The organism is Amycolatopsis sp. lyj-109, assembly GCF_046548995.1.
Taxonomy (GTDB): domain Bacteria; phylum Actinomycetota; class Actinomycetes; order Mycobacteriales; family Pseudonocardiaceae; genus Amycolatopsis.
On the sequence record NZ_JAJPWR010000011.1, the window covers coordinates 280,071 to 337,741 of the forward strand.

General features: G+C 74.6%; 5 protein-coding genes and 1 pseudogene (2 of these 6 cut by a window edge). All 6 read right to left on the reverse strand.

From position 1 onward, the window contains the following. On the reverse strand, positions 1–4,002 hold the 5' portion of the coding sequence (locus tag ACLJQF_RS25635) for a type I polyketide synthase (protein WP_410612256.1). It extends 5,244 nt beyond the left edge of the window; only the first 4,002 of its 9,246 coding nucleotides appear in the window; it begins with the start codon at positions 4,000–4,002; its stop codon lies beyond the left edge, outside the window. Continuing rightward, positions 3,999–19,238 carry a type I polyketide synthase gene (locus ACLJQF_RS25640; RefSeq protein ID WP_410612237.1) on the reverse strand — a complete coding sequence of 5,080 codons (15,240 nt, stop codon included), beginning with the start codon at positions 19,236–19,238 and terminating at the stop codon, positions 3,999–4,001. Before ACLJQF_RS25640 ends, ACLJQF_RS25635 begins: the two co-directional genes overlap by 4 nt. Continuing rightward, positions 19,239–33,791 (reverse strand): SDR family NAD(P)-dependent oxidoreductase, encoded by a 14,553-nt coding sequence (locus tag ACLJQF_RS25645; RefSeq protein ID WP_410612239.1) that lies wholly within the window; start codon positions 33,789–33,791, stop codon positions 19,239–19,241. It abuts the gene before it with no gap. A 178-nt stretch (positions 33,792–33,969) separates the two neighbouring features. Next, a pseudogene (locus ACLJQF_RS25650) lies at positions 33,970–38,787 on the reverse strand (SDR family NAD(P)-dependent oxidoreductase); the annotation flags it as partial. Between the two features lie 162 nt (positions 38,788–38,949). Then, positions 38,950–43,074 carry a type I polyketide synthase gene (locus ACLJQF_RS25655; RefSeq protein WP_410612241.1) on the reverse strand — a complete coding sequence of 1,375 codons (4,125 nt, stop codon included), beginning with the start codon at positions 43,072–43,074 and terminating at the stop codon, positions 38,950–38,952. A gap of 17 nt (positions 43,075–43,091) precedes the next feature. Then, positions 43,092–57,671: the 3' portion of a type I polyketide synthase gene (locus ACLJQF_RS25660; protein ID WP_410612242.1), read on the reverse strand. 258 nt of this gene lie beyond the right edge of the window; the window shows 14,580 of its 14,838 coding nt (coding positions 259–14,838); its start codon lies beyond the right edge, outside the window — the gene reads right to left on this strand; its stop codon occupies positions 43,092–43,094.

Below are 57,671 nucleotides of genomic sequence, written 5' to 3' on the forward strand. Positions count from 1 at the left end.
GGCGAGCGACGTGGCCCGCAGGCCGCGGGCGCGCCGGCGCTGGGCGAGGGCGTCGAGGTGGGCGTTGGCGGCGGCGTAGGCGGCGTGGTCGCCGCTGCCCCAGACGCCGGCGATGGACGAGAACAGGACGAAGGCATCGAGGTCACGGTCGAAGACGGCGTCGAGGTTTTCGGCCCCGCGGACTTTGGCGCGGGCGACGGCGGCGAACTCGGCGACGTCGGTGGCGTCGATCGAGGCGAGTTCGATGAGGGCGGCGGCGTGGACGACGGCCCGGATGTCGTGGGCTCCGGCAAGGGCCTCGACCTGGGCGCGATCGGTGACGTCGCAAGCGGCGAAGGTGATGCCCGGGTCGGGGTCGGCTTGACCGCCGTGACGGCTGGCGAGGACGACGTGCTCGGCACCGGCGCTGAGGAGCCAGCGGGCGATCCGCGGGCCGAGGGCGCCGGTGCCGCCGGTGACCAGGGCGGTGCCGCGCAGGGACCACGAGCCGGGTGCGGTTCGCGGCGGGGTGGCGCGGACGAGGCGGCGGACGAGGACGCCGGAGGGGCGGATGGCGAACTGGTCCTCGTCGCCGGGGGTGGCCAGGATGGCGGTGAGCTGTTCCACGGCACGGGCATCGGGATCGGCGGGCAGGTCGATCAACCCGCCCCAGCGACCCGGGTGTTCCAGGCCGATCACGCGCCCGAGGCCCCAGATCTGGGCCTGCGCGGGCGACGGCGAGTCCGTGTCGACGGCGCCGGAGGTCAGCAGCCACAGGGGCGCATCGATCCCCGCGTCGCCGAGGGCCTGGGCGAGCAAGAGCGTTCCGGCGACGCCGGCGGGCAGCTCGGGGAACTCCGGGTGCGGCCGCTCGTCGAAGCCCAGCAACGACACCACGCCCGCCACCTCCGGGCCGGCCTCGCGCAGCCGGGCGGCCAGGGTTTCGCGGTCGCCGGTCACCGGCACGACCTCGGCGCCGAGCGCATCCACGACGACCGAGTCGTCCCGCCCGGGTGCGACCACGGCGAGCCAGCGCCCAACCGCCGCTTTCACGTGAAAGCGACGTGGAGGGCCCGCCTCCGGGTCGCTTTCACGTGAAAGCGACGGGGCCGGGCGCCAGCGGATGTCGTAGCGCCAGGAGTCGACAGTGGACTTGTCGCGGGCCGTCCGGCGCCAGTCGCTCAAGACGGGGAGCAGCTCGCTGAGCGGAGCCTCGGGATCCACGCCGAGGGTCTCGGCGAGAGATCCGCTGTCGACCGCCTCCCAGAAGTCCGGATCCGCGACGGCCTGAGCGGGAGTGCCGGGCTTGAGCCAGTAGTGCCGCTGCTGGAACGCGTACGTGGGCAGATCGACCCGCGCGGCACCGGCGAAGTACGGCGACCAGTCGACCTTGACGCCGTGTACGTACGCCTCGGCCACCGACAGCGCGAAGCGGTCCAGGCCGCCTTCGTCGCGGCGCAGAGAGCCGAGCGCGACGGCGCTCTCCACGGTCTGCCCGATCGGCATCACCAGCACCGGGTGCGGAGACGCTTCCACGAATGCCCGGTAACCCTGCGCCGCCAGGGCGCGCACGGACTCCTCGAGCCGGACCGTCTGCCGCAGGTTGGTGTACCAGTACTCGGCGTCGAGGGCAGTGCCGTCGATCCAGTCCCCGGTCACGGTCGAGAAGAACCCGGCGTGACCCGCGCGCGGGGCGATCGGGTCCAGCACCTCCAGGAGCTCGTCGCGCAGTTGCTCCACCTGGACGGAGTGCGACGCGTAGTCCACCGGGATCCGGCGCGTGCGCAGTTCGACGCTCGCCATGAACTCGTCGAGCGCACCGGGCTCGCCGGAGACGACGGTCGCCTCCGGGCCGTTGACGGCGGCGATGCCGATCCGATCTCCCCAAGGGGCGGCGAGTTCTTCGGTCCGATCCCGGGAGGCGGCGACGGAGACCATGCCACCCGCGCCCGCCAACGCGAGGATGGCCTTGCTGCGCAACGCGACAACGCGCGCACCGTCCTCAAGGGACAATGCGCCGGACACGACCGCGGCCGCGATCTCGCCCTGGGAGTGGCCGAGCACCGCGTCCGGGCGCACGCCGTGGGCGGCCCACAGCTCGGCCAGGGACACCATCATCGCGAACAGCGCGGGCTGCACGACGTCGACGCGGTCCAGCTCGGCCGATTCGAGCAGCGAGAAGCCGGTGTACGGTTCGAGCGCCCGCGAACATTCGGCGTATCGAGCGGCGAAGACCGACGAAGTGGCCAGGAGTTCGGTGGCCATCCCGGTCCACTGGGCACCCTGGCCGGGGAAGACCATCGCGACCTTGCCGCTCCCGGCGACCGCCGAAACGACGTGGGGCGCGGGCGTGCCGTCGGCGAGCGCGCGGACCCCGGCCAGGAGCCGCTCCCGGTCCGCGCCGATCACGACGGCCCGGTGCGCGAAGGCCGATCGGGTCGTCGCCAGCGAGAAGGCGACATCCGCCGGGTCGGCGTCCACAAGAGACAGCCGGGCGGCCTGCTCGCGCAGGGCCTCCGCGGACTTGGCCGAGAGCACCCACGGCACCGCCGGCCCCAAGCGCCCCAAGGCGGCCTTCGGTGCGTCTGACGCACCGAAGGCCGCCTTGGGTGCGTCAGACGCAACCAAGGCCACATTGGGGCGCTCGGGTTCCTCCAGGATGAGGTGCGCGTTCGTGCCGGAAAGGCCGAAAGAAGAGACGGCTGCGCGCCGCGGCCGGTCGGCGGTCCACTCCCGGCCTTCCTGGAGCAGCTCGACCGCGCCGGCGGTCCAGTCGATCTTCGTCGACGGCGTCCCGGCGTGCAGGGTCGGCGGCATCCGGCGGTTCCGCAGCGCCATGACGAGCTTGACGACGCCGCTGACGCCCGCCGCGGCCTGCGTGTGCCCGATGTTCGACTTCACCGACCCCAGCCACAGCGGCGACGAGCGGTCCTGACCGTACGTGGCCAGGAGGGCCTGCGCCTCGATCGGGTCGCCCAGCGCCGTGCCGGTGCCGTGCGCCTCGACCAGGTCGACGTCCACAGTGGACAACCGGGCGTCGGCCAGTGCGTCGCGGATCACGCGCTGCTGGGACGGGCCGTTCGGCGCCGAGAGGCCACTGCTCGCGCCGTCCTGATTCACCGCGGAGCCGCGGATCACCGCCAGCACCGGGTGGCCGAGGCGCTGGGCGTCGGCCAGCCGCTCGACCAGCAACATGCCGGCGCCTTCGCCCCAGCCGGTGCCGTCGGCGCCGTCGGCGAACGCCTTGCACCGGCCGTTGCCGGACAGCCCGCCCTGACGGCTCATCTCGGTGAACATGTCCGGGTTGACCATCACCGCCGCGCCGCCGGCCAGCGCGAGGTCGGATTCTCCACGCCGCAGGGACTGCACCGCCAGGTGCAACGCGACCAGCGACGACGAACAGGCCGTGTCGACGGTGACCGACGGCCCCTCCAGGCCGAGGGTGTAGGAGATCCGGCCGGACAGGACGCTGGTGGCGGTGCCGGTCATCAGGTGCCCGGCGACCGCCTCGGCCTCCTCCCCCGCGCCGGTGCCGTAGCCCTGGGAGGCCGCGCCGACGAACACCGCCGAGCGGCTGCCGCGCAGCGTCTCCGGCACGATCCCGGCGCGTTCGAGGGCTTCCCACGACGTTTCCAGGAGCAGCCGCTGCTGCGGGTCCATGGCCAGGGCTTCGCGCGGCGAGATGCCGAAGAAACCCGCGTCGAACTTGCCCGCTTCGTGCACGAAGCCGCCTTCGGCGACGAAGCCGGCGTCGTGGGCGTCCGGCCAGCCGCGGTCGGCGGGGAACCCGGACATGCCGTCGCCGCCGGCATCCACCAGCCGCCACAGGTCCTCGGGCGAGCGGACGCCGCCGGGGAACCGGCAGGCCATCCCGACGATCGCGATCGGGGCGGACCCGGCGTCCTCGACCTCCTGGACGCGCTTGCGGGCGCGCCGGAGGTCCGCGGTCACCTTCTTCAGGTACTCCCGGAGCTTCGCGTCGTTGTCCATCAGGCCCCATCCCGTCGCGTGCCGTCCATTCAGGACAGTCCGAGTTCGTTGTCGATCAGGTCGAAGATCTCGTCGTCGCTCGCGGAGTCGAGTTCGGAGTCCGCGTTCTCGGAACTGCTCCGGCGGCGCGCGAGCAGGGTCTCCAGCCGCGCGGTGACCCGGCGACTGTCCCCGGCGCGTTCCAGCAGCCGCTCGAGTTCCGCCAGCACCGCCGCGTCCGCGTCGACGGCGGTCGGCGCGAGCCCGGCCAGCAGGTGTGCGGCCAGGTCGGCGGGTGACGGGTGGTCGAAGATCAGCGTGGCCGGCAGCCGGAGCCCGCTCTCGGCGGTGAGCCGGTTGCGCAGCTCCACCGCGGTGAGCGAGTCGAAGCCCAGGTCGAGGAAACCGCGGCCGCCTTCGACGTCGGCGGCCGAGCCGTGGCCCAGCACCGTGGCGACGTGCGCGCGCACGACGTCGAGCAGGAATTCGCCGCGCCCCGCCTCGGGCACGCCGGCCAGCCGCTCGGCCAGCGAAGGGCCTTCGCCCGGCACAGCCGCCGAAGCGGTCCGGCGGGCCGGCGCTCGCACCAGCGACGCGAAGAGCGGCGGCAGCCCGGACTGCGCACCCAGCGCGGCCGGGTCGAGCTGCAGCGGCAGCAGCGCCGGTTCCGGCCGGGCCGCCGCGACGTCGAACAGGTCGAGCCCGCGTTCGGCGGTGAACGGCACGAACGCGGACCGCGCCAGTTTCGCGCGGCCGGCTTCGCGGAGCATGCCGTCGGTGGCCCACGGGCCCCAGCCCAGCGACCCGGCCGGGAGCCCCCGGGCCGCGCGGTGCTGCGCCAAGGCGTCGAGGAACGCGTTCGCCGCGGCGTAGTTGCCCTGGCCGGGGCTGCCCAGCGTGGCCGCAGCCGAGGAGAACAGCACGAACGCCGAGAGACCGAGGTCCCGGGTGAGCTCGTGCAGGTTCAGGGCCGCGTCGACCTTCGGCCGCAGCACCGCGTCGAGCCGCTCCGGCGTCAGCGACGCGACGACGCCGTCGTCGAGGACACCGGCCGCGTGCACCACGCCGGTGAGCGCCGGGATCGTCGCCAGCACGGCGGCCAGTTCACGGCGGTCGGCGGCGTCGGCGGCCACCACCCGGACGTCCGCGCCGAGCTCACGCAGCCCCGCGGCCAGCTCGGCCGCACCGGGGGCGTCCGGCCCGCGCCGGCTCAGCAGGACCAGCTCCCGGACGCCGTGCCCGGTGACCAGCCGCCGGGCGACCAGGCCGCCCAGCGCGCCGGTACCGCCGGTGATCAGCACCGTGCCGTCGCCGAAGGACGGCGGCATGGTGAGCACCACCTTGCCGACGTGCTTGGCCTGGCTGACGAACCGGAACGCCTCGGGCGCGCGCCGGACGTCCCAGGTCCGCACCGGCAGCGGCGTCAGGGCACCCGCCTCGAACAGCGCGAGCACCTCGGTGAACAACTCCCGGATACGGTCCGGGCCCGCTTCGACCAGGTCGAACGCCTGGTACCGGACGCCCGGGTGGGCAGCGGCGACGGAGCCGGCGTCCCGCACGTCCGCCTTACCCATCTCGAGGAACCGCCCGCCGCGCGGCATCAGCGCGAAGGACGCGTCGACGAATTCGTTGGTGAGGGCGTTGAGCACGACGTCGACACCCCGGCCGCCACTGGCCTCGCGGAAGAGCTCCGCGAACCCGGTCGTGCGAGAGGAGGCGAGGTGCGCGTCGTCGAGCCCGGAGGCGCGCAGGACGTCCCACTTCCCGGGGCTCGCCGTGGCGTAGACCTCGGCGCCGAGGTGGCTGGCCAGCTGGATGGCGGCCATCCCGACGCCGCCGGCCCCCGCGTGCACCAGCACGGACTCGCCCGCCCGCAGCCCGGCCAGATCCACCAGCCCGTAGTAGGCGGTGAGGAAGACGATCGGCACCGACGCGGCTTCGCTGAACGACCAGCCGTCGGGGATCTTCGCCAGCATCCGCCGGTCCGCGACCGAGCGCGGGCCGAAGGAGCCGGGGAAGAAGCCCATCACCTTGTCGCCCGGGGCGAGCCCGGTGACGCCTTCGCCGCATTCGAGCACGACACCGGCGCCTTCGATGCCCATGAGCGGCTCGCCGGGGTACATGCCGAGGCCGATGAGGACGTCGCGGAAGTTCATCCCGGCGGCGCGGATGGCCACCCGGACCGTGCCCGGTTCGAGCGTCTCCGGCAGCGGGTTCGGCACGAGCGCGAGGTTCTGCAGGGTGCCGCGGCCGGTGCTGTCGAGCCGCCAGTCGCCTTCCGCGGGCGGCTGGAGCAGGGTGCCGGAGCCGGCCCGCACGAGCCGCGCGGCCAGCGCGCGGCCGTCCCGCAGCGCGAGCTGCGGTTCCCCGGAGGCGACCGCGCCGAGCAGGGCCGCCGAGCGCGGGTCCTCGTCGTCGAGGTCGACCAGGACGAACCGGCCGGGGTTCTCGAACTGCGCCGACCGCAGCAGGCCCCACACCGGTGCGGCGGTGAGGTCGGGGACGCGGTCGCCGTCGACCGCGCCGACCGCGCCGCGGGTCACCAGCACGAGCCGGGCGGTGGCGAACCGCTCGTCGGCCAGCCACTCGCGGACCAGCTCGAGCGCGAACGCCGCCCGCTCGCGCGGCTGCGCCGAGTGGCGGATCGCGGAGAACACGAACTGCGGTTCTTCGCCGCCTTCCCCGGTGCGGCGGCCCAGTTCCGCGAGGTCCACACAGGACTCGACGGTGCCCGCCGAGCCGAGCCCGGCGACCAGGCCGAGCGGGTCCGGGCCGATGACCGCGTACCGGCCGCCCGGCGCCTCCGGTACCGGAATCGGCGTCCATTCGACCTGGAACAGCGCGTCGCCGCCGTCCGGGCCGCGCAGGTGCCCGGCCGAGACCGGGCGCAGCACGAGCGCCTCGACCGACGCGACCGGGGCGCCGGTCGCGTCGGCGACGTCGACGGCCACCGCGTCCCCGGCGCCCGGCCGCAGGCGGACCCGCAGCGCGGTGGCACCGGTGGCGTGCAGGGTGACGCCGGTCCAGGCGAACGGCAGCCGTGGGCCGGTTTCGCCGTCGCACAGGCCCAGCGCGTGCAGCGCGGCGTCCAGCAGGGCGGGGTGCAGGCCGAACGCGCCCGCCTGCTGCTGCTCCGGCAGCGCGACTTCGGCGTAGATCTCCTCGCCGAGGCGCCAGGCCGCGCGCAGACCGCGGAAGGCCGGGCCGTAGCCGAACCCGGACGCCGCCAGGGTGTCGTAAAAGCCGGTCACCTCAACGGGTTCCGCTCCGGCGGGCGGCCAGTCGGCCCACGCGGCCGGCTCGGCCGTGGACGTCGGCGCGAGGACGCCCGCGGCGTGCGCGGTCCAGTCGTCGCGGCCTTCCGGACGGGAGTGGATGGTCAGCTCGCGGCGACCGTCGGCGGCCGGGGCGCCGACCGACACCTGGATCGCGACGGCGTCCCGCTCGCGCAGCACGAGCGGGGCGGCAAGGGTCAGTTCCTCGACCACCGGGCACCCGGCCTGGTCCCCGGCCCGGACGGCCAGCTCGACGAAGGCGGTGCCGGGCAGCAGGACGGTCCCGAGCACGGCGTGGTCGGCGAGCCACGGCTGCGTGGCGAGCGACAGCCGCCCGGTGAGGACGACGCCGTCGCCGCCGGCCAGCGGCAGGGTCGCGGCCAGCAGCGGGTGCGCCGCGTCGGTGAGCCCGGCCGCGCCGACGTCCCCGGCCGCGGCGGAGACCTCGGGCCAGTAGCGGCGGTGCTGGAAGGCGTAGGTCGGCAGCGGCACGCGGCGGGCACCGGTGAACGCGGCCGACAGGTCGACCGGGACACCGCGGACCCACAGCGCGGCGAGCGCGGCGGCGAACGTGCGTTCCTCGGGCCGGTCGCGGCGCACCAGCGGCACGGCCACGACGTCTTCGCCGAGGCAGTCCGCGGCCATGGCGCTGAGCACGGCGTCCGGCCCGATCTCGAGGAACGTCCGCACGCCCTGGCCGGCCAGGGTGGCGACGGCGTCGGCGAACCGGACCGACGCGCGCGCCTGCCGCACCCAGTAGTCCGGTGTGGACAGTTCGGGACCGGCGAGCGCGCCGGTGACGGTGGAGACCACGGCCCGTTCGGCCGGGTGGTAGGTCAGTGTCTCGGCGACAGCGGCGAAGTCGGCCAGCATCGCGTCCATCCGCGGGGAGTGGAACGCGTGGCTCACCTTGAGCCGCTTGGTCCGCACGCCCGCCGCGGCGAACCCGGCGGCCAGTTCGAGCACGACGTCCTCGTCGCCAGAGACGACGACCGAATCGGGCCCGTTCACCGCCGCGATGCCGGCCCGGCCGCCGGTCTTGGCCACCTCGGCGGCCACGGCTTCCTCACCGGCGCGCAGCGAAACCATCGCCCCGCCCTCCGGCAGGGCTTCCATCAGCCGGCCGCGCGCGGCGACCAGCTCGGCGGCGTCGGGCAGCGACAGCACCCCGGCGACGTGCGCGGCGACCAGCTCGCCGATCGAGTGGCCCGCGAGGTGGTCGGCCCGCACGCCCCAGCTCTCGCCCAGCCGGAACACGGCCAGCTCCACGGCGAACAGCGCCGGCTGGGTGTAGGCGGTCCGGTCGAGCAACGCGGCCTCGTCGGTGCCCGGCTCGGCGAAGACGAGGTCCCGGATCGAGTGCTCCAGGTGCGGGTCGAGGTGGGCGCAGGCCTCGTCGAACGCGTCGGCGTAGACGGCGAACCGGTGGTGGAGTTCCCGGCCCATCCCGGCGCGCTGGGCACCCTGCCCGGTGAACAGCACGGCGAGCGGACCGGTGGCGGTTTCACCCGAGACGACATCGGGCGTGGGCGTGCCCGCGGCGAGCGCCGCCAGTCCCGTCCGGAAGTCCTCGGCGGTCGTCCCGAGCACGACGGCGCGGTGGTCCAGCGCCGCCCGGCCGGTGGCGAGGGAGAACCCGACGTCCACGGGACTTCCGTCCACTTCGGACAGCCGAGCCGCCTGTGCCCGCAGCGCGGCCACCGACCGGCCCGAGACCGGCCACGGCACCGGCCCCGCCAAGCGCCCCAAGGCGGCCTTCGGTGCGTCTGACGCACCCAAGGCGGCCTTCGGTGCGTCTGACGCACCCAAGGCGGCCTTCGGTGCGTCTGACGCACCCAAGGCGGCCTTCGGTGCGTCTGACGCACCCAAGGCCGCATTGGGGCGCTCTGGTTCTTCGATGATGGTGTGCGCGTTGGTCCCGGAGATGCCGAAGGAGGAGATCCCGGCCCGGCGCGGGCGGTCGGCCGGCCAGTCCCGGGCCTCGGTCAGCAACTCGACCGCGCCCGCCGACCAGTCCACATGGGACGTCGGCGCGTCGACGTGCAGCGACTTCGGCAGCACGCCGTGGCGCATCGCCATGACCATCTTGATGATCCCGGCGGCCCCGGCGGCGGCCTGGGTGTGGCCGATGTTCGACTTCACCGAGCCCAGGTACAGCGGCGTCGAACGGTCCTGGCCGTAGGTGGCCAGCACCGCCTGCGCCTCGATCGGGTCACCCAGGGTCGTCCCGGTGCCGTGCGCCTCGACGACGTCCACATCGGACGGTGCCAGGCCCGCGTTCGCCAGTGCCGCCCGGATCACGCGCTGCTGCGAGGGCCCGTTCGGCGCGGTCAGGCCGTTCGACGCGCCATCGGAGTTGACCGCCGAACCACGGACGAGCGCCAGGACTTCGTGGCCGTTGCGCCGCGCGTCCGACAGCCGCTCCAGCAGGAGCAGACCGGCCCCTTCGGCCCAGCCGGTGCCGTCGGCCGCCTCGGCGAACGGCTTGCACCGGCCGTCGGGGGCCAGCCCGCGCTGCCGGCTGAACTCGATGAACGCGCCGGGGGTCGACAGGACCGTCACCCCGCCGGCGACGGCCATCGTGGACTCCCCCTGGCGCAGCGACTGGCAGGCCAGGTGCAGCGCGACCAGCGACGACGAGCACGCCGTGTCGACCGCGACCGACGGCCCCTCCAGCCCGAAGGTGTAGGAGACGCGCCCGGCGATGACGCTGGTGGTGTTGCCGGTCAGCAGGTGCCCCTCGACGCCCGCAGACCGGGCACTTTCACGTGAAAGTGCCGCGCCGAGCAGGGTGACGTAGTCCTGGCCGTTGGTGCCGGCGAACACCCCGGTCTTCGTGCCGCGCAGCGAGTGCGGGTCGATGCCCGCCCGCTCGAACAGCTCCCATGACGTCTCCAGCAGCAGGCGCTGCTGCGGGTCCATCGCGAGGGCTTCGCGCGGTGAGATGCCGAAGAAGGCCGCGTCGAACTCCGCCACGCCGTCGAGGAAGCCGCCCTCGCGGGCGTAGCTGCGGCCGCTCTTGCCCGGGTCCGGGTCGTAGAGCGCGCCGACGTCCCAGCCGCGGTCGGCCGGGAACGGCGCGATGCCGTCGCCGCCGGCGCCGACCAGCCGCCAGAGGTCTTCCGGCGAGCGCACGCCGCCCGGGTAGCGGCAGCTCATCGCGACGATCGCGATCGGGTCGTCGTCGATGGCGGCCGCGGCGACGGGCAGGTCCGGGGTTTCGGCGCCGAAGATCTCGCCGAGCAGGCGATCGGTCAGGTCCGCCGGGGTCGGGTGGTCGAACACGAGCGTCGAGGGCAGGGCCAGGCCGGTTTCGGCGGCCAGCCCGTTGCGCAGCTCGACGGCGGTGAGCGAGTCGAAGCCCAGGTCCTTGAAGGGCCGGACCGGCTCGATGGCCCCGGCACCGTCGTGGCCGAGGACCGCCGCGGCACGGGCGCGCACGACGTCCAGGAGCACGCGACGGCGTTCGGGTCCGGGCAGCGCGGCCAGGCGGGTGGTCAGCTCGGCCGTGCCACGTTCGGTGCGTTCTTCGCCGACGGCGAATTCGGGCAGTTCGCTCATCAGCGGCCGGGTCCGGGCGGCCGCGTACGACGGCGCGAACCGCGCCCAGTCGACGTCGGCGACGACGACGGTGGTCTCGTTCAGCTCGACGGCCTGCAGGAGCGCGCGCATCCCCAGCTCCGGGTCGAGCGGGCGGAGGCCGCGTCGGCGAAGCAGCTCTTCACCTTCTTCGGAGGCGCCCATGCCGGCGCCCGCCCACGGGCCCCAGGCGATCGACGTCCCGGCGCGCCCGGCCGCGCGACGGCGTTCGGCGAGGGCGTCGAGGTGCGCGTTCGCCGCCGCGTAGGCGCCCTGGTGACCGCTGCCCCAGACCCCGGCGATCGAGGAGAAGAGCACGAAGGCCTGGAGATCGCCGAGCAGCTCGTCGAGGTGGACGGCACCGGCCACCTTGGCGCCGACCACCTCCGCGAAGTCCGATGTGGACGATCCGGCGATCGGGGTGAACCGGCCGTGTCCGGCGGCGTGGAAGACGGCACGGATGTCCCGTCCGGCAATGACTTCCGCCAGTGCGGTGCGGTCGGCGACGTCGCAGGCCACGATCTCGGGCTCGGCGCCGAGATCACGCAGCTGCGCCGCGAGCTCGCCGGCGCCCGGGGCGTCCGGGCCGCGGCGGCTGAGCAGCAGCAGGTGCCGGGCGCCGCGGCCGGCCAGGGTCCGGGCGAGCGCGCTGCCCAGTGCCCCGGTGCCGCCGGTGATCAAGACGGTTCCTTCGGGCTGCCAGCCGCCGGGCTCGGCACCCGCCGGGGCGCGGACGAGCCGGGGCACGAACGCGCCGGACGCCCGCAGCGCCACCTGGTCTTCGCCGGTGCCCGCGGCCAGGAGGGCGGCGAGCCGGTCGTGGCCGCGGTCGTCGAGGGTGGCCGGGAGATCCAGGAGGCCGATTTCGCGGCCGGTGAGTTCGAGGATGGCGACCCGGCCGAGGCCCCAGACCTGCGAGAGGGCCGGCTCGGGTGCGGTGTCGGACCGGCCGGTGCGCACGGCTTCGGTAGTGCCGAGCCAGAGCGGGCCGGGCAGGTCCGCCTGCAGCACGGTGAGGGCCTCGTCGAGGTTCGCCGGGAAGGCGAGCGCTCCGGCGATGTCCGGCACCGCACCGAGGCGCCCGACGGGCACGGTGTGGACCTCGGCACCCCGCTCGGCCAGGCTCTCGGCGATTCCCGCGGGTGCGGTGCCGACGAGCAGCCAGGTGCCGGACAGCCGGCCGGCCGCGATCGGGTGCGGCCGCCAGGCGACGCGGTAGCGCCACGATTCGAGGGTGCTCGCCTCGCGGTGGCGGGTGCGCCAGGCCTGGAGCGCGGGCTGGATGGCGTCGGCGAGGTCTTCGCCGACGGCCAGGTCCCGGGCCAGGTCGCCGTGCTCGACGGCGGCCCAGAACTCGGCGTCGGCGGTGTCGGTGGCCGCCTGCGGGCGGGCGGGTTCGAGCCAGTACCGCCGGTGCTCGAAGGGGTACGTCGGCAGGGCGACGGCCCGCCCGGCCGAACCGGCGTACAGGCTCGCCCAATCGAGGTCGACGCCGGCGACGTGCAGCCGGGCCAGCGCGGTGTACAGGGTGCGTTCCTCGTCGCGGTCGCGACGCAGCACCGGGATCGCGGTGCCCGGGACCATCGAGCTGAGCACCCCGTCCGGCCCCAGCTCCAGGAACACCCCGACCCCGGCCGCGTCCAAAGTGGACACACCGGCGGCGAACCGGACCGTCTCCCGCACGTGCCGCACCCAATACTCCGCCGTGAACGACGAAGCGAGAGCACCGCTCACATTCGAGAGCACCGGAATCTCCGCCGGGTGATACGTCAAAGACTCCGCCACCGCGCGGAACTCGGCCAGCATCGGATCCATCAACGGCGAATGGAACGCGTGACTCACAGCGAGCCGCTTGGTCTTCGGGAACCGAGCCGCGATCGCCAGCACCGCGGCCTCGTCACCCGAGATCACCACCGACTCCGGCCCGTTCACCGCCGCGAGGGAAACCCCTTCGGTCAGCTCGATCTCGGCCTCCGGCGCGGCGATCGAGACCATCGCCCCACCCGGCGGCAGAGCCTGCATCAGCGACGCCCGCGCCGACACCAGGCGACAGGCGTCCTCCAGGGACAGCACCCCTGCCACGTGGGCGGCCGAGATCTCGCCGATCGAATGCCCGGCCACGAAATCGGGGCGCACACCCCACGAAGAAACCAGGCGGAACAGCGCGACCTCGACCGCGAACAACGCGGGCTGGGTGAACTCGGTCCGCTCCAGGCGCTCGGCGTCGTCGAAGGCGGCCCGCAGCTCCGGGCCGAAGTGCGCGCACACCGCGTCGAAAGCTTCGGCGTACACCGGGAACCGGTCGTAGAGCCCCAGGCCCATGCCCACCCGCTGGGCACCCTGGCCGGTGAACAGGACCGCCAGCAGGGCGTCCCGGTCGGCCGTGCCGGTGACCACGGCGGTGTCGGTGCCGCCGTCGGCGAGCACACCCAGCGCCCGGTCGAGCTCGTCGCCACTCGCGACGAGGACCGCGCGGTGGTCGTGCGTGGCGCGGGTGAACGCCAGCGAGTAGGCGAGATTCTGCGGTGCCACGTCCGTCGCGCGGAGCAGGCCGGCCTGGGCACGCAACGCCGTGGCGCTCCGGGCCGACAGCGGGACGAGCGGCGGCGTCGCGTCCGGACCCACCGCCGGAACCGCGACGGGCTCGGCTTGTTCGAGGACCACGTGCGCGTTGGTGCCGCTCACGCCGAACGCCGAGACGGCGGCGCGGCGCGGGCCGTCGGACGTCCACTCCCGGTCTTCGGTGAGCAGCTCGACGGCGCCGGCCGACCAGTCCACTTGCGACGATGGCGTGTCGACGTGCAGCGTGCGCGGCAGGAGACCGTGCCGCATGGCGAGCACCATCTTGATCACCCCGGCCACACCGGAAGCCGACTGCGTGTGCCCGATGTTGGACTTCAGTGAGCCGAGCCACAGCGGCCGGTCGCGGTCCTGGCCGTACGTCGCCAGCAGCGCCTGCGCCTCGATCGGGTCGCCCAGCCGAGTGCCGGTGCCATGTGCCTCGACCGCGTCGACGTCCGAAGCAGACAGACCGGCGTTCGCCAGCGCGGCCCGGATCACCCGCTGCTGCGAGGGACCGTTCGGCGCGCTCAGGCCGTTCGACGCACCATCCTGGTTCACTGCCGAACCGCGGACCACGGCGAGGATCTCGTGGCCGTTGCGCCGGGCGTCCGACAGCTTCTCCAGCAGCACGAGACCGACGCCTTCGCCCCAGCCGGTGCCGTCGGCGGCGTCGGCGAAGGACTTGCAGCGGCCGTCTGCGGCGAGGCCGCGCTGGCGGCTGAACTCGACGAACGCCGCCGGGTGCGCCATCACGGTGACCCCGCCGGCGAGGGCCATCGAGCACTCGCCCTGCCGCAGCGACTGGCACGCCAGGTGCAGCGCGACCAGCGACGACGAGCACGCCGTGTCGACGGTGACGGCCGGGCCCTCCAGCCCGAACGTGTAGGACAGGCGGCCGGAGACGACGGCCGGGGCGCTGCCGGTCAGCAGGTAGCCTTCGGAGCCGCCGGACTCGTCGCGCGCGCCGACGCCGTACCCGGAGGACGTCGCGCCGACGAACACGCCGGTTCCGCTGCCGCGCAAGGACTCCGGGTCGATGCCCGCGCGCTCGAACACCTCCCACGACGTCTCCAGGAGGACCCGTTGCTGGGGGTCCATGGCCAGGGCTTCGCGCGGCGAGATGCCGAAGAAGCCGGCGTCGAACTGCGCAGCCGTGGTCATGAACCCGCCTTCGCGGGTGTAGCTGGTGCCGAGGTTCGCCGGGTCCGGGTCGTAGAGCGCGGCCAGGTCCCAGCCGCGGTCGGCGGGGAACGGGCCGACGCCGTCCGCGCCGCCGGCCAGGAGGCGCCACAGGTCCTCCGGCGAGGACACGTCCCCCGGGTAGCGGCAGCCCATGGCGACAATGGCGATCGGCTCGGCGGACGCGGTGGGCACAGCCGTCGTCGTGGCGGCTTCGGCCCCGGTCACCTCCCGCAGGAGGTGGCCGGCGAGGGCGCGCGGGTGCGGGTGGTCGAAGACCACGGTCGACGGGAGGCGGACGCCGGTCGCGACCGTCAGCCGGTTGCGGAGTTCGACGGCGGTCAGCGAGTCGAAGCCGAGTTCGCGGAAGGCCCGGTCGGCGGGGACGGCCGCACCGGACTCGTGCCCCAGCACGGCGGCGGCCTGCGCGCGCACGAGGTCGAGGACGTGGTGCGCGGCCTCCCGCGGCCCGAGCCCGCGCACGGCGTCGGCGAGGCCGGGACCGACCTCGGTGACGACCTCCTCGGCGTGGACTTCCGCCAGGTCCTCGATCAGCGGACGGCGCCGGGCCGCGGTGAACCCGGCGGCGAACCGCGGCCAGTCCATGTCGGCGACGGCCACGAAGGTCTCGTCGGCGTCGAGGGCGTGCTGCAGGGCGGCGAGGGCCCGGTCCGGGTCCATTTCCCGCAGGCCGCGGCGGCGCAGGTGGTCCTTCGCCTCGGCGCTGCCCGCCATGCCGTCCCCGGCCCAGGACCCCCAGGCGACGGACGTCGCTTTCCGCCCGGCCGCCCGCCGCCGGACGGCGAGCGCATCGAGGTGCGCGTTCGCGGCGGCGTAGGCGCCCTGGCCGGCGCTGCCCCAGACCCCGGCGTTGGAGGAGAAGAGGACGAAGGCGTCGAGGTCGTCACCGAGGAGTTCGTCGAGGTGGTCGGCGCCGCCGGCCTTCGCCGCGAGAACGTCGGCGAAGTCCTCGACGCTGGTGTCCGCGATGGTTTTCGCTTGGGGAAGCCCGGCGGTGTGGACGACGGCGCGCACGTCCTCCAGGTCGCGGACGAGCGCGGCCACGGCGTCGCGGTCGGCGAGGTCGCAGGCGGCGAAGGTGACCCGGCAGTCCAGCTCCGCGGCGAGTTCGGCGGCACCGGGCGCACCGGCGCCGCGGCGGCTGACGAGGACCAGGTGGTCGGCGCCGGACCGGGCCAGCCACCGGGCGACGTGCCCGCCGAGGGCGCCGGTGCCGCCGGTGACGAGGACGGTGCCTTCGGGTCGCCAGTGCTGGGCGGGTTCGCTCGCGGGTGCGTGGGCGAGCCGGCGCGCGAAGAGGCCGGAAGCTCGGACGGCGACCTGGTCTTCGTGGTCGAGCCCGGAGAGAACGGCGGCCAGGCGGCGAGCGGCCCGGCGGTCGAGGGTGGTGGGGAGGTCGACGAGGCCGCCCCAGCGTTCCGGGTGTTCGAGACCGACGACCCGGCCGAGGGCCCAGATCTGGGCGGAATCGGCGGCGGGGGCCTGGTCGCCGGGCAGGGCGGCGACGGCGTGGTGGGTCAGGAGCCAGAGGGGCGCGGTGGTGCCGGCGAGCGCCTGGGTGAGGAGGAGGGTGCCGGGGGCATCGGGGAGGACGGAGACGACACCGGCGGCATCGGCAAGGCCCGCAGCCCCGCCACCCGCGGCGACCGGCCCGGCGGCGAGCGCACCACCACCGCCCGGCCACTCGAGCACCACCGGCTCCGCACCGGCGGCCGCGAGACAACTCGTCACCTCCGTCGTGTCCGTGCCGGGCGGAGCGACCACCACCCAGCGGCCGGACAGCACCCCTTCCGCCGGATCGGCGAGCGGCTTCCACTCCACCCGATACCGCCAGGCATCCACAGTGGACTTCTCCTGGCGCAACCGCCGCCAGCGGGCCAGGGCGGGCAGCAGCTCGGCGAAAGTCGTCTCGGCGGGGACGTCGATCAACTCGGCCAGCGCGCCGAGGTCACCACCGTCGACCGCCGTCCAGAAGCGGGCGTCCGCGGGGTCACCCGCCGCGGTCTGCCGGGGTGCGTCGAGCCAGTACCGCTTGCGCTGGAACGCATACGTCGGCAGGTCGATCACGCGCCCATCGGGAAACGCCGGCGTCCAGTCGACCGGCACCCCGGCCACGTGCGCCGAAGCGAGCGCCGTGTGGAAGCGGCTCAGCCCGCCGTCGTCCCGACGCAACGAGCCGAGCGCGACCACGTCGTCGCCGATCGCCATGGTCAGGACCGGGTGCGGTGAGGCCTCGATGAACGTCCCGAAGCCCTCGCTCTTCAACCGCTCGACGGCGACGTCCAGCCGCACCGGGCTGCGCAGGTTCCGGTACCAGTACTCGGCGTCGAGAGCACCGTCGGCCCACTCGCCGGTCACCGTCGAGAAGAACGCCGTCTCCCCCGCGCGCGGCACGATCGGGCCGAGGACCTCGAGGAGTTCCTCCCGCAGTTCCTCGACCTGAACGGAATGCGACGCGTAATCGACCGGCACCCGCTTGGCCCGGATCCCGTCGGCCTCACAGGAAGCGATCAGCGCCTCCAGATCGCCCGGCGAGCCGGAAACCACCACCGCGGCCGGACCGTTCACCGCTGCGATCGCCAGACCGTCCCCGAGCCGCTCTTCGACCGTGGACAGCGGCGCCGCCACCGACACCATCCCGCCACGGCCGGCCAGGGCCAGGATCGCCTTGCTCCGCAACGCAACGACCCGAGCACCGTCCTCAAGGGACAGCGCACCCGAGACGACCGCGGCCGCGATCTCGCCCTGGGAATGCCCGACGACGGCATCGGGAACCACCCCGAACGACCGCCACAGCTCAGCCAGCGACACCATCACGGCGAACAGCGCGGGCTGGACCACGTCGACCCGGGCGAGCGCGGCCGCGTCCGCCAGGACCTCCCGCAGCGACCAGTCCACAAAGGACGACAAGGCCACCGCGCACTCGTCGAGACGCGCGGCGAACACCGGCGAGGACGCGGCCAGCTCCAGCGCCATCCCGGCCCACTGCGACCCCTGCCCCGGGAAGACCAGTGCCACCTTGCCGCGGGCCGCCGCCTCCCCGGTGACCACCGCCGGACTCGGCGAACCGGCCGCGAGAGCCGCGAGCCCGCCCGCACCGGTGACGACCGCACGATGGTTCAGCAGCGCCCGCGACTTCACCAGCGAGAACCCGACGTCGACCGGGTCGCCGTCGTGCGCGAGGAGCGCGGCCGCCTGCGCCCGCAAGGCTTCCGGAGAACCCGCCGACACCACCCACGGCACCGGTCCCGAGGCCGCCCGCGGCGGCAGGGGCTCCTCCGCGGGCGCCTGCTCCAGGATCACGTGCGCGTTCGTCCCGCTGACCCCGAACGACGACACGCCGATCCGCCGCGGCTGCCCGGTCTCCGGCCACGGCGTCGCCTCGGTGAGCAGCCGCACGTCACCGGCGCTCCAGTCCACTTGGGACGACGGCGTGTCGATGTGCAGCGACCGCGGCAGCAGTCCCCGCCGCATGGCCTGGACAGACTTGATGATCCCGGCCACCCCGGCGGCGGCCTGGGTGTGCCCGAGGTTGGACTTGACCGAACCGAGCAGCAGCGGCCGGTCCGCCGCACGGCCGCGACCGTAGGTGGCCAGCAGCGCCTGTGCCTCGATCGGGTCGCCCAGCGTCGTTCCGGTGCCGTGCGCCTCCACCGCGTCGACGTCCGAAGTGGACAGACCAGCGCGCTCCAGCGCGGCCCGGATGACCCGCTGCTGCGCCGGCCCGTTCGGCGCGGTCAGGCCGCTGCTCGCGCCGTCCTGGTTGACCGCCGAGCCGCGGACGACGGCGAGCACCGGGTGGCCGTGGCGACGCGCGTCGGACAGGCGCTCCACCAGCAGCATCCCGGCGCCCTCGCCCCAGCCGGTGCCGTCGGCCGCGTCGGCGAAGGGCTTGCACCGGCCGTCGGCGGCCAGGCCGCGCTGGCGGCTGAACGCGGTGAACGTGCCCGGGGTGGCCATCACCGTGACGCCGCCGGCCAGGGCCAGCGCGCAGTCGCCGAGCCGGACGGCCTGGCAGGCCAGGTGCAGCGCGACGAGCGACGACGAGCACGCCGTGTCGATCGTGACGGCGGGGCCTTCGAGGCCGAGGGTGTAGGCGATCCGGCCGGAGGCGACGCTGCCCGCGCTGCCGTTGCCGAGGAAGGCCTCGAACTCCGCGAACACCTCGGGCGCGAGCAGCAGCCGGGCCGCGTAGTCGGAGTACATCACCCCCGCGTAGACGCCGACCTTCTCGCCGCGCACCGACGCCGGGTCGATGCCCGCCCGCTCCAGCGCCTCCCAGGACACCTCCAGCAGCAGCCGCTGCTGCGGGTCCATGGCCAGGGCTTCGCGCGGGGAGATGCCGAAGAACCCGGCGTCGAAGTCGGCCGCGTCGTGCAGGAACGCACCTTCGCGGGTGTAGCTGGTGCCCGCGCTGCCGGGGTCGGCGTCGTAGAGCGCTTCGAGGTCCCAGCCGCGATCGGCGGGGAAGGCCCCGACCGCGTCCTCCCCCGCTTCGAGCAGCTCCCACAGCTGTTCGGGGCTGCGGACGCCGCCGGGGAACCGGCAGCTCATGCCGACGATCGCGACCGGTTCCTGCGCGCGGTCTTCGTTCTCCTGCAGCCGCCGTCGGGCTTCGCGCAGGTCGGCCGTGGCGCGCTTGAGGTAGTCCAGGAGCTTCTGTTCGTTCGACATTCAGGACATCCCCAGTTCGTCGTCGAGGAGCTCGAAGATCTCCTCGGCGGTGGCGTCGGCCAGTTCCGTGCCGGGTTCCGTCCGGCGGTCGTCGGTCGCGGTCCACCGGGCCAGCAGTCCGCGCAGGCGCTCGGTGATCAGGTCGCGTTCGCCGGCCCCGGGTTCGGTCGCGGCGAGCACCGCGGTCAGCCGGTCCAGTTCGGCGTGGACGGGCAGGACGACCTGCGCTCCGCCGGAGGGCAGGTCGGCGCACAGGTGCTTGGTGAGCGCGTCCGGGTTCGGGTAGTCGAAGATCAGCGTGGCCGGCAGCCGCAGCCCGGTCACGGCGCCCAGCCGGTTGCGCAGTTCCAGCGCGGTCAGCGAGTCGAACCCGAGGTCGAGGAAGCCGCGGCCGGCCTCGACGGCGTGGCCCGACGCATACCCGAGCACCGCCGCCACCTGGCCGCGCACCACCTCGTCGACGAGGCGGAGCTGGTCGGCTTCCGACAGCCCCGCCAGCCGTTCGGCCAGCCCGGGGCCGGCCGGGACACCGTCGCGCACGGTCCGCCGCACCGACGTCCTGATCAGCCCGCGCAGCAGCGGCGGCACCTCGGCCCGGGCCCGCCAGGCGGCGAGGTCCAGCGCGACCGGCATGAGCAGCGGCTCGCCGGTCCCCAGGGCGAGGTCGAACAGCCGCAGCGCGCGATCCGTCGGCAGGGCACGGACCCCGGACCGGCCGAGCCGGGACACGTCGTCGTCGCCGAGGTGCGCGGTCAGGCCGCTGCGCGCCTCCCAGAGTCCCCACGCGAGCGAGGTGGCGGGCAGTCCCCGGCCGTGGCGGTGCTGGGCGAGGGCGTCGAGGTAGGCGTTGGCCGCCGAGTAGCCGGCCTGGCCCGCGCCGCCCATCGTCGTCGCGAAGGAGGAGAACAGGACGAACGCGTCGAGGTCCAGGTGCTCGGTCAGCTCGTGCAGGTGCCGGGCGGCGACCGCCTTGGGCCGGAGCACGGTGTCGAGCCGCTCCGGGGTCAGTGCTTCGAGGACGCCGTCGTCGAGTGCGCCCGCGGCGTGCACCACCGCCGTCAGCGGGTGCTCGGCGGGGATCGTCGCCAGGGCGTCTTCGAGGGCGGCCCGGTCGGCGACGTCGCAGGCGAGCGCCGTCACCGACGCAGGCAGTTCGCCGAGGTCGGGTGCGCTGCGGCTGAGCAGCAGCAGGTGCCGGACCCCGTGGACGGTCACCAGGTGCCGGGCGAGCAGGCCGCCGAGCACGCCGCTCGCGCCGGTGACCAGGACGGTCCCGTCCGGGTTCCAGGTGTGCTCTCGCCGCGGCGCGGCCGTCCGTGCCAGCCGCGGCACGTGGAGTTCGCCGCCGCGCAGCGCCAGCTGGGGCTCGCCGGACGCGGCGGCCGAACCGGACCAGGCGGCGAGGTTCTCGGTCGTGTCGACGTCGAGGAGGACGAACCGGTCCGGGTGCTCCGACTGCGCCGAACGCACGAGCCCCCAGACGGCCGCCGCGGCGGGGTCGGCGGGCGCCTCCCCGACAGCCGATTCGGTGACCAGGACCAGCCGCCCGGCTCCGGCCAGGAAGTCCTGCAGGATCTCGAGTGTCCGAGCCGTCACGTCGCCGCGGCACTCCGTGTAGGCGACCGGCCCCGGCTCGCCCAGCGGCACCGCCGGAGCGCCCGGCTCGGCGTCCAGGCGCTGCCAGGTCAGGGTGAAGAGGGCATCGGCGCCGTGGTCCGCGGCGGCGGCCAGCTGCCCGGCCGAAATCGGCCGCATCACCAGGGATTCGGCTTCGGCGACCGGCGCGCCGGTTTCGTCGGTGACGGCGACCGAGACGCCGTCCGCACCGAGCGCCCCGAGCCGGACCCGCAGGGTGGTCGCGCCGGTCGCGTAGAGCCGGACGCCGGTCCAGGCGAACGGCAGCCGGGCGCCGGCCTGGGCGCTGGTCAGGCCGATCGGGTGCAGGGCCGCGTCGAGCAGGGCCGGGTGCAGGCCGTAGCGGGCCGCTTCGGCGCGCTGGTCGGCGGGCAGGACGACCTCGGCGTAGAGGTCGTCGCCGTGCCGCCAGGCCGCCCGCAGGCCCTGGAACGCCGGGCCGTAGCGGTAGCCGTGGCCGGCGAGGGTGTCGTAGTGGCCGTCGACCGGCAGGGGTTCCGCGCCCGGCGGCGGCCACGCGGTGAGCGCCGTGCCCGGCTCGGCACCGACGGCCAGGATCCCTTCGGCGTGCCGGGTCCAGTCGAGGTCGTCGCCGGGTCGCGAGTGGACGGTCACCGCGCGGCGGCCGTGCTCGTCGGCGGCTTCGACCCGGACCTGGAGGGCGACGCCGCCGCGGCGGGGCAGCACCAGCGGCGCCTGCAGGGTCAGCTCTTCGACGGTCGCGCAGCCGACCTGGTCACCGGCCTGCACGGCCAGCTCGACGAACGCGGTGCCCGGCAGCAGCACGGTGTCGCCGACCGCGTGGTCGGCGAGCCACGGGTGCGTGCTCAGGGAAATTCGGCCGGTGAGCAGGGTGGTGCCGGTGCCCGCGACGGCCACGGCCGCGCCGAGCAGCGGGTGCCCGGCATCGGTCAGGCCGAGCCCACCGGCGTCACCGGCGGTGGCGGCGGTCCACTGTGGCCAGTACCGCTCCCGCTGGAACGGGTAGGTCGGGACGTCGGTGAACCGGGCGCCGGGGAAGGCCGGGGTCCAGTCGACGTCGACGCCGTTGACGTGCGCCTCGGCCAACGCGGTGTAGAAGCGGGCGAGCCCGCCGTCGTCCCTCTTCAAGGAACCCAGTGCGAGGACGTCGTCCCCGAGTGCCATGGTCAGCACCGGATGCGGCGAGGCCTCGACGAACGTGCCGAACCCTTCGCGCTTCAGCTGCTCGACGGCGATGTCGAGGCGCACGGTCCCGCGCAGGTTCCGGTACCAGTACTCGGCGTCCACAGTGGATCCGTCGAGCCACTCGCCGGTCACCGTGGAGAAGAACGCCGTCTCCCCCGTTCGCGGGGTGATCGGGCCCAGTACTTCGAGGAGTTCCTCGCGCAGTTGCTCCACCTGCACCGAGTGCGACGCGTAATCGACCGGGACGCGCTTGGCGCGGATGCCGTCGGCTTCGCAGGCCGCGATCAGGTCGTCGAGGGCGCCCGGCTCGCCGGACACCACCACGGCGGCCGGTCCGTTCACGGCCGCGATCGAGATTCCCTCGGTCAGCCGTTCTTCGACGGTGGCAAGCGGGGCGGCCACCGACACCATCCCGCCGCGACCGGCCAGGGCCAGGATCGCCTTACTGCGCAGCGCCACCACCCGGGCGCCGTCCTCAAGGGACAGTGCGCCCGAGACCACGGCCGCCGCGATCTCGCCCTGGGAGTGCCCGACGACCGCGTCCGGCACGACGCCGAACGACCGCCACAACTCCGCCAGCGAAACCATCACCGCGAACAAAGCAGGCTGCACGACGTCGACCCGGCTCAGAGCTTCCGCGTCGGCCAGCACGTCACGCAGCTGCCAGTCCAGAAAGGATTCGAGCGCGGCGGCGCAGTCGTCCAGGCGGGCCGCGAACACCGGCGAGGATCCGGCCAGTTCGAGGGCCATCCCGGCCCACTGCGAACCCTGGCCCGGGAAGACCAGGGCCACCTTGCCGGGCGTCCCGGCGATGCCCGTGACCGCGTTCGCCGCCGGTGTTCCCCCGGCGACGGCGGTCAGCGCGTCGGCGCCGAGCACCACCGCGCGGTGCGGGAACCGCGACCGGGCCGTGGCCAGGGAGAATCCGACGTCCGCCGGGTCCGCGTCCACCTCGGCGAGGGCGGCCGCCTGGTCGCGCAACGCGGCTTCGGTCCGGCCCGACAGCACCCACGGTACCGGTCCGGAGACCGGCTCGCGTTCCTCGGCGACGACGTCGGGCGCCTGCTCGAGGATCGTGTGGGCGTTGGTGCCCGAGATGCCGAACGACGACACCCCGGCCCGCCGGGGACGATCGGAAGTCCAGTCCCGCGACTCGGTGAGCAGCTCGACCGCACCGGCCGACCAGTCCACATGGGACGAAGGCGCGTCCACGTGCACGGTCTGCGGCAGGACACCGTGCCGCATCGCCATGACCATCTTGATGATCCCGGCAACCCCGGCCGCGGCCTGGGTGTGCCCGAGGTTGGACTTCACCGAGCCGAGCCAGAGCGGCGTGGCCCGGTCCTGCCCGTAGGTCGCGAGCACGGCCTGCGCTTCGATCGGGTCACCCAGGGTCGTCCCGGTGCCGTGCGCTTCCACAGTGTCCACTTCGGACGGCTTCAGGCCCGCGTCCGCGAGCGCCGCCCGGATGACGCGTTGCTGCGACGGGCCGTTCGGCGCGGTCAACCCGTTGGACGCGCCGTCGGAGTTCACCGCCGACCCCCGCACCACGGCGAGCACCCGGCGGCCCTCGCGCAGCGCGTCCGAGAGCCGCTGCACCAGCAGCATTCCCGCGCCTTCGGAGAACCCGGCGCCGTCAGCGGCCTCGGCGAAGGCCTTGCACCGGCCGTCCGCGGCGAGGCCGCGCTGGAGGCTGAAGTCGACGAACATGCCGGGGGTCGCCATCACGGTCGCACCACCGGCGAGGGCCATCGAACACTCGCCGCGCCGCAGCGCCTGCACCGCCAGGTGCAACGCCACCAGCGACGACGAACACGCCGTGTCCACCGTCAGCGACGGGCCTTCGAGACCGAACACATAGGACAGCCGGCCGGAGACGACGCTGGCCGCGTTGCCGACGCCGGCGTGGCCGTCCAGGGACTCGGTCGAGCGTTCCAGCAGGGCCGGGTAGTCCTGGCCGTTGGTACCCGCGAAGACGCCGATCCGCGCGCCCCGCACCGAAACCGGGTCGAGCCCGGCGCGTTCGAAGGCTTCCCAGGACGTCTGCAGGAGCAGCCGCTGCTGCGGGTCCATGGCGAGGGCTTCGCGCGGCGAGATCCCGAAGAAGCCGGGGTCGAAGCGGGTGGTGTCGGCGAGGAAGCCGCCCTCGCGGGCGTAGCTCTTGCCGGTGGCGCCGGGCTCGGGATCGTAGATCTCGTCGAGGTCCCAGCCGCGGTCGTCCGGGAACGACGTGATGCCGTCGCCGCCCGCGGCGACCAGCCGCCAGAGGTCCTCGGGCGAGCGGACCCCGCCCGGGAACCGGCAGCCGATACCGACGATGGCGATCGGCTCGTCCGCGGCGATTCCGGTGGCCGCTCCGGCTTCGGCCGAGGACCCGGTGCCGAGCAGCTCGCCGAGGAACCCGGCGAGGACGGTGACCGTGGGGTGGTCGAACACCAAGGTCGCGGGCAGCCGCAGGCCGGTCGCGGTGGCCAGCCGGGTGCGCAGCTCGACCGCCGTCAGCGAGTCGAAGCCGAGTTCGGAGAAGGCGCGTCCGACGTCGACGGCGGCCGGGGACGCGTGCCCGAGCACGGCCGCGGCCTGCGCGCGGACCAGGTCGACGAGCACGCGCTGGGCGTCCGCCGCGTTCAGCCCCACGAGCCCGGCGGCGTATCCGGACGGCTCGGGAGCGGTCTCCTCGTCGGCTTCCGGCAGCTCGGCGAGCAGCGGCCGGCGGCGGGCGGCGGCGAAGGCCGGGGCGAACCGCGGCCAGTCGACGTCGGCGACGACGACGGTGGTGTCGTCGAGGTCGAGGGCCCGTCCGAGCGCGGTCAGCGCCAGCTCGGGGTCGAGCGGCGGGACGCCCTCGGCCACCAGTCGGGCGCGGTCGACGCCTTCCTCGGCGTCCCAGACGCCCCAGGCGATCGACGTCGCGGCCTGCCCGCGGGCCCGGCGGCGCTCGGCGAGCGCGTCGAGGTGGGCGTTGGCCGCCGCGTAGGCGCCGTGGGCACCGCTGCCGACGACCGCGGCGATGGAGGAGAACAGGACGAAGGCGTCGAGGTCGTCCGGGAGCAGGGCGTCGAGGTGGTCGGCGGCGTCCGCCTTCACCCGGCACGCGCGGTCCAGGAGGTCCGGGCCCGTTTCGGCGAGGGGTGCCAGGTCCGTGACGCCGGCGGCGTGGAACACCGATCGCACCGGCCCGTGAGCGGCGAGCACCGCGGCGAGCTGGTCGCGATCGGCGACGTCGCACCGTGCCTCGAGCACTTCGGCGCCGTGCAGGGTTTCCACGCCGGGCAGGGCCGCCGCGGCGAGCACGATCCGGGTGGCACCCCGGGTGATCAGCCAGCGGGCGAGCCGCACGGCCGCGTGGCCCTCGACGTCGGTGACGAGGACCGTGCCCTCCGGGCGCCACCGCCGGACGGGTTCGGTGGGTTCGGTGTGCACGAGCCGGCGGGCGAAGACGCCGGAAGCGCGCAGCGCCACCTGGTCTTCGCCGGTGGTCCCGGCCAGGACGGCGGCCAGCTTCGCCGCGGTGGCTTCGTCGAGGACCGGCGGCAGGTCGACCAGGCCGCCCCAGCGGGTGGGGTGCTCGAGCCCGGCGATCCGGCCGAGCCCCCACACCCGCGCCTGAACGGGGTCGGGCGCGCGGTCGCCGGGTCCGGTGGCCACCGCTCCTTCGGTGAGGAGCCAGAGCGGGGCGTCGAGACGGGTCAGTTCGAGGGCGGTCGCGGTGTCCGGCCGGACGGCCACCACGCCGGTCAGGTCCTCGGCGTCCTGGACGATCTCGGCGCCGTGCGCGGCCAGGACGTCCCGGACGTCACCGTCTCCGACCACGAGCCAGCGGCCGGAGAGGCGGGCGGGCGGGGTGGCGACGGGCCGCCAGGCGATCCGGTAGCGCCAGGAGTCCGTGGTGGCCTCGTCGTGGCGGCGGCTGCGCCACTTCGCCAGGGCGGGCAGGACGGCGTCCAGCGGGGCGTCCTCGGGGAGGTCGAGGGCGCCGGCGAACGCCGGGACGTCCTGGTCGCCGACGACGTCCCAGAAGCGCTGATCAGCTTGGACCGGCTCGGCTTCCGGGACGTCGAGCCAGTAGCGTTCGCGCTGGAAGGCGTAGGTCGGGAGGTCGGCGGCGGGCGCACCGGCGAAGGCCGGGGTCCAGTCGACGGCGACCCCGTTGACGTGCGCTTCGGCGAGCGCGGTGTGGAAGCGGGTGAGGCCGCCGTCGTTCTTGCGGAGGGAGCCCAGCGCGACGACGTCGTCCCCGAGCGCCATGGTCAGCACCGGGTGCGGCGAGGCTTCGATGAACGTGCCGAAGCCTTCGCTCTTCAGCCGCTCGATCGCGCTGTCGAGACGGACCGTGCTGCGGAGGTTCGTGTACCAGTACTCGGCATCCACCTGTTCGTCCCACTCGCCGGTCACCGTCGAGAGGAACGCCGTGTGCCCCTGCTGCGGGGCCACCGGCGCCAGGACGTCCAGCAGCTCGTCGCGCAGCTGCTCGACCTGGGGCGAGTGGGACGCGTAGTCCACCGGCACCCGCTTCACGCGGATGCCGTCCGCGCGGCAGGCCGCCATGAACTCGTCCAGGGCTTCCGGTGCGCCGGAGACCACGACCGCCGCCGGGCCGTTCACGGCGGCGACCGAGACTCCTTCGGTCAGCCGTTCCTCGACGGTTTCCGCGGAGGCCGCGACCGACACCATGCCGCCGCCACCGGCCAGGGCCAGGATCGCCTTGCTGCGCAACGCCGCCACGCGAGCGCCGTCCTCAAGGGACAGTGTGCCCGCGACGACGGCGGCGGCGATCTCGCCTTGGGAGTGGCCGACCACCGCGTCCGGCACCACTCCGAACGAACGCCACAGCTCGGCGAGGGAGACCATCACCGCGAACAACGCGGGCTGGACGACATCGACCCGGCTCAACGCCTCCGCGTCGGCCAAGACCTCGCGCAGCGACCAGTCCACAAGGGACCCGAGAGCCGCGGCGCACTCGTCGAGGCGAGCCGCGAACACCGCCGATGACTCCGCCAGTTCGAGCGCCATCCCGGCCCACTGCGCGCCCTGACCGGGAAACACCAGCGCCACCTTGCCCGGTTCGCCCGCCTCTCCGGTGACGACGTTGGCCGCGGGAGCGCCCTCGGCGAGCGCGGCGAGGCCGCCGGCGAGATCCTCGCCGACCACGACCGCGCGGTGCCGGAACAGCGACCGCGCGGAAACCAGCGCCACCCCGACCGACGCGGCCGGAAGCTCACCTCGTCCGAGCAGCGCGGCCGCCTGCGCCCGCAACGCACCCGCCGTCCGGCCGGAGACGACCCACGGCACAACCGGCCCCGAGCGCCCCAATGTGGCCTTCGGTGCGTCAGACGCAACCAAGGCGGCCTTCGGTGCGTCTGACGCAACCAAGGCCGCCTTGGGGCGCTCGGGCTCCTCCAGGACCGCGTGCGCGTTGGTGCCGCTGACGCCGAACGATGAGACGCCCGCCCGCCGTGGGCGGTCGCCTTCCGGCCACTCGCGGGCTTCCGTCAGCAGCTCGACCGCGCCCGCCGACCAGTCCACATGCGACGAAGGCGCGTCGACGTGCAGCGTCCGCGGCAGGACGCCGTGCCGCATCGCCATCACCATCTTGATCACGCCGCCGACCCCGGCCGCCGCCTGCGTGTGGCCGATGTTCGACTTCAGCGAGCCCAGCCACAGCGGCGTTTCGCGGTCCTGGCCGTAGGTTTCCAGCAGCGCCTGCGCCTCGATCGGGTCGCCGAGGGTGGTGCCGGTGCCGTGCGCCTCGACGGCGTCCACTTCGGACGCCGTCAGTCCCGCTTCGGCCAGTGCCTGGCGAATCACCCGCTGCTGGGCCGGGCCGTTCGGCGCGGTCAGGCCGTTCGACGCGCCGTCCTGGTTCACCGCCGTCCCGCGGACGACCGCGAGCACCGGGTGACCGTTGCGGCGGGCGTCGGACAGCCGTTCCACCAGCAGGAGGCCGGCGCCCTCGCCCCAGCCGGTGCCGTCGGCGGCGTCCGCGAACGACTTGCACCGGCCGTCGGCCGCGAGGCCGCGCTGCCGGCTGAACTCGACGAACAGCGCGGGCGTCGCCAGCACCGTGACCCCGCCGGCCAGCGCCAGGTCGCACTCGCCCTGCCGCAGCGACTGGCACGCCAGGTGCAGGGCCACCAGCGACGACGAACACGCCGTGTCCACGGTGATCGCCGGGCCTTCGAGCCCGAGCGCGTAGGAGATCCGGCCGGAGGCGACGCTGCCGGCACTGCCGTTGCCGAGGTAGCCCTCGTAGCCCTCCAGTCCACTTCGGACGTTCTGCAGCCGGGTGGCGTAGTCCTGGTACATCACGCCGGCGAAGACGCCGGTCCGGCTGCCGCGCACCGCGTCCGGCACGATCCCGGCGCGCTCGAACGCCTCCCACGCGACTTCCAGCAGCAGCCGCTGCTGCGGGTCCGTCGCGGTCGCTTCCCGCGGGGACATGCCGAAGAACTCGGCGTCGAAATCGGCGGCGTCGTAGAGGAATCCGCCTTCGCGGACGTAGGACGTCCCGCCGTGGGCGGGATCGTCGTCGAAGAGATCGGGCCAGCCCCGGTCGGCGGGGAACGCCGAAACGGCGTCGCCACCCTCGGCGACCAGCCGCCAGAGGTCGTCCGGGGAGGTGACCCCGCCCGGGTAGCGGCAGCTCATCGCGACGATCGCGATGGGCTCGTCGGCGCCGGCCTTCTTCGTGACGGCGGTGTCCGCCGTCCGCCCGGCTAGGTGGGCGGCGAGCACCGCCGGGGTCGGGTGGTCGAACACCAGCGTGGCGGGCAGCCGCAGGCCAGTGGCGGCGGCGAGGCGGTTGCGCAGGTCGACCGCGGTCAGCGAGTCGAACCCGAGGTCCTTGAAGGCGCGGGCGGGGTCGACCGCCTGCGCCGACGCGTACCCGAGCACGGCCGCCACCTGCGTCCGGACCAGGTCGAGCAGGCCCTCTTCGGACAGCTCGCCGACGTGCCCGCCGGCCGCGGCGGTGCGGCGCGCGGGCGGCGGGAAGAGGCCGCGGAACAGCGGCGAGACAGCGCCTTCGGCCGCCTGCCGGCGCAGTGCGGCGGCGTCGAGGGCGATCGGGACCAGCGCGGCCGGGCCCGCGGCGACGGCGCGGTCGAACAACGCCAGGCCCTGCGCGGTGTCCAGGGGCCGCACGCCGGAGCGGCCGAGCCGGTCGCGCGCGCGGTCGTCGAGGTGCCCGGTCATCCCGCTCGCCTCGGCCCACAGGCCCCAGGCGAGCGACACGGCCGGCTGTCCGGCCGCCCGGCGTCGCTGCGCGAGGGCGTCGAGGTAGGCGTTGGCGGCGGCGTAGTTGCCCTGTCCGCTGCCGCCGGTGGTGCCCGCGGCGGCGGAGAAGAGCACGAAGGCGGTGAGCTCGGTGGTCAGCTCGTCGAGGTTGCGGGCGGCGGCGGCCTTCGGGCGCAGGACCGCGTCCAGCCGCTCCGGGGTGAGGGTCTCGACGACGCCGTCGTCGAGCACACCGGCGGCGTGCACGACAGCGGTGATCCGGTGCTTATCTAGGACTTCGGCGAGCCGGTCGCGGTCGGCGGCGTCGCAGGCGACGAAGACGGCGTCCGGCAGGTCGGCGGCGAGTTCGGCGGCGCCGGGGGCGTCCGCACCACGGCGGCTGAGCAGGACCAGTTTCCGGACGCCGTGCTGCCGCGCGAGGTGCCGGGCGACGAGTCCGCCGAGCTTGCCCGAGGCCCCGGTGACGAGGACGGCGCCGTCACCCCAGTCCGGCGTCTCCCCGGTGGCGGTGACGCGGGCGAGGCGGGGCACGAACAGCCGTCCGTCGCGCACGGCCGTCTGCGGCTCGGGCGGGACGACGGGGTGGTCCGGGTCGTCGGTGTCCAGCAGCGCGAACCGGCCGGGGTGTTCCGACTGGGCGGAGCGCACGAGCCCCCACGCGGCGGCGAGGCCGGGATCGGGGGCTTCCCCGTCGTGCACCGCGACGGCGCCGCTGCTGACGAAGACGAGAACTTCGGGGCGGTCGGCGGCGAGCCACTCCTGGACGAGCCCGAGCACGCGGTGGACCGGCGCCCCGCCGATCGGTTCGAAGACCGCCTCAGGTGCGGCAGGGGTCGACACGCGTGATCCGGAAGCCGACACGCGTGCTTGAAGGGTCGACACGGCACCGGAGCCCTGCGCGGTCGTGTCGGCGCCGGAATCACGCGTGTCGGCGTTCTGAGCACGCGTGTCGGCGATTTCGGTCCAGGTGACCTGGTACAGATCGTCGGTGGTCCGGTCGAGGCCGCCGTCGGGGAGTGGGCGGAGGACGAGGGACGCCGCCCTCGCGACCGGAGCGCCCGACGGGTCCGCGACCTCGACCGTGACCTCGTCCTCGCCGCGGCGGGTGAGGCGGACGCGAAGGGCCGAAGCGCCGGTCGCGTGCAGGGTCACGCCCGTCCAGGCGAACGGCAGGCGGGCCAGTCCGTCCTCGGTGGACACGGCCAGGGCGAGCGGGTGCAGGGCCGCGTCCAGCAACGCCGGGTGCAGGCCGAAGCGGGCGGCGTCGCGGTCCTCCGGCAGTGCGACCTCGGCGAAGATCTCGTCGCCGCGGCGCCACGCCGAACGCAGGCCCTGGAAAGCAGGCCCGTAGCCGTAGCCCGCCGCCGCGCGGAGGCCGTCGTAGAACCCGTCGAGGTCGATCCTGGCCGCGCCCTCGGGCGGCCAGGAGTCCAGGGTGAACCCGGCTTCGGGGGTGCCAGGCGCGAGTACGCCGGTGGCGTGCCGGGTCCAGGGATCGTCCTCGTCGCGCCGCGAATGGACCTCGACGCCGCGCCGGCCGGTCTCGTCGGCCGCACCCACCTGGACCTGCAGCGCGCGGGCGCCGCCGTCCGGCAGGGTCAGCGGGGTTTCGAGGGTGAGCTCCTCGACCGTGCCGCAGCCGGCGCGGTCACCGGCCTGCACGGCGAGTTCGACGAACGCGGTGCCGGGCAGCAGGATCGTGCCGTGCACGGCGTGGTCGGCCAGCCACGGCTGGGCCTGCGGGGAGACCCGGCCGGTGAGCACCAGGCCGTCGCCCGCGGACAGGGCGACCGCCGCGCCGAGCAGGGGGTGCCCGGTGGCGCTCAGGCCGAGCGCGCCCGCGTCGCCCGGCTCCGCGGCCACGGCGGGCCAGAACCGTTCGCGCTGGAAGGCGTAGGTGGGCAGGTCGACCGTGCGGGCGCCGGGGAAGGCCGGGGTCCAGTCGACAGCCACGCCGCGGACGTGCGCCTCGGCGAGCGCGGCGTGGAACCGGGTCAGGCCGCCGTCGTTCTTGCGGAGGGAGCCCAGCGCGACGACGTCTTCGCCGAGCGCCATGGTCAAAACCGGGTGCGGGGACACCTCGATGAACGTGCCGAAACCGGCGCTCTTCAGCCGTTCCACGGCGGTGTCCAGGCGGACTGTGCTGCGGAGGTTGGTGTACCAGTACTCGGCATCCACACGTTCGTTCCACTCGCCGGTGACCGTGGAGATGAAGGCCGTCTCGGCTTGGCGGGGCGTGATCGGCGCCAGAACGTCGAGCAGCTCGTCCCTCAGCTGCTCCACCTGGGGCGAGTGGGAGGCGTAGTCGACCGGGACCCGTTTCGCGCGGATCCCGTCGGCTTCGCAGGAATTGATCAGCTCATCGAGGGCTTGGGGTTCGCCGGAGACCACGACCGCGGCCGGGCCGTTAACCGCCGCGATCGACAGTTCCCCGGTCAGCCGCGCCTCGACCGTCTCCAGGGGTGCGGCCACCGAGACCATTCCGCCGCCACCGGCCAGCGCCAGGATCGCCCTGCTGCGCAACGCGACCACCCGAGAACCGTCCTCAAGGGACAGCGCACCCGAGACCACAGCCGCGGCGATTTCGCCCTGGGAGTGGCCGACCACCGCGTCCGGGACCACGCCGAACGAACGCCACAACTCCGCCAGCGACACCATCACGGCGAACAACGCGGGCTGCACGACATCGACGCGGCCCAGTGCTTCCGAGTCGGCCAGCACCTCACGGAGCTGCCAGTCCACAAAGGACTCCAGGGCGGTGGCGCATTCGTCGAGACGGGCCGCGAACACCGGCGAGGACTCCGCCAGTTCGAGGGCCATGCCCGCCCACTGCGATCCCTGGCCCGGGAAGACCAGCGCGACCTTGCCCGGCGCACCCGCTACCCCGGTGATGACGTTCGCCGCCGGAATTCCCTCGGCGAGCGCCGTGAGACCGCCGGCGAGATCGCCGATCACAACCGCGCGGCGCGGGAACGCTGAACGGGTCGTGACCAGCGAAAACCCGACGTCCGCCGCCGGTGCTCCGTGCCCGGCCAGCGCGGCGGCCTGGGCTTGCAGCGCGTCGGCGGTCCGCGCGGACAGCACCCACGGCACCGGGCCGTCCACGTTCGAAGGCGCCGGTTCCTCGCCGACCGGCGCGGCTTCGAGGATGGCGTGGGCGTTGGTGCCGCTCATGCCGAACGCGGACACGCCCGCGCGCCGGGGCTCGCCGGTCTCCGGCCAGGGCCGGGCCTCGGTGAGCAGCCGGACCCCGCCGGCCGCCCAGTCGACGTGCGACGTCGGGGCGTCGACGTGCAGCGTCCGCGGCAGGACGCCGTGCTGCATGGCCAGGACCATCTTGATCACCCCGGCCACGCCCGCGGCGCCCTGGGTGTGCCCGACGTTCGACTTCAGCGAACCGAGGTACAGCGGGTCGTCGCCGGTGCGGGCCCGGCCGTAGGTGGCCAGCAGGGCCTGCGCTTCGATCGGGTCGCCGAGGGTGGTGCCGGTGCCGTGCGCTTCGACCGCGTCGACCTGCTTCGCCGAGAGCCGCGCGCTGGCCAGCGTGTCGGCGATCACGCGCTCCTGCGCGGGGCCGTTGGGTGCGGTGAGGCCGTTGGACGCGCCGTCGGAGTTGATCGCCGAGCCGCGGACGACCGCGAGCACCGGGCGGCCGTGGCGCTGGGCGTCGGACAGCCGTTCCAGGACCAGCATGCCGGCGCCCTCGCCCCAGCCGGTGCCGTCGGCGGCGTCGGCGAAGGACTTGCAGCGGCCGTCGGGGGCCAGGCCGCGCTGCCGGCTGAACGCGACGAACGCGGCGGGGGTGGACAGGACGGTCACGCCGCCGGCAAGCGCGAGCGAGCACTCGCGGCGGCGGAGCGCGTGACAGGCCCAGTGCAGCGCGACGAGTGAGGACGAGCAGGCCGTGTCGACCGTGACGGCGGAGCCGGCGAGGCCGAGAAAGTACGCCAGCCGGCCGGAGACGACGGCGGTCGCGGTGCCCGTGAGCAGGTGACCTTCGAGGTTGTCGCCGGCGCCGCGCAGGAGGTTCGCGTAGTCCTGGCCGGTGTTGCCGACGAAGACGCCGGTCTCCGAGCCGGCCAGCGACGCCGGGTCGATGCGGGCGCGTTCGATGGCCTCCCAGGTCGTTTCCAGGAGCAGCCGCTGCTGGGGGTCCATGGCGAGGGCCTCGCGCGGGGAGATGCCGAAGAACCCGGCGTCGAAGTCGGCGACGTCGTGCAGGAAGCCGCCGGACGCGGTGTGCGAGGTGCCGGGCCGGTCCGGGTCGGGGTCGCGGAGCCCGTCGAGGTCCCAGCCGCGGTTCGCGGGAAACCCGGTGACGGCGTCGGTGCCCGCGGCGACCAGGTCCCACAGCTGTTCGGGGCTGCGGACACCGCCGGGCAGCCGGCAACCCATGCCGACGATCGCGATCGGTTCCTGCTCGGCTTCTTCGACCGCCTGCAGCCGCCGGCGCGTCTGGTGCAGAGTGGTCGTGACCCACCTGAGGTGCTCGCGCAGCGTCTCCTCGTCGGCCATGTCAGTGCCACCAGCCTTTTCTCCAGCGAAGTGCGGACACCCGGCACATCCGCGCGCCGAAGTGGCATCAAAGCGAGGCTATGGGACCGGTTTTGGGCCTACAACCCCTAATAATCCCCCTTAACAGGGGCCCCTACGCAGGGAAATCTCGCTTCCGGCGACACTTTTTCAGCGCGGCCTACAATTTACCGAGATCATTGTTGATGAATTCGAGAAGTGCGTCGTCGTCGGCGAAATCGAGCTCGCCGGTTTCATTGTCCGGCTCGGTGTAGCGGGCGAGCAGGGTTTGCAGCCGCACGGCGAGCTCGGTCCGTGTCAGCCGGTCGGGTTCGCCCGCGGCCAGTGCGGCTTCCAGCCGGTCGAGCTCGGCCAGTGCGCTCGGGGCGCCGTCGCCCAGCTGCGTCCGCAGGTGCTCGGCGAGCGCGGTGGCGTTGGGGTGGTTGAAGACGAGCGTCGGAGGCAGGGTGAGCCCGGTCGCGGCGGCGAGCCGGGTCCGCAGCTCGACGGCGGTGAGCGAGTCGAAGCCGAGTTCGGTGAAGGCCCGGTTCGCCTCGACCGCGGCGGTCGTGGCGTGCCCCAGCACCTGCGCGGCTTCGGTCCGGATCAGGGTGCGGAGTTCGGCGAGCAGGTCGGCGGGTGCCAGGCCGGCGAACCGCGTGGCCCCGGGCACCTTCGCTTCGGACGGCGCCTCCTCGGGCAGTTGCGCCTCGGGCAGTTCGCCGAGCAGCCGGCTCGGCCGGGTGGCGGTGAAGGCGGGAGCGAACCGCGCCCAGTCGACATCGGCGACGACCACGGCGGTCTCCCCCGCCCCGACGGCGGTGGCCAGCGCGGTGAGCGCCCCGCCGGGCGGCAGCGGCGTCAGCCCACGGCGCCGGAGGTGCTCCTGCTCGGCCGCGCCGGCGGCCATCCCGCTGCCGGCCCACGGGCCCCAGGCGATGGACGTCGCGGCCCGCCCGGCCGCACGCCGACGGGCAGCGACGGCGTCGAGCCGCGCGTTGGCCGCGGCGTAGGCGGTCTGGCCGCCCGCACCCCAGATGCCGGAGATGGAGGAGAAGAGGACGAAGGCGTCGAGGTCGTCGCCGAGGAGCTGGTCGAGGTGTTCGGCACCGGCGGCTTTGGCTCGGAGGACAGTGCGGAACTCGTGGTCGGAGAGGTCGGCGAACGCGGTGGCTTGACCGGCCCCGGCGGCGTGCACGACCGCGGTGACCGGGGGAACCTGGTCGAGGGCTCGGGCGAGGTCGGCGCGGTCGGCGACGTCGCAGGCGAGGACGGTCACCTGCGCGCCGGCGGTTCGGAGGTCCTCGGCGAGTTCGGCGGCGCCGGGGGCATCGGGACCGCGGCGGCTGAGGAGGACGAGGTGGCCGGCGCCGGCGTGGGCGGCCCAGCGGGCCACGGTGGCGCCGAGGGCGCCGGTGCCGCCGGTGATGAGGAGGGTTCCGCCGGGGATCCATTGCGGGGTGGGCGAAAGCGGTGCGCGGACGAGGCGCCGCGCGTACACGCCGGAGGGCCGCAGGGCGAGTTGATCTTCCTCGGCGGCGCCGCCGAGGACCGGGGAAGCTTCGTGGTGCCCCGTACCGGCGGCGCGAGCGGCTTCGCGCTGCCCGGCACCGGCGATGATTCCCCAGATCTGCGCGGCCAGGCGGTCGTCCGGGGTTGCCGGGACATCGAGCAAGCCGCCCCAGCGGTCCGGTGTTTCCAGGGCCAGCGCCCGGCCGAAACCCCACAGCCCGGCCAATTCGGGATCCCCGGCCGTCCCGTCGCCGGGGACGGCAACCGCCCCCGAGGTCACGCACCACAGCGGCGCCGTCACCTCAGCCCTGGCCAGCGCCGCCGCGTCGGCCAATGCGTCATCACCCGGGGCCGAAATCAGGACCACTCCGTCGAACGGTCCCGTCTCAGCCAGCTCTCCCGGTCCGGCGACGAGAACTCCGGGCCGCTCCAGCGCATCCGCCCAGTCGCGCGCCGCCCCCGGGGCCGCCACGATCGCGTACCGGCCCGCCGGAGTCACCGGAACCGGCTCGGGCACCGGGACCCACGTCACCCGGTAGCGCCACGACGCCGTCTCCGCGGCTTCGGCCCGGTCCCGCCGCCAGGACGCCAGCGCGGGCAGCACCTTGGCGACGTCCGCAGTCGGCACGCCCGTCCCGGCCGAGAGCTCGCCGACATCGGCGCGGTCGACGGCCGACCAGAACTGCGCGTCGATCTCGCCGCCCACCGGACGCGGGGCCGGGACCGGCCAGAAGCGCTCCCGCTGGAAGGCGTGCGTGGGCAACGGAATGCGGTGGCCGGGCAGCCCCGTCCAGTCCACCGGCACCCCGGCGGTGGCCAACCCGGCCAACGCGGTGAAAAACGTCCGCTCCTCGTCACGGTCGCGCCGCATCGCCGGGATCGCCGTGCCCGGGACCATCGAGCTGAGCACCCCGTCCGGGCCCAGCTCCAGGAACACCCCAACCCCGGCCGCGTCCAAAGTGGACACACCGTCGGCGAACCGGACCGTCTCCCGCACGTGCCGCACCCAATACTCCGCCGTGAACGACGAAGCGAGAGCACCGCTCACATTCGAGAGCACCGGAATTTCGGCGGAGTGATACGTCAACGACTCCGCCACCGCACGGAACTCGTCGAGCATCGGGTCCATCAGCGGCGAATGGAACGCGTGACTCACAGCGAGGCGCTTGGCCTTCGGGAACTTCGAAGCGATCGCCAGCACCGCGGCCTCGTCCCCGGAGATCACCACCGACTCCGGCCCGTTCACCGCCGCGATCGAGACACCCTCGGTCAAGACGATCGCCGACTCCGGCGCGGCGATCGACACCATCGCCCCACCCGGCGGCAGAGCCTGCATCAACGACGCCCGCGCCGACACCAGCCGACACGCGTCCTCGAGCGACAGCACCCCCGCCACGTGCGCCGCCGAGATCTCCCCGATCGAATGCCCGGCCACGAAGTCCGGACGGACACCCCACGACGCGAAAAGCCGGTACAGCGCGACTTCGACGGCGAACAACGCAGGCTGCGTCGAGCCGGTTTCGTCCAAATCGGCACCGGCGAAGACGATCTCGTGCAGCGGACGCTCCAGCACCCGATCGAACTCGGCACACACCGCGTCGAACGCCTCGGCGTACACCGGGAACCGGTCGTAGAGCCCCCGGCCCATACCGGCCCGCTGCGCGCCCTGCCCGGTGAAGAGCACCGCGAGCGAGCCCGGCTGGCCGTCCCCGCGGATCACGCTTGGCTCCGGCGTCCCCTCCGCCAGCGCCGTCAATCCGCGGACGAGGTCGCCGTCATCCCCGGCGAGCACCACCGCGCGCCGCGCCAGGGCCGCGCGGCCGGTCGCCAGCGAAAAAGCGATGTCCGGCAGGGCCCCGCGCTCGGCCCCGAGCAGCCGGCGGGCCTGGTCGCGCAATCCGGACTCGGTCTGCGCGGAGACCGGCACCGGGAGCAGGCCCGCCGGCGCGGTGTCGTGCACGACGACGTCGTCCGGCGCCTGCTCGAGGATGGTGTGGGCGTTGGTGCCGGAGATCCCGAACGAGGACACGCCCGCACGCCGCGGCCGGTCGGACGGCCACTTCCGGGCCTCGGTGAGCACCTCCACCGCGCCCGATGACCAGTCCACATGCGACGATGGCGCGTCGACGTGCAGTGTCCGCGGCAGCACGCCGTTCCGCATCGCCATGACCATCTTGATGATCCCGGCAACCCCGGCCGCGGCCTGCGTGTGGCCCACATTGGACTTCACCGAACCGAGCCACAGCGGCTCTTCGCGCCCTTGACCGTAGGTGGCCAGCAAGGCCTGCGCTTCGATCGGGTCGCCGAGCTTCGTCCCGGTGCCGTGCGCCTCGACAGCGTCCACTTCGGACGGTTGCAGCCCCGCATCGGCGAGGGCGGCCCGGATCACGCGCTGCTGCGACGGGCCGTTCGGCGCGGTCAGGCCGTTCGACGCGCCATCGGAGTTGACCGCCGATCCCCGGACCACGGCCAGGATCTCGTGCCCGTTGCGGCGCGCGTCCGACAGCCGCTCCACCAGCAGCAGGCCGGCACCCTCACCCCAGCCGGTGCCGTCGGCGCTCTCGGCGAACGCCTTGCAGCGGCCGTCCGGGGCGAGGCCGCCCTGGCGGTCGAACTCGACGAAGGCTCCCGGGGTCGCCATCACCGTGACACCGCCGGCGACGGCGAGGTCGCACTCGCCCGCCCGCAGCGCCTGGCGCGCCCAGTGCAGCGCGACCAGCGACGACGAGCAGGCGGTGTCCACGGTGACCGCGGGGCCTTCCAGCCCGAAGGCGTAGGCGATCCGGCCGGAGACGACGGCCGCGGCGTTGCCCGTGCCGACGTAGCCGGCGACGTCGTCGCTCGCGTCGGTGAGCAACGCGGGGTAGTCCTGGCCGTTGGTGCCGGCGAAGACGCCGATGCGTTCGCCGCGGACCGAACGCGGGTCGAGACCGGCGCGTTCGAACAGCTCCCACGCCGTCTCCAGGAGGATCCGCTGCTGGGGGTCCATGGCCGTGGCTTCGCGCGGCGAGATGCCGAAGAGCCCGGCGTCGAAGTCCGCGGCGCCGGTGAGGAACCCACCCGGCTTGACGGCGGTGAGTCCGGACGGCCAGCCACGGTCGGCGGGCGGCCCGGACAGCGCGTCGGCCCCGCGGGCGACGAGGTCCCACAGGTCTTCCGGCGAGCGAACGTCGCCGGGGAACCGGCACGCCATCGCGACGATCGCGATCGGCTCGTCATCCGCGGCAGCAGTGTGCTCCATTTCTAGAGCAGTGCTCTCGCCTGAGAGCAGCGCACACAAATGGCGCGCGAGGGCGGCGGGGTCGGGGTGGTCGTAGGTCAGGGTGGCGGGCAGGTCGAGCCCGGTGGCGACGCGCAGGCGGTTGCGCAGCTCGACGGCCGAGAGCGAGGTGAACCCGAGATCAGTGAACGCCCGCCCCCGATCGACGGCGGCGGCCGAGGCATGCCCGAGCACCGCGGCGACGTGTTCGCGGACGAGGTCGAGCACGCCGACTGCGGTGAAGTCGAAGGTGGGGGTGGTCTCGGCGGGGCCACCGGGGTGACGGCCGGCAGCGGCGAGTGCGGGTTCCCCGAGGCTTCGGCGGGCCCCGGCAAGTGCGGCGCCCACGGGGTTGCGACCGGCACCGGCAAGCGCGGCGCCCACGGGGTTTCAGGCGGCACCGGCAAGTGCGGCACCCCCGGCGTTTCGACCGGCTCCCGGCAGTTCGGCGAGCAGCGGGCTCGGCCGGACCGCGGTGAACGCCGGGCCGAAGACACCCCAATCGACGTCGGCGATCGCCACCGTGGTGTCGCCCGCGGCCAAGGCGCCTCCGAGCGCCGCGAGGGCGAGATCGGGGTCGAGCGGCCGGAGCCCGGCGGCGGCGAGCCGCGCGGTGACCCCGTCGCCGGCCATTCCGCCGCCGGCCCACGGGCCCCAGGCGATGGCGAGCGCCGGGAGGCCCGCCGCTCGGCGGGTTTCGGCGAGGGCGTCGAGCCGGGCGTTGGCCGCCGCGTAGCCGGCCTGGCCGGCGGCGCCGAGGGTGCCCGCCAAGCCGGAGAAGAGGACGAATGCATCGAGGTCGCGGGTCAGTTCACCGAGGTGGACAGCGCCGGTGACCTTGGCCGCCTCGACCTGGGCGAGGCGGTCCGGGGTGAGGGTGTCGAGGACACCGTCGTCGAGGACGCCCGCCGCGTGGACGACGACGCGGAGGTCGTCGCCGATCCGCTCGAGGAGGGCGGCGAGCGCTGCGCGATCGGTGACGTCGCAGGCTTCGACGGCCGTTTCGGTGCCGGCGGCGGTGAGTTCAGCCGCCAGGTCGGCGGCACCGGGGGCAGCGGGACCGCGGCGGGAGGTGAGGACGAGCCGCTCGGCGCCGAGGGTGGCGGCCCACCGGGCGACGCGGGAGCCGAGCGCGCCGGTGCCGCCGGTGATCAGGACCGTGCCGCGGGGCCGCCAGTCCCGGGGGTTTCCGGGTGAAACGGGCTGCGCCGCGGCCGGTCGGGGACGTTCGGCCGGGGCAGGGACCAAGCGGCGGGCGAACGTCCCCGATGCCCGGATGGCCACCTGGTCCTCTCCGCCGCCCAGGACCGCCAGCAACCGGCCGGCCGCGCGGTCGTCCAGGGCCGGCGGGAGGTCCACCAGCCCGCCCCAGCGGTCGGGGTGTTCGAGGGCCGCCGTCCGGCCGAATCCCCACAAGGCCGCCTGCTGCGGCGCGGTCAGCTCGTCGGATCGGCCGATCGTGACCGCGCCGCGGGTCAGGCACCACAGCGGTGCCCCCATGCCCGCGTCGCCGAGGGCCTGTACCAGGGTCGCCAGCCCAGGGAGGTCGGCGCCGAGAGCGAGGATTCCCGTCCAGTTCCGGGCCGGCAGCTCACGGAGGCGGTCCGCCAGCTCGGGGCGGGACTCTCCGGCCGTCGTCACCGGCACGACGCCGGTGAGCAGGGCCGCCAGCGCCGCCGCCGTCTCGTCGGCCTCGGGGGCGATCAGCAACCAGTCCCCCGCCGCGCCGGCGGCCGGGGGCAGGGGTTTCCACTCGGCGCGGTATCGCCACGAAGACACCACGCTGTCCCGGCGGCTCCGGTGCCGCCAGGCCGACAACGCCGGCCGCACGGCTTCCGCCAGTTCGGCGTCGAGACCGAGCGTCGCGGCGAGGTCCGGGCTCTCGACCGCCGACCAGAACGAATCATCCTCTGTGGACACTTCGGCCGTGCCCGTGAGCCAGTAGTGCTGCCGCTGGAACGGGTACGTGGGCAGGTCGACCCGGGTCTCGGCGGGCAGGAACGGCATCCAGTCGACCGCCACGCCGTGGACGTGCAGCGTCGCCAGCGCCGTGAGCAGCGCCTGCTCGTCGTCCCGGTCACGGCGCAGCGCCGGGACGGCCACCCCGGGCACCATCGAGCTGAGGACGCCGTCGGGCCCCAGCTCCAGGAACACCCCGGCCCCGGCGGCTTCCAAAGTGGACACGCCGTCGGCGAACCGGACCGTCTCCCGCACGTGCCGGACCCAGTAGTCCGCCGTGAACGGCGAAGCGAGAGCACCGCTCACATTCGAGATCACCGGTATTTCCGCCGGGTGGTAGGTCAGGGACTCGGCCACCGCGCGGAACTCCGAAAGCATCGGGTCCATCAACGGCGAGTGGAACGCGTGACTCACCGGCAGCCGCTTCGTCTTCGGGAATCGGGCCGCGATCTCGAGAACCGCGGCCTCGTCGCCGGAGAGCACCACCGACTCCGGGCCGTTCACCGCCGCGAGGGAAACCCGGTCGTTCAGGACCAGCGAAGACTCGGGCGCGGCGATCGCCACCATCGCGCCGCCGGCGGGCAACGCCTGCATCAGCGACGCCCGCGCCGCCACCAGCCGGCACGCGTCCTCGAGGGACAGCACCCCGGCCACGTGCGCCGCCGAGATCTCGCCGATCGAATGCCCGGCCACGAAGTCCGGGCGTACGCCCCACGACGAAAGGAGCCGGAACAGCGCCACCTCGACCGCGAACAGCGCGGGTTGCGCCAAGCCGGTGTCGTCCAAACCGGACACTTCGCCGAACACCGCGTCCCGCACCGGAACGTCGAACCGCGCACAAACGGCGTCGAACGCGGCCGCGTAAACCGGGAAGCGCTCGTACAGCGAACGGCCCATCCCGGCCCGCTGCGCGCCCTGACCGGTGAACAACACCGCCAGCCCGCCCGGCGCGACCCGGCCGCGCACCAGGTTGGGCGCGTCGCCGCCGGCCGCCAGGGCCGAAAGCCCGTTCCGGAACTCGGAAGCCGATGCCCCGAACACCACCGCCCGGTCCTCGAACGCCGCCCGGCCGGAAAGCAATGCCGCGCCGACCTCCGGGAGAGGCCCGTCGGCCAGCGGCACGAGAGCCGAAGCCTGGGCGCACAGCGCCTCCGCGCCCCGCGCCGACACCAGCCAGGGAACCGGTCCCGCGACATCCGCCACCGGCGGCGCCGACGCCGGTTCCGCCTCTTCCAGGATCACGTGCGCGTTCGTCCCCGAGATCCCGAACGACGACACACCCGCCCGCCGCGGCCGGTCGGCGGGCCACGCACGCGCCGAGGTCAGCAGCCGCACCGCACCCGCCGACCAGTCCACTCGGGACGATGGCTCGGCCACGTGCAGCGTCCGCGGGAGGACGCCGTGCCGCATCGCGAGCACCATCTTGATCACGCCCGCCACGCCGGACGCCGACTGCGTGTGGCCGATGTTCGACTTCACCGAACCCAGCCACAGCGGCACCGAACGGTCCTGGCCGTACGTCTCCAGCAGCGCCTGCGCCTCGATCGGGTCGCCCAGCGCCGTGCCCGTGCCGTGCGCCTCCACGACGTCGACGTCCGAAGGGGACAGCCGGGCCGCGGCGAGGGCCGCCGTGATCACCCGGCGCTGGGACGGGCCGTTGGGCGCGGTGAGGCCGTTCGACGCGCCGTCGGAGTTCACCGCCGAACCGCGGAGGACCGCCAGGACCGGGTGCCCGAGCCGGCGCGCGTCCGACAGGCGCTCGACCAGCAGCAGGCCGGCGCCTTCGGCCCAGCCCGTGCCGTCGGCCGCGTCCGCGAACGCCTTGCAGCGGCCGTCCGCCGCCAGGCCGCCCTGCCGGTCGAACTCGGCGAAGGTCCCCGGGGTGGCCATGATCGTGACCCCGCCGGCGATCGCCAGGGTGCACTCGCCGCGCCGCAGGGCCTGGGCGGCGAGGTGCAGCGCGACCAGCGACGACGAACACGCCGAGTCGATCGTGACCGACGGGCCCTCCAGGCCGAGGTGGTAGGACAGCCGCCCGGACAGCACGCTGCCCGCCGTTCCGGTGAGCAGGTAGCCGGCGACCTCGTTGCCCACGTCACCCGCGTCGCCGGTGCCGTACCCGGACGCGGCCCCGCCGACGAAGACGCCCGTGCTGCTGCGCCGCAACGACTTCGGCGCGATCCGGGCGCGCTCCAGAAGCTCCCACGACGTCTCCAGCAGCAGCCGCTGTTGCGGGTCCATGGCAAGGGCCTCGCGGGGCGAGATGCCGAAGAAGTCCGCGTCGAACTCGGCCGCGTCGTGGAGGAAGCCGCCTTGGAACGACCCCATCGGCCAGCCGCGGTCGCCGGGGAAGCCGCCGATCGCGTCCGTGCCGCTCTCGACCAGCCGCCACAGGTCTTCCGGCGAGCCGACGCCGCCCGGGTAGCGGCAGCTCATGGCCACGATCGCGACGGGCTCCCGGTCCCGGGCCTCGACGTCGGCGAGCCGGTCGCGGGTGTCCTTCAGATCGGCCGTGACGAACTTGAGGTAGTCACGGAGTTTCTGCTCGTTGGCCATGGAAGCCCCACTGTCTGTCACGAAGTCCGGAAGGTGTTGTCGATGAATTCGAAGAGCTCGTCGTCATTGGCGCTGCCGAGGTCGGTGCCGCCGGACAACTCGGTCCACCGCGTGAGGAAGCCCCTCAGGCGCGCGGTGATCCCGTCGCTCGCCGGGACACGGGCCAGGTCCGCCTCGGTGACGGTTTCGAACGCGGCCTCCAGCCGGTCGAGCTCATCGAGGAGACGGACCTCGGCCGGCGAGCCGCCGAACCGGCGCTCGAGTTCTTCGGCCAGGTCGGCGGCGGTCGGGTGGTCGAAGGCGAGCGACGCGGGCAGGCTCAGCCCGGTCCCGGCGCCGAGCCGGTTGCGCAGCTCGACGGCCATCAGGGAGTCGAAGCCGAGCTCCTTGAAGGCGCGCTCAGGGCCGATCGCCGCGGCCGAACTGTGCCCGAGCACGCCCGCGACCTGGTCGAGCACCAGGGTGAGCAGCGCCTTCGGCCGCTCCGCCGCAGGCAGCGAGGCGAACCCCGTCGACGTCGGCTCCGGTTCGGCCAGTGCGGCCCGCACCGCCGGGAGGCCGGCCAGCAGCGGACGCGGCCGGGCCGCGGTGAAGACCGGCGCGAACCGGGCCCAGTCGACGTCCGCGACGACGACGGTCGTGTCCCCGGCGGCCAGCGCTCGCCGGAAGGCCGCGACGCCGTGGGCCGGGTCGATCGGCGGCAGGCCGCGCCCGCGCAGCATCCGGACGGCCTCGGCGTCGGCCGCCATCCCCGACCCGGCCCACGGGCCCCAGGCGATCGCGGTCGCGGCCCGCCCGCGGCCGCGGCGTTCCTCGGCCAGCGCGTCGAGGAAGGCGTTGGCCGCGCCGTACACCGCCTGTTCGCCGCTGCCCCACACCCCGGAAATGGAGGAGAACAGCACGAACGCGTCGAGGTCGTGCTCGCGGGTCAGCTCGTCGAGGTGCCGCGCGCCGGCCACCTTCCCGGCCAGGACCGCGGACACCTCCTCCCGCGTGATCGCGGTGAGCGGGCCGTGCTGGCCCGTGCCGGCGGCGTGCACCACCGCGGTCAGCGGCAGCTCCGCCGGGATGCCCGCGAGGACCCCCGCGAGTGCGTCCCGGTCCGCCGCGTCGCAGGCGGCGAGGGTGACGCGGACGCCCAGCGCGGACAGCTCCGAAGCCAGCTCGGACGCGCCGGGTGCCCGGTCGCCGCGCCGGCCGGTGAGGACGAGGTGTTCGGCGCCCGTCCTGGCGAGTTCCCGCGCGACGGCGGCGCCGAGCGCGCCGGTGCCGCCGGTGATCAGCACGGTGCCGCGGGGCCGCCAGTCCCGGGTTTCCCCGGCCGGGGCGGGGGCGAGCCGGCGGGCGAAGACGCCGTCCGGCCGGATGGCGACCTCGTCCTCGGTGCCGTCGGCGAGGACCGCGGCGAGCCGGGCCCCGGCCGCCGCGTCGAGGGTGTCCGGCAGGTCGGCGAGGCCGCCCCAGGCGGACGGCAGCTCCAGGGCCGCGATCCGGCCGAAGCCCCAGGTGGTCGCCTGGCCGGGGCGGGTGACGTCGCGCGCCGCGCCCTGGGTGAGGCACCACAGCCGGGCCGGGACGCCGGAGTCGGCGAGCGCCTGCGTGAGCGTGAGGTTGGCGACGAGCCCGGCTTCGGCGTCACGGTCCAAGGCCAGCAGGGACACGACTCCTGCGACGTCGGCGTGGTCGCGCAGCAGGGCGGTCAGCTCGGCACGGTCCCGGAGACCGGATTCGACCACCGGCTCGGCGCCGTGGGCGGCCAGCGCCTGCGCCACCTCTTCGCCCCGCCCGTCCGCGGCCAGGACCAGCCAGCGGCCGGTCAGCCGGCCCGCGGACCCGGCCACGGGCCGCCAGGTGACCCGGTACCGCCAGTTGTCCACAGTGGACGTCGAGCGCCAGCGGTCCAGCGCGGCCAGCGCGTGGGCGTCCAGTCCGACGTCGCCCGCGTCGACCGCGGCCCAGAAATCGCCGTCGACGGCCGGGGGCGCGGGTTCGAGCCAGAACCGCGACCGCTGGAAGGCGTAGGTCGGCAGCTCGGTCCGCCGGGCGCCGGCGAGCAGGGCCGAGGCGTCGAGCGGGAATCCGGCGGTCCGCAGGCGCGCGAACGCCGTGACCACGGATCGCGGCTCGTCCTCGCCGGCCCGCAGCGCCGGGATCGCCGGGACGTCGGTGCTGTCGGCCGCCATCGCCGACAGCACGCCGTCGGGGCCGAGTTCCAGGAACGTGCCCGCGCCGCGGTCGGCGAGGGTGCGCACCGCGTCGGCGAACCGGACGGTCTCCCGCACGTGCCGCACCCAGTAGTCCGGCGTGAACGGCTCGGCGAGCACGCCGGTCAGGGTCGACACGACCGGGATCTCCGGCTCGCGGTAGGTCACTTTCGCCGCCACCGCCCCGAATCCGGCCAGCATCGGGTCCATCAGCGGCGAGTGGAAGGCGTGGCTTACGCGCAGTCTCTTGGTCTTGACGCCGCGGGCCGCGAACTCTCCGGCAAGGGCCAGCACGGCGGTTTCGTCGCCGGAGATCACCGTGCTCGTGGGCCCGTTGACCGCCGCGATGCCGACGCCGTCGGTCAACGCGGCCCGGACGTCCGCTTCGGGCGCGCCGACGGCGACCATCGCGCCGCCCTCGGGCAGCGCCTGCATCAGGCTTGCCCGCGCGGCGACCAATGCACACGCGTCGGGCAGCGACAGCACGCCGGCGACGTGCGCGGCCGCGAGCTCGCCGATCGAGTGCCCGGCCACGAAGTCCGGCCGGACGCCCCAGGATTCGACGAGCCGAAACAGCGCGACTTCGAGGGCGAAGATCGCGGGCTGCGCGTGCCCGGTCTGCTCGAGCCGCTCCAGCTCGGTGTCCCCGAGCAGGGCCCGGACCTCGTCGAAGGCCCTGGCGAACACCGGGAACCGCGCGGCCAGCGCCCGGCCCATCCCGGGCCGCTGCGCACCCTGTCCGGTGAAGAGCACGGCCAGGCGTCCGGGCGTCCCGCTGCCGGTCAGCGCGCCGAGGTCGCCGGCGGCGATCGCGGCCAGCCCGGCCAGCAGCTCGGGGCCGGTCTCGCCGACGACGGCGGCCCGGTGGCCGAGGTCGGCCCGGGTGGTGGCCAGGCTCAGCGCGACGTCCGCGGGAGCCACCGCGCGGTCGCTGAGGAACTCGTGCAACCGGCCGGCCTGAGCGCGCAGCGCCGCCGGCCCCTTCCCCGTCAGCACCCACGGCACGGGCCCCGAGCGCCCCAAGGCGGCCTTCGGTGCGTCAGACGCACCGAAGGCCGCCTTGGGTGCGTCAGACGCAACCAAGGCCACATTGGGGCGCTCGGGTTCCTCCAAGATGAGGTGGGCGTTGGTGCCGGAGATCCCGAAGGAGGAAATTCCCGCGCGGCGCGGCCCGCCGGAAGTCCACTCGTGGGACTCCGTCAGCAGCTCGACCGCGCCCGACGTCCAGTCCACCCGGGACGTCGGTGCGTCGACGTGCAGCGTCCGCGGCAGGACGCCGTGCCGCATCGCCATGACCATCTTGATCACGCCCGCGACGCCGGCCGCGGCCTGGGTGTGGCCCAGGTTCGACTTCACCGAGCCGAGCCGGAGCGGGGTGACCCGGTCCTGCCCGTAGGTCGCCAGCAGCGCCTGGGCTTCGATCGGGTCACCCAGCTTCGTCCCGGTGCCGTGCGCCTCCACGGCGTCCACTTCGGACGGAGCCAGCCCCGCGTCGGCCAGTGCCGCGCGGATCACCCGCTGCTGGGAGGGCCCGTTCGGGGCGGTCAGGCCGTTCGACGCGCCATCGGAGTTCACCGCCGACCCGCGCACCACGGCCAGTACCTCGTGCCCGTGCCGGCGCGCGTCCGACAGCCGTTCCACCAGCAGCAGGCCGACGCCCTCGGCCATGCCGGTGCCGTCGGCGCCCTCGGCGAACGCCTTGCACCGGCCGTCCGCGGCCAGGCCGCGTTGCTGGCTGAAGGCGAGCAGGACACCCGGCGTCGGCATGACCGTCACCCCGCCCGCGAGCGCCAGGTCGCATTCACCGCGCCGCAGCGCCTGCACCGCCAGGTGCAACGCCACCAGCGACGACGAACACGCCGTGTCCACCGTCAGCGACGGGCCTTCCAGGCCGAACACGTACGACAGCCGGCCCGACGCCACCGACGACGTGCCACCGGTCATCAGGTGGCCTTCGAGGCCGTCGGTGGCCGCGCCGGTGCCGTAGCCGGAGGTGGCCGCGCCGACGAACACGCCGGTCCGGCTGCCCCGGACCGAGAGCGGGTCGATGCCGGCGCGCTCGAAGGCCTCCCACGTCGTTTCCAGCAGGAGCCGCTGCTGCGGGTCCATGGTCAGCGCCTCGCGCGGCGAGATGTCGAACAGTTCCGGGTCGAACCGGCCGGCGTCGGTCACGAACCCGCCGCGGCGGGTGGAGATGCGCCCCGGCGTCCCGGGTTCGGGCGCGTACAGGCCGTCGAGGTCCCAGCCGCGGTCGTCGGGGAACGGCGCGATCGCGTCGACGCCGCCCGCGACCAGGGACCACAGGTCCTCCGGCGAGGCGACCGCGCCGGGGTAGCGGCAGCTCATCGCGACGATGACGACCGGGTCGTCGTCACTGGTCGCGGCCGCCGGGAGGACCGGCGAAGGGGCGCCGCCGAACAGCCCGGTCCGCAGGAAGGCCACCAGCGCCGCCGGTGCCGGGTGGTCGAAGACGAGCGTCGCGGGCAGCCGCAGGCCGGTCGCGGCGCCGAGCCGGTTGCGCAGCTCGACGGCGGTGAGGGAGTCGAAGCCGAGTTCGGCGAACGAGCGGCCCGGCTCGATCTCGCCGGCCGTGTCGTGCCCGAGCACCGCGGCCACGTGGTCGCGGACCAGTTCCAGCAGCCGCCGGTCGCGCTCGGCGGCCGGCAGCGTCCGCAGCCGGGCGGCCAGGTCGTCCCCCGCCGGCACCGTGGTGGCCGCTCGGCGAGTACCGCGGACAAGCCCGCGCAGCAGCGGCGGCACCGGGCCGGTCGGCGCGGAAAGGTCGAGCCGGGCCGGGATCGCCAGTGTCTCGCCGCGGGCGATGGCCGCGTCGAACAGGGCCAGGCCTTCGGCGTCGGAGAGCCCGGTCATGCCACCCCGGGACATCCGGGCCAGGTCGGCGGCGCCGAGGTGGCCGGTCATGCCGCTGGCCTCCGCCCACAGGCCCCAGGCCAGGGACACGCCCGGCAGGCCGAGCGCGCGGCGGTGCGCGGCCAGGGCGTCGAGGGCGGTGTTCGCGGCCGCGTAGCTGCTCTGCCCGGCCGTCCCGAACACGCCCGCGGCGGCCGAGAACAGCACGAACCAGGCCAGGTCCGTGTCGCGGGTCAGCTCGTGCAGGTTGACGGCGGCGTCGATCTTCGGCCGCAGCACGGCCGTGAGCCGGTCCGGGTCGAGGCCGGTCAGCAGGCCGTCGTCGAGGACACCCGCGGTGTGCACGACCCCGGTCAGCCGCCGGCCGGCCAGCACTCCGGCGAGCGCGGCGCGATCGGCCGCGTCGCACGCGACGATGGTGACGTCGGCGCCCAGGGCGGTCAGCTCGCCGGCCAGGTCCGCGGCGCCGGGCGCGTCCGGGCCGCGCCGGCTGAGCAGGAGCAGCCGCCGGACGCCGTGCGCGGTCACCAGGTGCCGCGCGATCCGGGCGCCGAGCGTGCCGGTGCCGCCGGTGACGAGCACGGTGCCGTCCGGGTCGGGCTTCCGCGGCAGGGTCACGACGTTCTTGCCGACGTGCCGCGCCTGGCTGATGAACCGGAACGCCTCGGGCACCTGCCGGACGTCCCAGGTTCGCCGCGGCAGCGGGGTGAGCACGCCGGCCGCGAAGAGCCCGGCGAGTTCGCGCAGGATCTCCTGCAGGCGCTCGGGGCCCGCCTCGATGAGGTCGAAGGCGCGGTACCGGACGCCTTCGTGGGCACGGGCGACTTCGCCGGCGTCCCGGACGTCGGCCTTGCCCATCTCGACGAACCGGCCGCCGCGTGGCAGCAGCCGCAGGGACGCGTCGACGAACTCGCCGGCTAGGGCATCGAGCACGACGTCGACCCCGCGGCCGCCGGTGGCCGCGCGGAAATGGTCCTCGAAGGACAGGGCCCTGGAGTCTCCGATGTGGACGGTGTCGAGGCCGAGTTCCCGGAGCACGTCGTGCTTGCCGGTGCTCGCAGTGGCGAACACGTCCGCGTTCTTCCAGCGGGCGAGCTGGACGGCGGCCATGCCGACGCCGCCCGCGGCCGCGTGCACGAGCACGGACTGGCCCGCTTCGAGGCCGCCGAGGTCGAACAGGCCGTAGTAGGCGGTGGCGAAGGCGACGGGCACCGACGCGGCGTCGGCGAAGCTCCAGCCCGCCGGCATCGGCGTCACCAGACGGTGGTCGGTGACCGCGACCGGGCCGAGCGCGCCGGTGAACAGCCCGGTGACGCGGTCGCCGACGGCCAGCCCGCGCACCCGTTCCCCGGTTTCCAGCACCACACCGGCGGCCTCGCCACCCAGCAGCGCCTGACCCGGGTACATCCCGAGCGTGATGAGGACGTCGCGGAAGTTCAGCCCGGCCGCGCGGACCTCGACGCGGATGTCGTCGGGCCCGAGGGCCGGCTCCGGGACCGGGAACGTCGCCAGTCCGTCGAGGGTGCCGGTGCCGGTGGTGCCGACGCGCCAGGCGGTGTCCGCGGGCAGGGTCAGCTCGGTGGCCGGGCGGGCGAGGCGCGGGACGAGCAGCGTCCCGGCACGGGCGGCCACCTGTGGTTCGCCCGCGGCGAGCGCGGTTCCGACGGCGGCGTTCGCGTCGGCCCGGTCGTCGACGTCCACAAGCACGAACCGGCCCGGGTGTTCGGACTGGGCCGCGCGGATCAGGCCCCAGGCGGGGGCCTGATCCAGCGCCGGCACCGGGTCGCCGGGCAGCGCGGCGAGCGCGCCGGTGGTGAGCACGACGAGCCGGGCACCGGCGAACCGCGCGTCGGCCAGCCACTCCTGCGCGGCCGCGAGGACCTGCTCGATGCCGGTCACCGGCAGGACGACGGCGTCCGGCACGACGTCGAGGCCGGCCAGTGGTCCGGAGAGCCAGACGAACTCCGGGACGTCCCCGGCGGCCGTGAGCGGGATCCATTCCGTGCGGAACAGCGCATCCGGCGTCTCGTCCACTGTGGACGAGGTGACCTGGAACGCGAGGGAACCGATGTTCGCGACCGGGCTTCCGGCCGGGTCGGTGGCCACGACCGAGACCGCGTTCGGCCCGGCCGCGGCCAGGCGCACGCGCAGGGCGGTGGCCCCGGTGGCGAACAGTGCGACGTCGGTGAAGGCGAACGGGAGCCGCGCGCGGCCGTCGTCGGGGAAGAACCCGCCGAGGCCCAGCGCGTGCAGGGCGGCGTCGAGCAGGGCGGGGTGCACGGCGAACGCGTCGGTGCCGGGCAGCTCGACCTCGGCGAACACCTGGTCGTCGTGCCGCCAGGCCGCGCGCAGGCCGCGGAAGGCGGGCCCGTAGTGGTAGCCGGCCTCGGCAAGCGCGGCGTAGTGGCCGTCGACGTCGAGGGCTTCGGCGCCGGCGGGCGGCCACTCGGGCGGGATCCCGGCGGGGCCGGGGGTGCCGGGTGCCAGGACGCCCTGGGCGTGCCGGGTCCAGCGCGCACCGGGCTGGTCGGGGCGGGCGCTGACGGTCAGGCCGCGGCGGCCGTCTTCGCCCGGCGCGTCGACGACGACCTGGAGCTGGACGCCGCCGGTGGCAGGCACGGGCAGGGGCGCGCCGAGGGTGAGCTCTTCGACGGTGCCGCACCCGGTGTGGTCGCCCGCGTGGATCGCGAGTTCGGCGAACGCCGTGCCGGGCAGCAGAGTGGTGCCGAGGATCTCGTGGTCGGCGAGCCAGGGGTGGGTCCGGCGGGACAGCCGTCCGGTGAGGACGAGCCGGTCGTCCCCGGCGAGGGTGACGGCGGCGCCGAGCAGCGGGTGGTCGACGGCGCCGAGGCCGAGCCCGGCGGCGTCGCCGGTGCGGACGGCCGGGCGGGGCCAGTACAGCTTGCGCTGGAAGGCGTAGGTGGGGAGGTCGACGACGTGGGCGTCCGGGAAGGCCGGGGTCCAGTCGACTCGGACGCCGTTGACGTGCGCTTCGGCGAGCGCGGTGTGGAACCGGGTCAGGCCACCGTCGTTCTTGCGGAGAGAACCCAGCGCGACGACGTCCTCGCCGAGCGCCATGGTCAGCACCGGATGCGGCGACACCTCGATGAACGTGCCGAAACCTTCACTCTTCAGCCGCTCTACAGCGATGTCGAGCCGGACCGTGCTGCGCAGGTTGGTGTACCAGTACTCGGCATCCACCCCTTCGTGCCACTCCCCCGTCACCGTCGAGATGAAGGCGGTCTCGCCTTGCCGGGGCGTGATCGGGGCCAGCACGTCCAGGAGTTCGTCGCGGAGTTGCTCGACCTGCGCCGAGTGGGAGGCGTAGTCCACCGGCACCCGCTTGGCGCGGATTCCGTCGGCTTCGCAGGACACGATCAGGGCGTCGAGGGCCTGCGGCGCGCCGGAGACGACCACCGCGGCGGGGCCGTTCACCGCCGCGATCGACAATCCCTCGGTGAGCCGCGCTACGACCGCGGCGAGCGGCGCTGCCACCGAGACCATTCCGCCGCGTCCGGCGAGGGCGATGATCGCCTTGCTGCGCAGGGCCACCACTCGCGCGCCGTCCTCGAGGGACAGCGCGCCCGAGACCACCGCGGCGGCGATCTCACCCTGCGAGTGCCCGACGACCGCGTCCGGGATCACGCCGAACGAGCGCCACAACTCGGCCAGCGACACCATCACCGCGAACAACGCGGGCTGGACCACGTCGACTCTCGTCAACGCCTCCGCGTCGGCCAGTACCTCGCGCAGCGACCAGTCCACAAAGGAGTCGAGGGCAACCGCGCACTCGTCGAGGCGGGACGCGAACACCGGCGACGACTCAGCGAGTTCGAGCGCCATCCCGGCCCACTGCGCACCCTGCCCCGGGAACACCAGCGCCACCTTGCCGGGATCGCCGGCCACGCCGGTGACGACGTTCGCCGCCGGGGCGCCCTCGGCCAGCGCGGTCAGGCCGGCCGGGAGGTCGCCGACCACGACCGCGCGATGCGGGAACGAGCTGCGCGTGGTCACCAACGAGAAGCCGATGTCCGCGGGCGACTCGTCCACGCGCCCGAGCAGCGCCTGCGCTTGCCCACGCAGCGCATCGGCCGACCGGGCCGACAGCACCCACGGCACGGCGGCCCCCAAGCGCCCCAAGGCGGCCTTGGTTGCGTCTGACGCACCGAAGGCCGCCTTGGTTGCGTCTGACGCACCGAAGGCCACATTGGGGCGCTCGGGGCCCTCCAGAACGGTGTGTGCGTTGGTGCCGCTCATGCCGAACGACGACACCGCGGCCCGCAGCGGGCGGCCGGCCGTCCACTCGCGCGACTCGGTCAGCAGCTCCACCGCACCCGCCGACCAGTCCACATGGGACGATGGCGCGTCGACGTGCAGCGTCCGCGGCAGCACACCGTGCCGCATCGCCATCACCATCTTGATCACGCCGGCGACGCCCGCCGCCGCCTGGGTGTGGCCGATGTTGGACTTCACCGAACCCAGGTACAGCGGCGTCGGGCGGTCCTGGCCGTAGGTCGCCAAGAGGGCCTGGGCCTCGATCGGGTCGCCGAGGGTCGTTCCGGTGCCGTGTGCCTCGACGACGTCCACGTCCGAAGTGGACAGACCGGCATCGGCCAGTGCCGCGCGGATGACCCGTTGCTGGGCCGGGCCGTTGGGTGCGGTCAGGCCGTTGGACGCGCCGTCGGAGTTGACCGCCGAGCCCCGGACCACCGCCAGCACCCGGTGGCCGTGGCGCTGCGCGTCCGACAGCCGCTCCAGCAGCAGCAAACCGGCGCCTTCGCCCCAGGCCGTGCCGTCCGCCGCCTCGGCGAAGGCCTTGCAGCGGCCGTCGGCGGCGAGGCCGCGCTGGCGGCTGAACTCGACGAACGTGCCCGGCGTGGCCATCACCGTGACCCCGCCCGCCAGGGCCATCGTGCACTCGCCGAGCCGCAGTGACCGGACCGCCAGGTGCAGGGCGACCAGCGAAGACGAGCACGCCGTGTCGACGGAGACGGCCGGGCCCTCCAGCCCGAAGGTGTAGGCCAGCCGGCCCGAGGCGACGCTCGCCGCGTTGCCCGTGGCCAGGTGGCCCTCGAGGACGTCGGCCGAACCGAGGAGCAGGGTCGTGTAGTCGTGGCTGTTGGTGCCGGCGAACACACCGGTCCGGCTGCCCCGCACGGTCGCCGGGTCGAGGCCCGCGCGCTCGAACGCCTCCCACGCGAGCTCCAGCAAGAGCCGCTGCTGCGGGTCCATCGCGAGGGCTTCGCGCGGCGAGATGCCGAAGAACCCGGCGTCGAACCCGCCCGCCGCATCGAGGAACGCGCCCTCGGTCACCGTCACCGAGCCGAGCCGCGCGGGGTCGGCGTCGTAGAGGTTTTCCAGGTCCCAGCCGCGGTCGGCCGGGAAGCCCGACACCGCGTCCGCGCCTTCGGCCACCAGGCGCCACAGGTCTTCCGGCGAGCCGACCCCGCCCGCGTACCGGCAGCTCATCGCGACGATGGCGATCGGCTCGTCGGCGGCCGCGGCCACCGTTGTGGTGGCTTCGGCGGCGGCGGCACCGAGGACCCCGGCCCGCAGGTGCCCGGCGAGCTTGCCCGGCGTCGGCCAGTCGTAGACGAGCGTCGCGGGCAGGGCGAGGCCGGTTTCCGCGCGCAGGGCGTCCCGCAGCTCGATCGCGGTCAGCGAGTCGAAGCCGAGTTCCTGGAACGCGCGGTCCGGGGCGACGGCGGCGGCGCTCGGATGGCCGAGCACCGCCGCGGCCTGGTCGCGGACCAGCTGCAGCAGCACCTCGTCGGCGACGGCCGGGGACAGCCCGCGCAGCCGGGTGACGAGCCCACCGGGTTCGGCCGCCGGCTCGTCGAGGACGGCTTCGGGGAGCGTGGTCAGCAGCGGGCTCGGCCGCCGGGAGGTGAAGGCGGCGGTGAACCGGGGCCAGTCGACGTCGGCGACAGCCACGTTCGTGTCGCCGCCCGCGGCCCGCAGCAGGGCCGAGACGGCCGCGTCCGGCGGCAGCGCACGGAGGCCGCGGCGCAGCAGGTAGTCCTCGGCGTCGTGGTCGGCGGCCATCCCGCCGTCCGCCCACGGGCCCCAGGCCACCGCGGTGGCGGCCAGCCCGCGGGCGCGGCGGGCTTCGGCGAGCGCGTCGAGGTAGGCGTTGGCGGCGCCGTAAACCGCCTGCTGCCCGCTGCCCCAGACCCCCGCGATCGAGGAGAAGAGGACGAACGCGTCGAGGTCTGTGTCGGCGAGGAGTTCGTCGAGGTGCCGGGCACCGGTCGCCTTGGCCGCCCACTGCCCGGCGAACTCGTCCACTTCGGACAGCGGCGCGGACCGCACGACGCCTGCCGTGTGCACGACGGCGGTGAGCCCGGCGCTGATCCGGTCCAGGAGGTCCGCCACGAAGTCCCGGTCCGCGACGTCGCCGGCGGCGAACGTCACCCGGGCGCCCAGTTCGGCGAGGTCCGCGCCCAGCTCGGTGGCGCCGGGCGCGCCGGCACCCCGGCGCGAGACGAGCACCAGGTGGTCGGCGCCTTCGCGGGCGAGGCGGCGGGCGACGTGCGCGCCCAGCGCACCGGTGCCGCCGGTGACGAGCACGGTGCCGCGCGGGGTCCACGCCGGCCCGGCCGGGGGCGCGTGCTCGAGCCGGCGGCCGAACGCCCCGACCGCGCGCAGGGCAACCTGGTCTTCCCCGGCACCGAGCAGGGCCCGGAACGCCTGCGGGTCCACAGTGGACGGAAGATCGATCAGGCCGCCCCAGCGATCCGGGAGTTCGAGCGCGGCGGCGCGGCCGAGTCCCCAGACGGCGGCCTGGTCCGGGTCCGGGGCGGGGTCCGCTTCGGTGACCCGGACGGCGCCCGAGGTGACGCACCACAGCGGCGCTGCGATCCCGGCCTCGCCGAGCGCCCGGATGAGCTCGACGGTCCGTTCCGGGCCGGCGCCGCTGAGCACGACGACCGGCTCGATCCCGCGGAGGTCCTCGGCGGTGACCGGGCCGTCGAGCCGCACGACGCGGCCGTCCCACCCGGCCAGTGCGGCCTCCAGCCGCGGAGACGGGTCGAGGACGAGGCAGTCACCGGCGAGCTGCGGGGTGCCGGCCGGCGCGAGGGGCGTCCAGGTGACCCGGTACCGGCCGGTGGTCTCGGCACGGCGTTGCCGCGCGGCCGTCAGTGCGGGGCGCAGGGTGTCTTCGGGGAGGCCGAGTTCGGCGGCGAGGGCGGCCACGTCGAGCACGCCGTCGGCCGGCGTCGGCCAGAACCGTTCGCGCTGGAACGGGTAGGTGGGCAGGTCGATCCGCAGTCCGGCGGGCAGGTACGCCGTCCAGTCGACGGCGCCGCCGCGGACCCACACCCCGGCGAGCGCGGTCAGCAGCGTCCGCTCCTCCGGCCGGTCGCGCCGGAGGGCGGGGATGGCGGAGCCGCCGACCATCGCGCTGAGAACGCCGTCGGGACCGAGTTCGAGAAAGGTACGGACCCCTTCGGCTTCGAGAGTGGCGACCCCGTCGGCGAACCGGACGGCTTCCCGGACGTGGCGCACCCAGTAGTCCGCGGTGAACGGCTCGGCGAGAGCACCGCTCACATTCGAGAGCACCGGAATCTCCGCCGGGTAATAGGTCAAGGTTTCCGCGACCGCCCGGAACTCCTCGAGCATCGGGTCCATCAACGGCGAATGGAACGCGTGGCTGACCTTCAACCGCTTGGTCTTCGGGAACTTCGCCGCGATCTCCAGCACCGCGGCCTCGTCACCGGAGATGACCACCGACTCGGGCCCGTTCACCGCGGCGATCGAAACGCCCTCGGTCAGCTCGATGCTCTCCTCGGGCGCGGCGATCGACACCATCGCACCGCCTGCCGGGAGCGCCTGCATCAACGCCGCCCGCGCCGACACCAGCCGGCAGGCGTCTTCCAGGGACAGCACCCCGGCGACGTGCGCGGCCGAGATCTCCCCGATGGAGTGCCCGGCCACGAAGTCCGGCCGGACGCCCCACGACGCCACCAGCCGGAACAACGCCACCTCGACGGCGAACAACGCGGGCTGGGCGAAGCCGGTATCGTCCAATCCGGACACCTCGCCGAACACCGCGTCGCGGACCGGCACCGCAAAGTGTGCGCACACCGCGTCGAAAGCTTCCGCGTACACCGGGAACCGCTCGTACAGCTCCCGGCCCATCCCGATCCGCTGGGCGCCCTGCCCGGTGAACAGCACCGCCAGCCGGCCGTCCTCCCGGACCTCCCCGGTGACCACCTTCGCATCGAGAACGACCGCGCGGTGGTCGAGCGCGGCTCGGGTGAGCAGGGTCCGGGCGATGTCCACGGGGTCGGCCGGCACCTCGGCCAGCCGGGAAATCTGCGCCTGCACCGCTTCCGGTGTCTTCGCCGACAGCACCCACGGCGTCAGCGTGCCCACCGGCGCCTCCGCGGGCACCGGCTCGGCGGGCGGCACGGCTTCCAGGATGGTGTGGGCATTGGTACCGCTGACGCCGAACGACGACACCGCGGCCCGCAGCGGACGATCGGCCGTCCACTCACGCGACTCGGTCAGCAGCTCCACCGCGCCCGCCGACCAGTCCACATGCGACGACGGCGCGTCGACGTGCAAGGTCTTCGGAAGGACACCGTGGCGCATCGCCATGACCATCTTGATCACCCCGGCCACCCCGGCCGCCGCCTGGGTGTGCCCGATGTTCGACTTCACCGACCCCAGCCACAGCGGGGTCGAACGGTCCTGGCCGTAGGTGGCCAGCAGCGCCTGGGCCTCGATCGGATCGCCCAGGGTCGTTCCGGTGCCGTGCGCCTCGACGGCATCGACGTCCGAAATGGACAGCCGGGCATTGTCGAGGGCCGCCCGGATCACCCGCTGCTGGGCCGGGCCGTTCGGCGCGGTCAGGCCGTTGGACGCGCCGTCCTGATTGACCGCCGAGCCGCGCACCACCGCCAGGACCTCGTGCCCGTGACGCCGCGCGTCGGACAGCCGCTCGACCAGCAGGACCCCGGCGCCTTCGCCCCAGCCGGTGCCGTCGGCCGCCTCGGCGAACGCCTTGACCCGGCCGTCCGGGGCGAGCCCGCGCTGGCGGCTGAACTCGACGAACGTCCCCGGCGTGGCCATCACGGTGACCCCGCCGGCCAGCGCCAGATCGCATTCGCCCTGCCGCAGCGCCTGCGCGGCGAGGTGCAGGGCGACCAGCGACGACGAGCACGCCGTGTCGACGGTCAGCGCCGAGCCCTCGAAACCGAACAGGTACGCCAGCCGGCCGGAGACGACGCTCGCCGCGTTGCCGGTGCCGAGGTAGCCCTCGACGTCCTCGGCCGACGAGCGCAGCAGGGCGAGGTAGTCCTGGCCGTTGGAGCCGACGAACACGCCTGTCCGGCTGCCCCGCAGCGACGCCGGGTCGATGCCCGCACGCTCGAAGGCCTCCCACGACGTCTCCAGCAGCAGCCGTTGCTGCGGGTCCATCGCCAGGGCCTCCCGTGGGGAGATCCCGAAGAACCCCGCGTCGAAGAGGTCCGCGTCGTGCAGGAACGCGCCTTCCCGCGCGTACGTCGTGCCCGG

Coding starts and splice junctions, on each gene's coding strand:
- ACLJQF_RS25645 (WP_410612239.1), bottom strand. CDS start 33,791: ATGGCCGACGAGGAGACGCTGCGCGAGCACCTCAGGTGGGTCACGACC.
- ACLJQF_RS25640 (WP_410612237.1), bottom strand. CDS start 19,238: ATGTCGAACGAACAGAAGCTCCTGGACTACCTCAAGCGCGCCACGGCC.
- ACLJQF_RS25655 (WP_410612241.1), bottom strand. CDS start 43,074: ATGGCCAACGAGCAGAAACTCCGTGACTACCTCAAGTTCGTCACGGCC.